Genomic DNA, 57,671 nt, shown 5'->3' on the forward strand with positions numbered 1-57,671 from the left:
GATCTGGAGCAGGTGGCAAGCGCAACTAATTTGCTGAGGCAACAGATCAACGGAAACGTCAACAGCTGGAGTGGAGATTTACCGATATGGGGAGCGATGCACAACGCTCAGCAATCCATTGCACGGCTCACTGATGATGCGGAACAGTTGGCAGAAGTAGTACGTAAAGCAATCGCTGGCATGGAACGGTTGGAGCAGGAGAATAAAAGAAGCGCCGCCGCATGGTTAGATCAAACGAGAGGATTAGCTCAGCTGCTTGCTCGGTTTCGTCAACACACGATGGCGACTCTTGGCTCCTTACCAGAAGAGATGATGCGAAATGTGAATCGGCTGATCGATAAAGTGGAAGCTTGGCATCGTCCAGATCCGTTCGAGAAAGAGCCGGTGATCCAACAGCTGCGAGAGCGGTTAGCCTCTGCCACACTCCCTCAAGCCGACCGGATACGAATCAAGGCACAGATAGAAGAGATTTATGCGCAGCGAGAGGTGATTGCGAAGGCGCAGCGCGCTTATGAGATGTACAAGCAATACGGGAATACAGCACAGATGCTGCGTGTGCATCAAGTAGCGGAAGATAGCCGGCTTCGATTACTTGCGATGGGTATCCAAGCGCAGACGATAGCGGCGAATGTGGATTTGACGTCAACGTATGCAGGCTCAGCGGTACAGGCCTGCACGTTCGACCCGCTCTATACGAAGCCGATTCCGATCATGGATAGTGAGAGGTACCGAACGTTGCTGATGCTGGGAATGAAGGAAGGGGCAACGGGCACGTGGGCAAGAAACCAGCTGGAGGAGATTGTGTTCCATCGGCAGCAGCTCACCACGAGCACGATTTCGGTCATGCAACAATTACGAGAAGGGAAGTTGCCAAAACAAGACTTGTCAACTATGAGTACGTCCGCACTTCAGCTAAGTCGGTATAACCTGTACAGCAAGCCGAAAGCGATTGTGGAAGAACAAGAAATCGAAAAAGAAGAACCGATCTATAAGCAGATCTGGAATAGCTTAAAAGAGATCGGTAATGATGCGATAGCGGCATCGAACGATCGATGGGACCGCCAATTCGATAGCGTGTATGATTTTGTGAATTATTGGTCTGGTGGACTAACAGGAGCCGTGTGGGAAGGGGCACAGGAACGAACGAATAAATGGCATGATTCGGTCTATGATTTTTCGAACTATCTGTTAATCGGGATACCTGGCATGATCAAGGGAATGGGAGACAGTATAGACGGGACGTTCTTTCCGGCAGAGGCGTGGTCAAAAGAGCATGTGAGTGATATGCTAGGAGCAGTTTCGATAGTAGGCGGAGGAGTAGCAACGAGCATCGGGAAAAAGACGATCCTGAATCCAGTAAAACCAGACCTGACGCCGCCAAACGTACCGAAAGTGGAGCCTTTTAAACCAGATGCTATCCCAGATATGCGTGCTAGGGTTGAAGCCAATATTGAGGCAAGTACAGGCATAAGAGAAGCAACTAAGATAGGAGAGTATCTAAAGAAAGAGAAGGAATTACTAGAATCTATTAAGAATAAAGATATAAGTTCATCCTCTATTAAGGGGATGGGAAATCTTAAATATAAAAAAATCTCTGAAACATCGGCAGAAGATGTGAATAAATGGTGGAAGGAAGAAATGGCCTACAGTGAACCTCCATATAAGCCGGGTACACTTGTTCAAGAAATCGAGTTAACTGAAAAAAGCACATTTGTTCGAGTATACGACGGTGAAAACTCTGGTATCTACGGTGGATGGTTTATGAAAGCCGATGATATTAGGGGACTAACTCCATCGCAAATACAAGTAAAATTCGCATTGCCCACAACTCCCAAGTTTATAGTAGATGTGGAATTGGATGCAGGAACAAGAATACGTGCAGGAACTGCAAATCCACTCTTCGGTTTACAAGGAGGAGGACAACAATTTGATTTAATGGGACAGCGTGTTGGTAATTTCACAAATCCAAGACCGTTACCATGAAGGAGTGAATGAATTGGCGATAACGTTTACTCAATTTGCAAACGAGCTAGTAGTAAACCAAACAAAAATTGTTTTTGACCATAATATACGCTACGTTAAAGAAGTAGATGAAACATTAATCGTATTGCTTGAGATACCTAACAATGTTACGTATTTAAATAATGTATTTGGAATTAATGAAATTGGGGAAATAAAGTGGCGTATTCAAAGTGTTAGTGATGTTTTCCCCTTAAAAAACCCGTTGCCGTTTGAAAACCTAATGGTGAAAGGTACTGACGTTTATGTGTCTGACTTTTACGGTAGAAGGTTCTTATTCAACACAACTAATGGAAAGCTACTTTCAAGTGATGTTATAAGATGATTTCATGATTTTTGGAAACCTTGATTGGCTTAGTGCCTTTCAAGGTTTCTTTTTTGGTGGGGGTTACCCAGTGCCGAATGAACCCATTATTCAACAAATAACACATACAACCCATGTAATACCCGCACATACAACCCATGTAATACCCGTATGAAGATTTCGTCATTTCTGTTGTACGCACATCAAATGCTTTAATTTTATAACCTAAATAACGCTAGGAGCCGTGTGGGAAGGGGCACAGGAACGAACGAATAAATGGGATGATTCGGTCTAAGATTTTTCGAACTATCTGTTAATCGGGGTCCCCGGCATGATCAAGGGAATGGGAGACAGTATAAACGGGACGTTCTTTCCAGCAGAGGCGTGGTCAAAAGAGCATGTGAGTGATATGCTAGGAACAGTTTCGATAGTAGGCGGAGGAGTAGCAGCGAGCATCGGGAAAAAGACGATCCTGAATCCAGTAAAACCAGATCTGACGCCGCCAAACGTACCGAAAGTGGAGCCCTTTAAACCAGATGCTATCCCTGATATGCGTGCTAGGGTTGAAGCCAATATTGAGGCAAGTACAGGCATAAGAGAAGCGTCTAAGATAGGAGAGTATCTAAAGAAAGAGAAGGAATTACTAGAATCTATTAAGAATAAAGATATAAGTTCATCCGATTCTATTAAGGGGACGGGTAAAGTTGATAACCCATATAATGGTGTAAAACAAGCATCAGAATATTTAATATCGCAAGGAGTACCACGTCAATTTAGAAAGACGACATTAGAATCGTTTGTGATCGGTACAATTAAGCTTGATGTTGCTGGTCCAAATACTTATGGGATAAGATTCTATGATAATATTAATGCTAGTGCTAAAGGGAGATATTTATTTGAAACATTTTCACCACAAGTAAATAGAAATAATTTAGCACTTCCACCAGATTGGAACAGAATGACAGGAATTCAACAATGGCAAGTTAAACTAGACACAATTATAATTAAGGGAAAAGCTGGTCCACAGTTTCAAATGGGGGATCACTATACTGGAGGAGTAGAACAATGGTATATAACGAACCTAGACGACTTAATAAAACCTTAAACTTTATTAAGGAAGCTGAAAAATTGAAAATAAAGTTAGAGTGTGAAATTAAAGCTCACAAATTAGGACAGGCTAAAGATGGGACAATAAGTCAACTTGAAAATTTCTATAAAGATATAGAACTAATGGTTGAATCTAACAATCATATCCCATCATATCCAAGAGTTATTACCGACACTTGGGATTTTAATAGCGAACTTGGACTTCAATTATTAGAGTTATATGAGTTATATAAGAAGCTAAAGGAGGGAAATTGACCAGAAAGTATGTATGGAAAAAGAAGGTCAAGAATGGATTGTTTATTTCGGTGAGCGTGGTAATCAGAGAAGTCCGAAGCAGATAAGGAGAGGTTGCAGGAGATGTCAAACAATGAACAGTAAGATAAGTTGCATGTGCAATTAAAAAAAGTATTAGCCCTATTAGCGGAACATTATATAGCACAACCTACGCCTATGCTCGAAATGATTATTTCGCGTTATCAACATGCTATAGAGATATCTTGGAGAAAATAATCTTAAGGATTTGACAAAAGATATGTTTAGAATTAGTGGTTAAATAAGGATACATTGGTGAAATGGATAAGGCTGAGAATATGCTTAAAGAAATTTTTCATTAAAAGTTGGGGCTACCCAGTGCCGAATGAACCCGTCAACACATATAACCCATGGAGTAATTGTATGAAGATTTCGTCATTTCGGTTGTAAGCACATTAATGCTTGAATTGTCACCCCTATAAATAACGCTACTGCTTTACACTGAACAGGTCAATTATGGTCAGATACCACCATGATTGACCTGTTTTTTGTTTCTTCGTTTTCTTGCGGTTTTGAAATCTATCGTAACTTTGCGAATAGATACCCCGATGGATATAGTGTCGAGAGCATTTGCAACACCCCTGATTTCAAGGTTAGTCCGACTTTTATATTATCAGGACGTAACGGAACATCTTCAAGGGGAAGGTCATGTGTCAAACCTAGCCTTCTGCCCTCTGATTAATCTGAATATTTTCATGAAGCACGAGAAGGGAAGTTGCCAAAACAAGACTTGTCAACTATGAGTACGTCCGCACTTCAGCTAAGTCGGGTATAACCTGTACAGCAAGCCGAAAGCGCGATTGTGGAAGAACAAGAAATCGAAAAAGAAGAACCGATCTATAAGCAGATCTGGAATAGCTTAAAAGAGATCGGTAATGATGCGATAGCGGCATCGAACGATCGATGGGACCGCCAATTCGATAGCGTGTATGATTTTGTGAATTATTGGTCTGGTGGACTAACAGGAGCCGTGTGGGAAGGGGCACAGGAACGAACGAATAAATGGGATGATTCGGTCTATGATTTTTCGAACTATCTGTTAATCGGGGTCCCCGGCATGATCAAGGGAATGGGAGACAGTATAGACGGGGCGCTCTTTCCAGAGGAGGCGTGGTCAAAAGAGCATGTGAGTGATATGCTAGGAACAGTTTCGATAGTAGGTGGAGGAGTAGCAGCGAACATCGGGAAAAAGACGATCCTGAATCCAGTAAAACCAGACCTGACGCCGCCTAAGGTACCGAAAGTGGATCCGATACCAGATCAAAAAACAAAGACTGAGGGGACGGGTAAAAATGCTGTGCCTGAAATCAACCCTAAATATGCTACAGCAATTGATAACAAAGTAACTTTGAAAGACCAAGTAGAGCTACCATCTTGGCTTAAAGAAACATTTACAGAAGGTCAATATAGAACTGTGGTTACCAATGAAAATATAATCGTTTATCGTACTTTTGGTGGGAAAGCTGGTGAGAATGGGGCTTTTGCAACTACCGTCCCTGCCGCAAACAGAATATCTAGTAAAATTGATTCTGCACTTTTACCTGAATGGAAGAACAGTAGACAGTATGAAGCAGTTATTGAAATCCCAAAAGGTACTGAACTAAATATTGGTAAGGTCGAGCAACAAATGACTCAGACAGGGACAATTCTCCAAGGAGGGGGAGACCAAATTTTACTACCTCAGAATTGGCCAAAAGAATGGATTAAGGAAATGAGAGAAGTTCCAAGTAGATAAGGAGAGTTAGAAGCTTATGACAAACAGTGAACAGCATGTTAGGTTGTACGAGCAATTAAAAAAAGTACTGGGTCAATTAAAAGAGCATTATATATCACAACCTACGCCCATGCTTGAAATGATTATTTCACGTTATCAACATGCTAATGATATTTTGGAGAGCAATAATCTTGAGGATTTGACAAAAGACATGTTTAGAATTAATGGTTCAGTAAGGGCATATTTAGAATCGTATAGTGACTATATGAATCCAATGCTTGGTGAAATGGATAAGGCGGAGAGTATGCTTAAAGAAATTTTTCGTTAAAAAAATAGGGGCTACCCAGTGCCGAGTTAATCCATTATTCAACTAATAACACATATAACCCATGTAATACCCGTATAAAGATTTCATCATTCCATTGTACGCACAACGAAGATTGAATTTTATACTCTAGATAACGCAATTCCGTTACATTAAACAGGTCGATTATGGTCAGATACCACCATGATTGACCTATTTTTTGTTATCTTCGTTTTCTTGCGGTTTTTTCAAAACAAACGCAACTTTATGAATAGATAGCCCGATGGATAGAGTGTCTAAGACATCGCACCAATTACTCAGGATAGTCCAACCATTATATAGTTAGGACTGAACTGAACAAACGGGAAGGTCATGTGTGAAAAGGCTAGCCACCGATTCCCCAGAGTACAGGGCGGCGGCTACTCTGACAGAACGTCAAGCAAGCTGATATAATGGTAGTAATTGGTTATCCAGTTGCCACCTTCTTTATTCCCAAGTTTAAAATTACAACTTAGGGGACAGGTAATATTGGTTATGATTATCTTGATGAGCAATTAGGTAGCCTAAAAGATAAAGTAGAGATAAAAAGGTATAGTTCTGCTGAAACTGTAAATGATTGGTGGGCAAGTAAAGATTACGATAATCCTCCATATACTAAAAAAAAGGTTGTCCAAGAAATTAAATTAAACGAAGACATTGTTTTTGTAAGAGTATATGATGTAGAGACTTCTGGTATGTATGGTGGTTGGGTTATGAAAGCAGAAGATATCAAAAAGGATTAACACCCTTACAAATACAAGATAAATTTGCATTACCAACTACACCAAAATATATTGCTGAGGTAAAACTTAACGCTGGTGATACTATTCGTATGGGAGAGGCTAATCCTATATTTGGAGCTAGCGGAGGAGGAACACAATTCGATTTAATGGGGCAATATATTGGTGAATTTAAAGAGATTGTAAATTTAACAGATTGGAGTATAGCGAGATGAGCGAAATAAAAATGGACAATAATATAATTTATATCGAAAATGTTCAAATCACTTTTGAAAATAATATTATGCAAGTTAAGAATGAAGGTGATAGAATATTTGTTTTACTCAGTATCCCTCCTAAAAAAACGCTGAGTTATGATGATTGCCATAACATATATTGTTATAGTGAGGGCCAAAGGATGTGGCAAGTGGGACAGCGGCTTAATGGAGATGATACCGTTTTTACAATGATTAACTTAATTGATTCTGTGTTATATGCGCATGACTTTTTAGGCAGACGATTTTCAGTAAATAAAGAAAATGGAATGATAGATAAAATGAATATCACTAAGTGAAATAATTCTTCATGGATTTGTTTAGTTGGTTTACTATAGTCGATTATAAGAGATAATCTCCCACTTCTTTGTCCGTGTCCCAACTCTCAACCGCTACTGAATAAAGTATGGCGGACGATTTTGAGTAGTCTTCCCCCATGTAATACCCATACACAGATTTCGTCATTTTGATTGTACTCACATCAAAATGCTTAAATTTATAACTTAAAATAGCACTTTTCCGTTACAAAAACAAGGCGAGTATGGTCAGATATTACTATAATTGACCTGTTTTTTATTAGCTCCGTTTTTATGGTTTAACAAAAAGAATCATAACTAATACGATGGAAGGAACTGAGCGCATCTTGTAACGGGATTTAGACGACTACTAATGATCGCTTGTCTACTTCGATCATTAGCTTGAACAATTCCAAGAGTATGCCAATAAGCTCTTATTGGTGCGGGGTGAGACGTAGCTTGACATTCCTGTACGCATAAATGACCGACGGAGCGCTCTTTCCAGAGGAGGCGCGGTCAAAAGAGCACGTGAGTGATATGCTAGAGCAGTCACGATAGTAGGCGGAGGCAATCAAATCTTTATCTCGGAGGCGTGGAAGATAAAAGGCCTCGAGGTCATATCAGCTACTCCGATTAAATAACTAGGAAGGGGCATTGTCTGTGATTGAAATTGAAATGATTTATCAAACTAAGGAATTATATCAACAACTATTCAATATTCTAAAGGATGATAGCGATGATCAAGCAATGTTTATAAAAAGTCAATTAGAATTAGGGATAGACCAAATTGATGAATATTATAAATATTAGTTTAATAACTCAGAACCAAACCGTACGGAAGAATTACTAAAAAATTTAGAAAGGAGATATATTGAAATCAACCAACCGCGTATCGGTCTATCGGATTATTACATTTGGAAAGATGATTATGATGAGCGTATGAAAGCAAATGAAACTCTAGATGAAATAAAGGAGAAGCTCTTAAAACTATTTAGGGATATATAGAGTTATGAAAAATAGACAAGATTTCAGGATTGCCACGCAGGTAATGAGAATGTCACCAGCCAGAATTTTCCCACTCCTTGACCATAGACATAACCTTTTTGCGACATTGGAAATAGGCTTTGGAGAGCTCAATACCATGATTTGCTTCAGTCCCTGTAATAATTACTTTGTTCTAAGAACCCTAAACTCTGTTAATTAATGAACCCCATATCTTAGCGTGTTATACAAGCTCTAAGCCTCAATCAGCTTAATCGGAATAGTAATAAACTCGATGTGTCCCCGCCTCTCTACGATTCCATTCCCCTATCAAATCGTTCATTTCATCATCTTACGCCGATACCGTTTCGGCGTCTCACCAGTTAGCCGATATGCTTTGAGCCGTTGCAGTACATACACTATGCTTCTCCTGAAACTTCTCGAGAGAGTGATTTGGTTTCTTCGGCATATCTGTATGGACACGGCATAAGCTGAGTGAGAAAATAATTAAAGAAAAAAGCCTAGAAGTCGTGATCAATCTAAATAAGCAATACACATTTCTTTCAAAAGGAGAAAACAATGAAACTCGTACAAGAAGAAGGAGTGGGTGAATGTCTAATCAAGCATTGCAAAAAGAGAAAGCAGATAGCGAGATAGAATCTATAAAGCAATATGTAGAATCCCCAGAAAAGCAGCGCTCATTGCATAGAAGAACGTTGTTCATCGTCATTGCTTCTCAAATTTTTGGAGGAGCGGGATTGGCAGCAGGCATTACAGTCGGTGCACTGCTAGCTCAGGATATGCTCGGAACGGAAAGCTATGCAGGCATACCGACGGCGCTGTTTACACTAGGCTCTGCGGCCTCAGCGATGATCGTCGGGCGATTGTCACAGAGCAAGGGCCGCCGCATAGGACTGGCGTCGGGTTTCTTAGCTGGTGGTATAGGGGCAATAGGTATTATTCTGGCAGCGATCATGAACAATATCACGCTGCTCTTTCTTTGTTTGTTTGTGTATGGTGCAGGTACAGCAACGAACTTACAGGCTAGATATGCGGGCACGGATTTGGCGCTCCCGACAGAGCGTGCGAAGGCAATTAGTATCGCAATGGTGTTTACAACCTTCGGTGCAGTTGCTGGGCCGAATCTAGTAGAAATAACAGGACGAGTAGCGACTGCTCTTGGTGCTCCTGCACTAACTGGTCCGTTTATGCTGGCAGCTGCTGCATTTCTATTAGCTGGCGCAGTGCTCCTCGCTTTCTTACGACCAGATCCATTAATCGTCGCTAAAGCGATTGCTGCGGCACAACGCCAAAAGGAAAGCCAATTGACGGCAAAACCGCTATCATCTTTAGATGAGGGTATAAACAAACGAGGGATAATTGTAGGTGCCTCTGTGATGGTGTTAACTCAAATCGTTATGGTTGCTATTATGACGATGACACCGATCCATATGCAGCACCACGGACACGGTCTTGGAGAGGTTGGTGTTGTCATCGGTATTCATGTTGCTGCGATGTTTCTCCCCTCATTGCTAACAGGTGTGCTCGTTGATAAATACGGACGATTGCCGATGTCCTATGCTTCAGGTGTCACCTTGCTGCTGGCTGGTCTACTAGCAGCATTTGCACCAGGTGACTCCATGATAATGCTTATTGTTGCACTTGCCCTGCTTGGACTAGGATGGAACTTTGGCTTAATTAGCGGAACAGCAGTAATTGTAGATGCTACACCTCCACACATTCGTGCGAAGACGCAAGGGACGGTCGACGTGCTTATTGCACTTGCTGGGGCAGCCGGAGGGGCTTTGTCTGGCATGGTTGTAGCTCATTCTAGCTTCTCAATGCTGTCACTTGCTGGTGGAATTTTATCCTTGCTGCTTATTCCGGTTGTACTATGGTTCAAACTAAAAAAGAATTAATATCAATACGGGGCGCACTACTAGAACAAATAATCCGCAGTTCTTATTATACGAGCTGCGGATTATTTGTTTCTAATAACCTTTAAGTACAAACTGTCAGCTACCCTTGACTTGACGCCGATACTGTTTAGGCGTCTCATCAGTCAGCCTCATAAACAGTTGATAAAAGTGCCGCATCCCTTGAAAGCCGCATTGTTGTGCGATCGACTCGATCGTATCATCTGTTGCAAGCAGCAGTTCTTTTGCTTTAGCAATTCGCTTCGCGTTTACGTAATCCGTTACGTTCATGCCAGTTACCTGCTTGAAGACACGTGAAAAGTGTCCAGCACTGACGCAGGCCTTTTCCGATAATTCCGCTAGCCCACCGCACTGTAGAGGATTGGAATTGATGTCATGCAAAGCAATTTGAATCCATTGAGGAACAAGGCTAGCTCCAGGCAAAGTGTTTGCTTTTAGTGCTGGGTGTCGGTATAACTCAAGCAGCAATTGCTGCAATTGAAGCCACAATGCTTGACGATATCCCGGAGTTTTTTCATTCAATTCCCTTCCCATTTGATCAATTGCTGCTTCGATTCTCAGTTTGACCGTCTCTGGTAAAACGACTTTATAGTGCTTCGTCTTTCGTGCAATGTCGAAGCACTTAATAGGCTCATATTCATGACTTAGAGTCGAAGTCGCAACGAGCGAAGGCGCGAAAAATATTGCAGATGAAACAATCGGCTCGGTTGCCGAAGGGAATGATCGATGTATCGTGTTGCCCGGGATTAAAAATAAATCACCGGGTTCTTTCTCGTAGAGTGATTGATCGATAAAAAACGTCCCTTTGCCCTCGTGGATGTACACCACTTCATATAAGTCGTGCAGATGATCTGGCAGTTCATTTTCTGTAACTCGAAACCCCTTATAAACTACCTCAAGCGGAAAATTCGGGTCGATCAAAAACGGTTTGCGAAAAGGTTCCATCCAGATTCCCTCCTGCGTTATAGTATAGTTATCATATATCATAATCGGACATAAATTTGCGCAAATTTGATCTTTATATTTCCTATTATAAGTGTACAATCATAATCATCAAGAGAGGAGAGGATTTGTTTGCGTATTGATGCTCATCAGCATTACTGGACGATGACACGATCAGATTACGGATGGATTACGCCAGACCTGCCAGCATTGTACAGAGACTTTATGCCTGAGGATCTCGACATCCATCTAAGGAAACATCGTATTGACGGTACCATTGTCGTGCAGGCTGCTCCTACAGTCGAGGAAACCGACTATTTATTTGCATTGGCTGATCGTTTCAATTCGATTATCGGTGTTGTTGGCTGGCTTGATTTGTTCGATCCATTACATAAAGAGCACTTTAATCGTTACCGACAACATCCCAAATTCGTTGGCTTCCGCCTCATGATCCAAGACATGCCGGATGCTAGTCGTGTACTTGAGCAGAGCTTTGTGGAAGCGCTTCAACAATATGCAACGTTAGATGTCCCAGTAGATCTGCTGGTGACGTCAAGTCAGCTGGATGTGCTTAATGAGCTGTTGGATGCGGTTCCGAGCTTAAGAGGGGTGATCGATCATATTGGCAAGCCGAAAATTGCAGCAGGTGAATTTGAGCTGTGGGCAGCCCAAATGGAACGCGCATCGAAGCATCAAAATGTGTATTGCAAGCTATCTGGCATGGTAACAGAAGCCGACCATCACTTTTGGAAGGCGGAGCAATTTAAGCCTTATATTGAGCATGCGCTTCACGTATTTGGCGTTGATCGCGTAATGTTCGGAACGGACTGGCCAGTTTGCTTGCTTGCTGCAAGCTACGATGAAGTGGTGGAGGTATTAGAAGGAAATCTACCGCAAGCCTGGAGTGAAGAGGAGCGTGCAAAGCTGTTCGGTGACAATGCAAGAACATTTTATAAGCTAAAGTGAATGACATAAGGAGAAAGGAGTGCTTATATGAAATATCGCTCTTTAGGTAAAACAGGATTAGAAGTTTCAACACTTAGCTTTGGCGCTTCTTCTCTTGGCTCTGTCTTTCGCGAAACGGATGATAGAGAAGGGATTCGCACGGTACATGCTGCGCTTGACGCAGGAATTAACTTAATTGACGTTTCTCCATATTACGGAGCTACGAAAGCAGAGACGGTATTAGGTGAAGCCATTAGCCAGACCTCGCGGGATCGCTTTTATTTAAGCACGAAAGCTGGAAGATATGGGATCGATACGTTCGACTTTTCCCAATCTACCATCATTTTAAGCTTGGAGGAGAGTCTTTGTCGATTAAAAACCGATTACGTGGATCTATTATTTCTACATGATATCGAATTTGTGAATCCAGAAATTATATTAGAAGAAGCAATCCCAGCGCTCAATCTTCTAAAGGAGCAGGGGAAAATACGGTTTACGGGTATTTGTGGATTACCGCTGGCACTATTCGAGTACATGCTTCCGAAAGCACAAGTGGATGCGATAATATCGTACTGTCATTATTCCTTGAATGACAATTCTTTGCTGAGACTTCTTCCACTACTAGAGGAGCATCAAGTAGGTCTAATCAATGCGTCACCGTTATCAATGGGATTGCTAAGCACACGCGGAGCTCCTGACTGGCACCCAGCTGGTGAAAATGTGAAGGCAACGTGCATGCGTGCTGCCAAGCTGGCGGAGGAGCGTGGAGCTGACATTGCGAAGCTGGCAGTTCAATTTTCAACCAGTCACCCACATATCCCGACAACACTCGTAAGCACTGCCAATCCTCATAACATAACGAAAAATGCTGCATGGATCGATGAGCCGATGGATGAAGAGCTATTGCAGGATATTTTTAAGATTTTAGAGCCGATTCATAACGAAACATGGGTAAGCGGGCTGCCCATATTTAATGAAACTATATAAGCATAATGGAAATGAGGTTGTCATATGAAGGGGATCGTATGCGAAGAGATTGGATCGTTTCATATAAACGAGAATTTGCCTGAGCCGGAGCTAACAGAAGGTCATGCGATCGTAACGATTCGTAGAGTAGGAATTTGCGGAACGGATTATCATGCCTATAAGGGCAATCAGCCTTACTTTGAGTATCCGAGAATATTAGGTCATGAGCTCAGTGGTGCCATTGAGCAAATTGGAGAGAATGCTGCTGGACTTATGCCTGGAGACAAGGTAGCGATAATACCTTATCTGCATTGCGGCCAATGCATCGCATGTCGTAGAGGGACGACAAACTGCTGCATGCATATGAAGGTGCTTGGTGTTCATGTGGATGGAGGGATGCGCGAGCGAGTGTCGATTCCCGTGACGCATTTACTGAAAGTTGAGAAACTAAGCTTTGATGAGGCAGCAATGATTGAGCCTCTAGCGATCGGCGCACATGCTGTACGTCGTGCAGATGTTAGGGCAGGAGATACGGTTGCAGTCATTGGCTCGGGGCCGATTGGACTTGCTGCGATGGCCTTTGCCAAATACGCTGGCGCTAACGTAATTGCGATAGACATTAATGAGCAAAGACTTGATTTTTGCAAAGCTTGGGCGAAGGCAGACCAGACGATTAACGCTTGGAACGCCACAGATGTAAAGCAGCGACTTTCAGCATTAACGAATGGTGAATATCCGATTGCAGTATTCGATGCGACAGGCAATGCGGAGTCGATGACAACATCTTTCGAATTGGTAGCACATGGCGGAAAGCTGATATTTGTAGGTCTCGTAAAAGGAGAAATTGCGTTCTCTGATCCTGAATTTCATAAACGTGAATTGACGCTTATGGGCAGTCGGAATGCAACCTATGATGACTTCCAGCATGTCGTCAATGTTTTAGCCAGTGGTAGCTTTGACATTAGTCAATATATTACGCACCGCTCAACCTTTGATCGGATGATAGAAGACTTTGAAACTTGGCTTAGCCCTGATTCCAAAGTGATTAAGGCGATCGTAGAAATGTAAAAAGCGTGTATAGAAAACGATAAAGGGAGAGTATCGAATGAAGCTTTCTTACCATAAGCCAGCTAAGCAATGGACAGAAGCGTTGCCTGTAGGCAATGGCAGACTCGGTGCAATGATATTCGGTGGCGTTGAAACAGAGTTAATTCAGCTAAACGAGGATACGCTTTGGTCAGGAGGTCCGAGCAATTCGAACAATCCGCGTGCACAGGGCGTGCTGCCAGAGGTTCGCAGACTTGTTGCAGAAGGTCAATATGTAGAGGCTGACAAGCTTAGCAAGGAAATGCAAGGTACCTTTACGCAATCGTATTTGCCATTTGGTGATCTAACAATCGCGTTTGAGCATGGGGAACAGCCGCATTCCTACCATAGAGAGCTTGATCTTGAGCAAGCCGTATCCCTTGTTGAATATAAGGTGGGAGATGTTCGATACACACGTGAGATATTTGCTTCTTTTCCTGATCAGGTGATCGCAGTACGTTTACAGTCGAGCCAAGAGGCCAAGCTGAGCTTTACCGCGCGAATGGATAGTCAGTTGCAGTCTTGCTCGTTTCAAGAAAATGAGCAATGGATACTTCGTGGCAAGGCCCCAGTGTATGTCGCTCCTAATTATCATCCCGTCGAGCGGCCAATTGTGTACGAGGAAGAGGCAAACGGTCATGCCATGACCTTTGAAGGACGTCTAGCAGTCAATGCGAAGGATGGCAGTGTGTCGATCGATCAAGACGGTATTCATGTATGCAATGCAACGGATGTAACCATATATGTTAGTGCTGCTACTAGCTTCAACGGATTTGATCGCTCGCCAGGCAAGGAGGGAAAGATTCCAAGCGAGACGGCAAGTGCACACCTGGCTAGGGCATTAGGCTCTAGCTACGAGGAGCTTCGCAGCGTCCATATTGACGACTACAGAAGCTTGTTTGCTCGAGTTGATCTTCAATTAGGTGAAAGGATCAGCCCAGCTGATATGCCAACAGACAGAAGGATAGCCGAATATGGTGCTTCTGATCCAAGCTTGGTGGAGCTGCTGTTCCAGTATGGCCGATATCTGATGATTTCAAGTTCACGTCCAGGTACACAGCCGGCTAACCTGCAAGGCATCTGGAATAAAGAAATTCGTCCGCCGTGGAGCAGCAATTACACTTTAAACATTAATGCAGAAATGAATTATTGGCCTGCTGAACTGTGCAACCTGTCAGAATGCCATCAGCCTTTTCTTGACTTTATCGGAAATTTGTCAGTGACAGGTCGAAAGACAGCAGAGATTAACTATGGTGCTCGCGGCTGGACTGCCCATCATAATTCTGACCTGTGGGCACAAAGCGTACCTGTAGGTGATTTTGGAGCTGGCGATCCTGTCTGGGCGTTCTGGCCAATGGCTGGCGCTTGGGTTTGCCAGCATTTGTGGGAGCACTATGCTTTCGGAAGAGATAAGGAGTATTTACGCAATCAAGCCTATCCAATTATGAAGGAAGCAGCGCTGTTTTGCTTAGACTGGTTAATTCCAGATCAGCATGGCAAGCTCATTACTTCTCCATCGACGTCACCAGAGCACAAGTTCCGTACCGAAGATGGAAGACTTGCGGCAATCAGTGCAGCTTCGACGATGGACTTGTCATTGATATGGGATCTGTTCACGAATTGTCTTGAAGCCGCTGAAGCGCTAGACATAGATAAGGAATTTAGAAAAGAGCTTGAGCAAGCAAGAAGTCAAATGCTTCCACTGCAAATTGGCAAGCACGGGCAGCTGCAGGAATGGTATAAGGACTTTGAGGATGAAGATGAGCATCATCGCCATGTTTCTCATTTATTCGGCGTCTATCCAGGACGACAGCTTACAAAGAAGGACACTCCCGAGCTATTTACTGCGGCACAGCGATCGCTGGAGCGTCGTGGAGACGGCGGAACTGGCTGGAGTCTTGGCTGGAAAATCAATCTGTGGGCTCGCTTCCTTGATGGCGATCGTGCGATGAGCTTGATTTCGAACCTGCTGCAGCTAGTTGACTCCGATGCAATTGGAGAGAGAGGTGGTGTATATGCCAATCTTTTCGATGCGCATCCTCCTTTCCAGATCGACGGCAACTTTGCAGCTACAGCTGGGATCGCAGAGCTGCTGCTGCAGTCTCATCAAGGAGTGCTTCACCTGCTGCCAGCATTGCCTAAAGCTTGGCCTACTGGCAGTATTAGCGGACTTCGTGCACGTGGCGGATTTGAAGTGAAGCTGCAATGGGAGCAAGGCGAGCTGAAAAAAGCAGACATCATTTCTTTCAGCGGCGAGCCTTGCATCATTTATTCGCCATTTCAGCTGGAAGTAACGGATGAACGTGGCAGCTCTGTTCAATTGGTAGAGACTGCACAGGAAGGCTGTATATCATTCCAGACGGAAGCGGGAGCCCAATATACGCTTATGCCGTTGTCTGAAAAATAGGCATCTTGTGCCATTCGCCTTTAAGGCCTGATTCTATCTTATGACAGACAGAAGAACCAGGCCTTAAGCGTGAGTGGAATTAGCGGCTTCCGTTAGCGCATCTAACTTTCTTAGACAACTCTATTTTGTAGTTGCTAGAGAAAATGGTCTATTCTGAAGAAGTACCATATAGCTTGCGATAGGTTTCGGGCGTCATACCAACCTTCTGGCGAAATGTCGCTACAAAATGACTAGCGTCCCGAAATCCGACTGCTTCGCCAATCTTCCCTATCGTCCATTCCGGCTTCGATGGAAGGTATTCCTTTGCTTTGCGAATGCGCAGTTGAATTAAGTATTGATAAGCGGTTTGTCCGAATAGCTTGCGAAATTTTTCGTTTAATTGTCGCTCGCTGATGTTAAGCTGCCTAGCCATTTGCGTCAATCCAATCTCGGGATTGGCGAACTCCCTCTCAATCCAATCCAGCAATAGTTGGATTCGCTGCAATTGCTTAGACATGGAAGGCTTCCTTTCTGTTCGAGCATCCGTTCGGAGCGACGTCAGAAATTGATACAACCCCGACGAAGATTGCCATCCTGATGGATCACCTCCATATTCATTCACTCTCATTATGTCTACAAATATATGTGATACGCGATCATTTTCAGCTTCCCATTGAAAGCGTTCAGTCGTATTCCAGCCAAAAGCGTGGATAAGCTTGTCTGCCAGGCTCCCATGAAAGGTAATATAGCCAGTTTGCCAGAGATCGCTCTTGGCTTCATAGCGGTGAGGCATGTCTGGTGCTAAAAGAATGCCCGAGCGTTCTGTCAGCTTCCAGGTCTGGCTGTTCACGCTTAATTCCCCTTCTCCTTTCAAGGTTTGAAGCCAGTGGAAGTAAGGATAGCCATTAGGCCGTTCTATCGGCTCCTGATCGACATTAATTCCGATCGTTTCAAGCTGTAAGGGCAACAGCTCTGCGAGCGAAGCTGGAACGATTCGAATGTTCATATAAACCTCCATATTCTTATATGAATTTACGTTTATTTTATATGGGAACTAGTAGGAGATGCGCTTACAATGAAATGGTACACTGCAGTTTTATCATATATATTGAGGAGTGACAAGATGATTAACTCTAAAAAGAGCAAAATATGGTATGGCGGAGATTACAATCCTGATCAATGGGAAAAAGAGGTTTGGGACGAAGACTTGCGCATGTTCAAGCTTTCAGGTATAGATGTAGCGACATTAAACGTATTCGGCTGGTCTAAAAATCAGCCTGATGAAGACACCTATGATTTTGGCTGGCTTGATGAGATGATGGATAAGCTTCATGCAGACGGAGTCGGTGTTTGCCTGGCAACAAGCACAGCGGCTCATCCGGCTTGGATGGCACGCAAATATCCCGATGTGCTGCAAGTAGATTTTTACGGACGTAAGCGAAAGTTTGGCGGGCGACATAATTCGTGTCCGAATAGTCCAACATTCCGAAAATACTCGGTGCGTATGGCAGAGAAGCTTGCTGAACGTTACAAGGATCATCCAGCACTGCTGATTTGGCATATCAACAATGAATACGGTGGAGCAGGAAATTGCTATTGCGACAACTGCGAAGCCGCTTTCCGCGAATGGTTAAAGGAACGTTATGGGACATTAGAAGCTGTAAACCGTGCCTGGAACACGGGTTTCTGGGGTCATATCTTCCATAGCTGGGAGGACATCGTCTTACCAAGCGGCTTAAGCGAGGAGTGGTATGGTGCTAACGGACGCACGGAGACGAATTTTCAAGGGATTTCCCTTGATTATATGCGTTTCCATTCTGATAGTCTGCTAGAATGCTATAAGCTGGAATATGAGGCGGTAAAAAAACACACGCCTGACATTCCGGTTACAACGAATTTGATGGGAGCATTCAAAAAGCTGGATTATCACAAATGGGCCAAGGCTCTAGATGTTGTCTCCTGGGATAGCTATCCTAGATTCGATACACCGCACAGCTATACGGGCATGATGCATGATCTGATGCGCGGCTTGAAGGAAGGGCAACCATTTATGCTCATGGAGCAGACGCCAAGTCAGCAAAACTGGCAACCATACAATTCATTAAAACGCCCGGGCGTAATGAGATTGTGGAGCTATCAAGCTGTTGCTCGCGGAGCAGATACGGTTATGTTTTTCCAGCTGCGCCGATCAATTGGCGCTTGCGAAAAATACCATGGCGCTGTCATTGAGCATGTAGGACATGAGCATACGCGTGTATTCCGCGAATGTGCGCAGCTCGGTGCTGAGCTGCAAAAGCTGGGTGATACGATCATCGATGCTAAATTTCAGGCAAAGGTAGCAATCGTGTTTGATTGGGAAAACTGGTGGGCAATTGAAATGTCCAGCGGCCCAACGATTGACCTTCGTTATGTGGATGAGGCGCATAAATACTATAAAGCGTTGTATGAGTTAGGGATTGCGGCAGACGTAGTAAGCGTAGAGGCTGATCTTAGCAGCTATGATCTTGTCATTGCGCCAGTTATGTATATGGTCAAGCAAGGTGTAGCAAATAAGCTTGAGCAGTACGTGCAGGCAGGCGGTTCACTTATTTCTACTTTCTTTAGCGGTATCGTCAACGAGAGTGACCTTGTGACCGTTGGAGGCTATCCGGGCGAGCTAAGAAAGCTGTTTGGCATATGGGCCGAGGAAATTGATGCGCTGCTTCCAACTCAGCGCAATCGTATGATTGTATCTGCTGGAACAAATGGTATGAAGGAAGAATATGAATGCGGCTTGCTGTGTGATCTAATCCACAGCGAAGGTGCTGAGGTGAAGGCTGTCTATGGAGACGACTTCTATCAAGGCATGCCAGCCTTAACAGTCAACAAGTTTGGAGAAGGGGAAGCGTGGTATTTGGCGACGAGCCCTGAGCAAGCATTCATTAAGGATTGGTTGTCGCAGTTATGTTCTTCACGCGGAATACAACCAATTATTCAAAATGTTCCTGAAGGAGTAGAAACGACCATTCGTTATAAGGATAAGCAGCAGTATTTATTCGTGCTAAATCATAACGATCAGGCGGTTCAAATTGATCTTGCTCAAGTTACAGGAACCGATTTGTTGACAGATCGTTCACTCACTGGTGGAGAAGTTGAGCTTGCAGCTCATGATGTGATGATTATTAAGCTGAGCTAATCGCAGCTTAGAGATAAAGTTAAATAAATAGTAAGCGTTAGGCTCCCTGTTTCTAGCAAGGCGGGAGCTTAACGCTTTTTGAACGTAGCAGGGTTGATCAGGTTGAAACATATTTCAAATCAGAGGCGTCTTACTAGTAGAAGGGGGGCTCTAATGAACAAAACAAACAATAAAGGGAAAGTGTATGTAGTTGGCGTTGTGATATTCACAGTACTGTTTATAGTAGGTATACTTGAGTTGCCCTATGGAACAATTCAAAAGGTAATTTTTAAATTCAAAGTTAAAAATTATTTGGAACAGACATATAACGAAAAGATGGTTGTTAACAAAGTAACGTATTTATGGGACAATATTGAACCAATCCATGCACGTGTACATCCCAAAAACGCTGAACATCTCGAATTTGCAGTATATCCTTTAATCAATTCAGCTAATGCTTACTATGATAATTACCCCGAAACATTGTGGCTGCATCAAGTTAGAGAAGATTTGGAGCTTCTGCTGGAGCACACTGACCGTGATATTAAGCCTGAGTTTTCTATCGATTTCGCCTGCTGCATGGAAAGGGACAGAGTGAGAGTAAGCAATGGGGAAATCATTGCTTACTCTGAAGCGAATTTAAAGTTTGATCTTAGTTTTCAGCTAAACCACAGCAAGCCGACCGATGATCTTGAGCAAGCTGTTCATATTATAACCAGGCTAAAGCAGCATGAAGCGCTTAATATCGAACATGTATCGTTTATGTTGCAGCCCGAGCCTGGGGATCTTACTAGTAATATCGAATATAAAGTGCCTGGAAGAGACTTACATAATATTAACTCAATTGAGGAGCTCGAAGCATATAAGCAAAAGTAACACTTAGCCGCTTCAGGCTATCCTTACACTCCTGATAAGACAAGCTTTCTCATTCGCAAGGAGAAGCGATGCTGCTGTGAAAAATAAGGACGAGGGAACGATCCCTCGTCCTTTCTGCTATATATCAGATTGCAGACTTGCTTTGCTGTTGGTTGCAAGCCATTGCTGTTTCCATTTTCCTTGAATCACAAGCATCATAATGACGCTTAATAGCGTGATGCCGCTTAATGTAAGGAATCCCGTAGTATACGACCCTGTAGCTTGATACATACTTCCTAAAATATTTGGAAGCAAGTAGCCGCCAACACCTCCAGCCGCGCCTACAATGCCTGTTATAAGTCCGATTTCATCCTTAAAGCGTTGCGGAACAAGCTGGAATACTGAGCCATTCCCCATGCCAAGACACATCATTCCAACAAACAGCAGAGCAAGTGCAGCGTAAAGGGTTGGTAGTGTTGAGACAAAGGCGAACATAATTCCTGCTCCCGCAAACAAAACGATCAGCATTTTTGTACCGCCCAAGCGATCAGACAGATAACCTCCGATAGGTCGGAATAGACTCCCGGCAATGACACAGAAGGTTGTAAAGTCAGCGGCACGAACTGCTGACAGCTCGTATTGCGTGTTGAAGAAAATCGTTAAGTAATTCGATAAGCCGACAAATCCGCCAAAGGTGACGCTGTACATAATGCAAAACAACCAAGCGTCTCGTTGCTTCAATATATTCAAGTAATGCACGAGCTTTTTCGGTGCGGGGCGATTCGGTGCTTCCTTCGCAAATAGTGTAAATACAATGAGTGCTACAGCTATTGGAATCATCGCAAGACCAAACACAGCTTCCCAGTTACCAAAATGTACAGCTAAGCGGTTGGCAAATAATGTGGCGAATACAGTTCCGCTATTGCCTGCGCCTGCAATCCCCATTGCCAGACCTTGATATTGTGGCGGATACCAGCGGCTGGCAAGCGGAAGCGCAGCAGCAAATGAGGCGCCTGCGACTCCTAGCAGCAACGCGACGATATATAAATCGCCTAGCGAGCTAACGAATTTCCAGCCCCAGAACAGTGGCAGAAGCGTTAGAATCATACCAAGCTGGCCTGTTCTTTTCGGTCCGATATAATCGGTGAGAAAACCGAATACGATACGCAAGATGGAGCCGCCCAATATAGGTAGGGCAACTAGATTTGCTTTTTGTGCTGCAGTCATTTCATAATCGTTGGCAATCAATACGCTTAACGGACCGATTAATACCCACACCATAAAGCTGAAATCAAAATACAGAAATGCTCCGAAAAGAGACGGCTTGTGACCGCTTTTCCAAAAACTTTTAGTCTCCATGCTTTTGCTTTCCATAGTGAATCCCTCCAAATATGTTTTTCTCTTTCTTTTGACTTCCTTACCAATAAACGTTCAAGCTTCGCAGCCGACTATGCCACAATGCAGCACATCGTAATCAAAGTCCTGCTTCTTGAACTTCCTAACATAAGAAAAGGCCGCAATACGCCCATAGGGCGAACAGCGGCCTCATTGCCAAGCAGACACTTCTTTGTGTCTGTTTTCAGTCTATATTTCATAATTTCAAAATCATTATAGAATGATTGTCAAGAGTGTGTCAATAAACATTACACGAATTTTTGATATTTTTATATAACTTCGCGATAACTTACAAAATCTCGAAATACTCTCTCGAATATACGTTAACTTTGTTGACATTTATAGGTGTGGAAATTATAATCAAACTAACAATTCAATAAGGATGGCACAATGGCGTGCCTGATTCCATGACAAAGATGTCTGTTCTCTTTTTAGAGGATGGACTTTTTCTGTCTTAATAGCGTTTTTAGCTTCGTGGTGCTCAAATTTATTATACGAAGAGGAGGGGAAGATGCTATGACCCAAATCGAAACCATGCAAGCATTGACCGCACATGAGGCAGCCAATTGTTTATGCAGCTTGATAGATCCGCAACAATCCTCTCGACGTGTTGGACTACATGAAGCGTCGGGAAGAGTGCTGGCCGAGGATTTTACAACTCCGTTCCCGATGCCTCCATTTCGCAGAGCGGCAATGGATGGCTATGTCGTTCGTTCGCTCGACATAGCAGAAGCATGTCCCACTCATCCAGTGACACTAAGTGTTGTAGGTGAAATAAAAGCGGGATCTGGCTTGGCGCTGCACGAGCATTTCAACGAGCGCAAAAGTGCGCGGATTTATACGGGCGCACCGGTACCAGAGTATTGGGATACCCTTATTGTGCAGGAAGCGATTCCGCAGGAACAGAGGAAGCTTCATCCTGGTAGTATTCAGCTTCATAAAGCGTTTCGACAAGGAGAGCATATTGCAGAGGCTGGAGAGGATATCGCTGCTGGAGCTGTGGTACTTGCAAGAGGCAAGGTGCTCTCTGCCAAGGAAATTGCGATTCTTGCTTCCTTCGGTCAAGCGAATGTATCCGTCTATAAAAAACCGAGAGTTGCAGTAATTCCTGTTGGCGATGAGCTGTTATCGCCAGGTAATCCTCTAACTCCTTATCATATCTATGATGCAAACAGCCATATGACGGTTGCTCGCCTCCAGGAGCTTGGTGCTTCTGTTCAGCACTTTTCGCCTGTCGCTGACCGTGTCGACGCGATTGCAGATGCACTTATACTTGCAATGAGTCAGTCAGATCTGATTATTACAATTGGCGGTGTTTCCGTAGGTGATTATGACTTTGTTGCAAAAGCGGCTGAAGCGATAGGAAGCGTTCCGTTATTTCGCAAGGTGCTGATGCGTCCAGGCAAGCCTACCTCCGCATTTTCTGTAGATCATAGGCTCATTATTTCTTTATCAGGCAATCCTTCGGCTTGCTTTGCAGGCCTGGAGCTTCTTGTTAAGCCAACGATCTTGAAAGCGGCTGGATGTGTAGACTATGAAAATCGGTTTCTTCAAGGGACTCTCGCGGCAGAAATTAATAAGTCGAGCCCCGTTACAAGATTTGTCCGCTCGATTGCTTGTTGGCAAGGGGATAGACTGTTTGTAGAACCGCTGAGCCGAGATAGATCTGGCAACATCGCTGCGTTTGCTCACGCGAATGCATTGGCTGTTATCCCTCCGGGAGCACGCGGGGCCGTCAAGGGAGAAATGGTTAGCTTACTCCCATTAGCAGGCTTCTAACGCGAACGTTTATCATGAATGGAGGTTGCAGATCTAACATGAATAGAGAAAAGCTGGTCGTTATTGGTAATGGAATGGCAGGGATGAAATGCATTGAAGAGTTGCTGAACATAGACGATTCCAGGTATGAGATTACAGTGTTCGGTAGTGAACCATACCCGAACTACAATCGGATTATGCTATCGAAGGTGCTGCAGGGCAACTCATCCATGGATGATATTGTGATACATCCTTGGACGTGGTATGAGGAAAAAGGAATTCAGCTTTATACAGGAACAGCCGTAACCAAAATTGACACGAATGCAAAGCAAGTTGAAGCAAGCAATGGTATAAAAGTACCGTATGATCGGCTCATACTAGCAACGGGCTCTGAGGCGTTTATCCCTAAGCTACCCGGTGTGGAAAAAGCCGGAGTCACGGGATTTCGCAATATACAGGACTGTCTTGCTATGATGGATGCAGCCAAAATCTACCACCGGGCAGCAGTGATTGGTGGAGGAATTCTTGGGCTCGAGGCAGCAAAAGGATTGCTTAATTTGGGTATGGATGTTCATATCGTCCACAATGCACCGCACATTATGAATCGACAGCTAGACTCATTTTCCTCTGAACTGCTGCGAAAAGAGCTGGAAAGTCAAGGGATGCGCTTTCTATTAAATAAAAGAACAGAAGCCATTAGCGGCAGACGTCGTGCGAAGGGGCTGCTTTTCGATGACGGGACGAAGCTTGCTGTTGACTATATTGTATTTGCAGTCGGCATCAATCCGCGGATAGAATTGGCCGAAGGAAGTGGTCTTAAGGCAAATCGCGCATTTATTGTAGACGATTATATGCAGACAAATATTCCAGATGTATATGCCGTTGGCGAATGTGCCGAGCATCGAGGCATTGTATACGGTCTCGTTGCCCCTCTTTATGAACAGGGCAAAGTTTTGGCTCGAACGTTATGTGGTGTAAAAAGCGAGCCTTATTGCGGGACAGTACCGTCTGCTCAGCTGAAAATTTCTGGCATAGATGTTTTTTCGGCAGGTAACAGCTACGACGTTTCTCAGGAAACCGCTTTGCAGATGTATGATGGGATCAAAGGCAGCTACAAAAAGGTAACGATGAGTGGCGGAAAGGTTTCGGGTGCTATTCTATATGGCGATATTAACGAAGCCTCACATCTATTAACGCTAATTCAAAAGCAATCATCTATATCTGAATTATATCGGGAGCCAGCTACCCATGCGAATGATGATGCAGCAGCGGCACTTGCGCCGAAGGATACAGTTTGCTCCTGCAACGGCGTTTGCAAAGCGGATATTATCAATGCCGTGTGCAGGGGCGGACTTGAGACAATAGATCAGGTTCGCGACCAGACGAAGGCATCTGGCTCCTGTGGCGGTTGTCGTCCATTGGTAGAAGCGGTGATACGGATCGCGCTTGAATTGCCAGAACTGGAGCCAGAAGCGATAGACCCAATCTGTGGCTGCTGCTCAGTTGATCATCCGGCGCTCATAAGCGAGATTGCCCATGGGAAAGGATTAGATTCTACGCAAGTGATGCGCAATCTGAATTGGAAAACGCAGGCAGGCTGTACAATTTGCCAGCCTGCCATTCAATACTACTTAACTGTTCATGGAAAAGATAGCATTCATCCTAAACGATTAATAGATTCTAGCTCAAATTCAATTCCATTAGGCACTTCCATACAGCTGGCAAGTGAAGCGGGAGCAAAGCCAGGCACGCTATCATTTGCAGCAGGCTGGCTTAAGGAACAGCTAGAGCAAAGCTTTACAGCGATTTCGATGCCAGGGGCAGTCATGATCGGAATCTCTGGCGGGACTCGTTATCCAGCAGGTGTATATGTAAGCGGCTTTGGTGTTGCTGCTGTCCCTGCTGGCTGGGAGCTTTATGTTGGCGGACATGGGGAGCTGCCGCTTCGTCAAGCGGAGCTGCTCGCGCTAGAATCGTCAATAGAAGATATGTTGGAGCTGGCTATTTGCAGTATTCAGTTGTACAGAGAATCCGCATATTTCGGCGAGCCTGTATGGGAGTGGCTTGAGAGAATAGGAATTGTCAATATTCGTGAAAAGCTGCATCATCCACAAGAGCGGCAATCGCTGCAACAACGCTGGAAGGAAGCGGTCAACCAAGAGGGAATAGAAGCTTCAACATTTATTTAGCATAGAGGCAGGTGACCTGGAATGACAATGGAAGTAACGAATCTAGTACGCTCGCAATGTCCTTTTTGCAGTGTGCAATGTAAAATGCAAATCGAATTCTCTCAGATGCAAGGAGCCGCTGAAGCAGAGGTGAAAGTGGAGGGCTTGATGAATAAGGCATCGGAAGGACGCTTGTGTGTGAAAGGGATGAATGCTTATCAGCATGCGACCAGCAACGAGCGTCTTACCCATCCTTTAATAAAAAAGAAAGGCATATTCGTTCAGGCTTCATGGGAGGAGGCGCTTACTGTCGTTGCTGCGCGGCTAACTGCTGTGCAGGATGAGTTTGGAGCAGACGCAGTTGGGGTATATGGCGGAGGCTCGCTTACGAATGAAACAGCATACTTGCTGGGCAAATTTGCACGAGTAGCGCTGCGCACCCGTTATATCGATTATAATGGTCGCTTTTGCATGTCGGCTGCAGCCTCGGCAGCAGTGAAAACGTTCGGAGTGGATCGAGGGCTGACGAATCGCTTGGACGAAATACCTGATACAGACTGTATTATTTTGGCTGGTACGAATATAGCTGAATGCCAGCCTACACTTATGCCGTATTTTACAAAAGCAAAGGAAAACGGTGCTTCCATAATTGTCATTGATCCGCGGCGTACCGGGACTGCGGAGCTTGCTGATTTGCATCTAAAAGTAAAACCAGGCACCGATGCACTGCTTGCAAGCGGCATGCTGAAGGCAATCGTAGAGGAAGGCGGGCTGAACGAAGACTTCATTCGTGAGCGTACAAGTGGCTTTGATGCTGTTCTTCAGCAGCTGGAAGCTGTTCAGCTCAGTGAAATTGCTCAAGCAACGGATCTTTCAGAAAAAGACATTCGTCTAGCCGCTTCTCTTTATAGCAAAGCGAAAACAGCCATGATCTTTACTGCTAGAGGTGTCGAACAGCATGCGGATGGTCATATCGCCGTTCGAAATTTTTTGAATCTGGCGCTAGCTACCGGGAAAATAGGTAGAAAAGGATGTGGCTACGGGGCTGTTACCGGGCAAGGAAATGGGCAGGGTGGCAGAGAGCATGGACAGAAGGCGGATCAGCTGCCAGGCTATCGCTTGATCGAGAATGAACAGGACCGTGAGCATATTGCAAAGGTATGGGGAGTTCCCTCAGAACAATTGCCGCGTAAAGGTGTTTCAGCCTATGAAATGATGGAGCTTATTTGCCAACGGGAGATTAAGTCGTTATTTATTATGGGCTCCAATCCAATTGTATCGAATCCGAATGCAGGTTATGTGGAGGAAGGAATACGCGGCTTGGACTTTTTAGTCGTCGCAGATATGTTTTTATCCGAAACGGCGAAGCTGGCGGATGTGGTGCTGCCTGTTACCTCTTATTTGGAGAATGAAGGGACGTTGACTAATCTGGAGGGACGAGTGCTGCTGCGAGAAAAAGCACTTCCAGCTCCGGGGGAAGCTCGCGATGACTGGCAGGTGCTAGGCGCGCTTGCCCAGTTGCTCGGCAAGGGAGAAAAATTTTCCTTTCAATCTGCTGAGTCCATATTTGAAGAGCTGAGACGTGCCAGTCAAGGGGGAGCTGCTGACTACTATGGAATTACCTATGAGCGTCTTAGAAAAGAAGAGGGAATTTACTGGCCTTGTCCTTCGCCTGAGCATCCAGGTACAGACCGATTGTTTGAGGAACGCTTTGCTCATCCCGATGGGCGCGCTGTGTTTGCGGAGCTGGTTACACATACGAGCTCTGAACAGGCCGATGAGCAATTTCCTTTAATTCTTACTAATGGCCGGATATTGCCGCATTATTTGACGGGGGTACAAACAAGAAGAAGTCGATCGCTTATTGCACGCGAGGTGGCAGCTGTTCTTGAAATTCATCCTCAGACCGCGAAGAAATATCGAATTGCGGACGGAGCTTTGGTTGAGGTGCAATCGAAGCGCGGCAGCTTTGTGGTACGGAGCAGATTTTCCAAGGCAATCCGCGAAGATACAGTGTTTGCGCCTATGCATTGGGGTGGCGTGCAAAATGTGAATCTTTCAACGAATCCGCTCCTTGACCCAAACTGCAAAATGCCTGATTTTAAATGCTGCGCAGTTTCCATCAGAGCTTATACGGATTAAGCCGTTATAGGAAGGGAGCATGCTATGATCAATCGTTCAGCGGCAAGGAAGATGCAAGTGATCCACAACATAGTGACGGATACGGAGATACGTCCGGGACTAGGAGGCATTATAGTAGCCGGAGGGCGCAGCAGTAGAATGAAAGGGGAAATGAAGTCGTTGCTGCCTTTTGCAGGAACACCCATTATAAAGCGAATTGCTATAGAAATGAGCCAGCTTTGCCAGTCAATAACGGTTGCCGCTGCAAACGAGCATCAGGCGGAGCAATATAGAAGACTTGAATTGACGGTTACTATGGATGACGCACCAGATCAGGGGCCGCTTGTTGCGTTTTACTCAGCGCTGCAGCAGGTAGAGGAAGAGCTCATTTGGTTATCTGCTTGCGATATGCCGCTTGCAACGGCACAGTCAGCGGCATGGATGCTACAGCAGCTAACAGACAGTGGAGCTAACGCAGTTATTCCGGAGATTGGGGGCAAGCTTCATCCACTGCAGGCACTCTACCGCAAGGAAGGTGTGCAGCAGCTTGCTTCACTAATTGCTGATGGAGAACGACGCATGGGAGTGATGGTGCGGCAGCTTGAGCCGCTAATTGTTACAGAGCAATCGTTCAAGGCTGCGGGCATTGACCTTAACTTTGTGTGCAATATTAATACGCCCGAAGAGTATGAGGATATGCAATATCGTTTCCGGATAAGTGAGGAGGCAAATGAATATGGCTAGCCCCTATCAAATTGTTGGATATAAAAATAGAGGAAAGACAAATCTAATTTGTCGTTTAATTGATGTCTGGTCTGCAAAGGGGCAAAGCGTTGCAACGATTAAGCATGACGCCCATCAATTCGAGTTTGACCGCAAAGGAAGCGATACATGGCTGCACCGTCATTCTGGCGCAAGCTGGTCTGCCATTACGGCCGAAAACGGTACGGCTGTCGTATATAATCAGAAGGAGCAGCTGTCTCATTTGATTTCAATGGCTCCAAGCGATGCAATGATCATTGTTGAGGGATTTAAGCTTGAGCCCTATCCTAAGCTTGTACTAGTCCGATCAATTGAGGATATAGAGCTGATAGAGGAATTGAACAGTGTAACAGCAGCTGTATTGTGGCCTGAGATATGGGAACGGGCTGAGCTTCGGACAAAGCTGGAGGTTGCTATGCGGCTGCCTGTTTTCGAGCTTGATGATACAGAACGAATTGCTGATCATATCCATTCGATTATTCATTCATAAAAAAAAGCAAGCTGCATCAAGCCGTTGGATGGCTCTTTGCAGCTTCCCTTTTGTTGCTTCTAGGAGGTTGTAATTGTAATCGTACTTGTTTTGCTGTTCCAATGCACCTTAGCACCTAATGACTCGCTTATGAAGCGAAGCGGAACCATCGTGTAATTGTTTTTTACTTGGGCAGGCATATCAAGCTTGACATTTTGACCATTTTTAACTGCAGTAGTGCTGCCAATCGTTAATTGAATCGTTGTATTGTTTTTTTCAGCCTTAACGGTACGCTGTGCTTGGTTCCATTCGACAGTTGCACCGAGACGCTCGAAAATCGCTCTCATAGGAACTAAAGTCGTTCCACTCACGATATAAGGCGACTGCTCAAACTGCTGCAGCTCTCCATCAATAATAACCTTAATCGAATCAAAATTAATAATAAGTGCTTTTGCATCGATACCACTGCCAAATAAGCTTGATCGCAGAGCTGAGATATCTTTTAAGCTGCTTGTTCGTTGGCTAATGATTTTACGGACCGTTTCATCGCGAAGATCGATAATATCGCTAATCGTACGCTCACGCAGTTTTCGAATAGTATTTATGGCGTGATCACGCTCCGCTTGCAGATCCTCTTCTCCCGTTTTTAGAATCTTTTCGATGTTCGTTTTAGCCTGCTGCTGAGTAAGCTGGCCTTGCTTATATTTCCACATTGTACTTGTAGAGTAGTTAGGGTTGCTCTCGTTGCGAAGCTTCCACATCAGGCTTGTTGAATAATTAGGGTTAACGGTGTTCGCATATTTCCACATTGTACTTGTCGAATAGCTTGGGTTAATCTCATTTTTATATTTCCACATCAGGCTTGTGCTGTAGTTGGGGTTAATTTGATTGTTGAACTTCCAGTGCAGGCTTGTAGAATAGCCTTTATCCGTTTCCTTGCTGTACTTCCACAATGCGCCTGTTGAATAATTCGGGTTGATCTGATTGCGATATTGATTGAGCTTGGTTGTATAGGAGCGATCCGAGCCATATTGTGCGGCAAGCTTGTCGTAGTCCTTCTCCAGCAGATCCTCCAAATAAGCCATGTCCTCTCTTAGGTATTGCTCTAATTGCTTTTGCTCATCGGACGATTGCTGTAAAAATTGTTCGTAGTATGTCGTTACACTTTTTAGATCAGCTTTATATTGTTTAGTAAACTTATCCTCAAGTTCTTCATATTTATCTGCCACTTCATTCATAAATAATGAGCTGGCTGCTCCCAGTTTGCCCTCTGGAAGTGCGATAGAAACAAGGAATAGGAAGGCAACCAACACCCATATGCTAATTGTTTTTTTTCTCACCGTATGTTCTCCTCCAATTTTATTTAGACTTAGATATATTATTATCCAATCCCAAACATTCGTTTTTTCGCTCAAAAACCCTTCAAACTTTCTAATAATTGGAACTATATGACTACAACAATAGGAAATAAGTAAGTTTTTGTAAAACAGGCGATATGAATAGTGATAGTATTTTGTTTTGATTCCATACAAGTGCAGCTGTGCATTAGTTCAAAAGGCTCGAAAACAATAAAGGATATTTCACTACTTTCCTCGAACTAAATTAAGGATTATAAATTTAAATCTGAGCAGTGATCAGGAGGCATTTTCGCATGAACATTCGATTTGATCGCTTTCCTAACGGGGGAAAGAAGGCAGTAACGTTAAGCTTTGATGACGGAAGAGAATATGATCGTCGATTGGTGCAATTGTTCAATCGTTATGGCTTAAAGGGCACTTTTCATCTAAACAGTGGCTTCTTCGGCAGGGAAAGCTATATTGAAGCGGGAGAGGTAGCGGAGCTGTTTCATGGACATGAGGTATCCATTCATACAACACATCACCCTTTTTTAGAGCAATCACCTCAGGAGCAAATTATTTATCAAATTGTACAGGATCGCCAAGCACTGGAGACTCTGGTCAGGTATCCGATTCGGGGAATGAGCTATCCGTTTGGTACATATAACGGAGCTGTAATGGAGCAGCTTCGCTCACTGGGCATCGAGTATGCTCGTACTGTTAGCAGTCATGGATCATTCCACATGCCTGAAAATTGGCTATCATGGCATCCAACTTGTCACCATAAAGATATGCTGACGTATGCAGATCAGTTTATAAGTATTGAGCATCGTCACTCCAGAATGAGCCTGCTATATGTATGGGGACATAGCTATGAATTTGAAGGGGATCAAAACTGGGAGCTAGTTGATCGTTTTGCTGAAAAAATTAGTGGACGCGACGATATTTGGTATGCGACTAACGCTGAAATTGTAGCCTATATGCAAGCGCTGAAAGCGCTGCGTTTCACAGTGGATGGAAGTATTGTTCATAATCCAACAGCCTCAGATGTCTGGATTAGTGTTAATGATGAGCCTGCTCAAGTGAAAGCAGGCAGCATGCTGGAATTGCATCGCTAACACAAGAGACAAGGCAGAGACCTAGTAGGACACATATTAAGGAACTAGATAAAGCCTGCTCACATTCCATTACTAGGTGGAGGGAGCAGGCTTTTTTATGGACAAGCTTTTTAGCTCGCGTGACAAGCGAGAGCGACGAAGCTTTTTATTGTTCAGCCAATCCTCAATCTCTTCTTTTGTTTGGTAGGAAAGCCGTATGTAATAGTAGTTAATATGCTCGGCAATGGCAAAGACATATAAAAACAGAAAGAAATAAAAGGAGGGCTTGAAAGACATGAGCTCAACAATCAAAACAATGCCGCCAATTCCTATAAGTACCGTATTGCTATACTTTAGCGCTCGGAACAATCGAAGCTTACGAGCAGGCAGCAGTGAGATTGTTCCTCTCTTTACTTGCTGATGCTTTAGAAACCAATAATAGCTTCCCTGCAGCAGAATAAACTCTAGCAATACAAAGGCATAACCAGTGGAAAAGGAGAGAGCTGCCCATTCAAAACGCTGCAAGTAGTACAGCCACACAAACGCAAACATCACAGTTGCCGCCAATTCTCCCGTATATAAATGAAAAAGTCTTTTTTGCACTTTCTTTTGCATCCTGTACCCTCCAGTCATTAAAGTCTTGCAAGGATGTTGTCGTGTTACGACTTATGTTTTTCGAAGCTTTCAATAAAAAAGGCCGCCTCTCCTTTATAAGGAAATTCGGCACATTTGTCCATAGCATTTCTGAGAGATTTTATTTATTGCATAGCTTGATCATCGGTAAGGTCGTCGATGACAAATTTCGAAAGCGGCAGCTTAAGCTGCTTAACTTCGAGCGCGACAAGCCGTGCAATTTGCCTTGCACCATACTCTTGAAAATGCGTGTCATCTGCGCTTCCATTCGGGAACGCAGTATAGGCGCCAGGTGCGGTATGCAGGAAAATCGCTTTAGTCCCTTCTACGCCCATTTCATTATAATATGCTGTGCTGCGAGCGTTGAGATCAACGAGCTTCACATTCAGCTCAACTGCAATCTCCTTCATTCCCTGCACATATTCCGGGAAGCTAAGCTTGAATGCTCCTGTTTCCTCATCGAAGATACGTCGACCTACAGGTGTAACAAGTATCGGCTCGGCTCCGTGCTGGCGAGCTCCATTCACATATTGCTTTAAGTAGTCCTTGTACTCAGGAATTGTAGTGTAACGCGCTGGTACACTAATTGTTGCGTCGTTATGGCCAAATTGAATCAACATGTAATCTCCTTGACGGATTTCATGCAATATTTGGTCAAGCCTGCCTTCTGTTATGAATGTTTTACTGCTTCTTCCGCCGATAGCATGATTCGCAAAACGCACATCCTTCGTGAAAAATAGATCGATCATTTGCCCCCAGCCAGCTTCTGGCTTCCAAGACTCATCGAAGGTCTGCATCGTAGAATCGCCAGCAAGATAGACTGTCGGCTTATTCGTGCTCTGAGCTTGAGTTGATGGGGCAAGGAAGGTTCGTTTCATAGCTCCTCCTTATCATAAATGAAATGTTGTATGCTTGTTAACTTGCTTTGCTTCTAGTGTAAAACGTAACGTATTCCAATAAAAGTGATATTTAAGCACTTTTTGTTCAAAAAACAGTGAAACATGCTATAACAGCTTAATTACACTAGGACGTGTTTGAAGCAGTGCACCTTTCGCCATCCTCGCTCCCCTCAATGCTCTCAGAGATGTTCTGGACATTTTTTTTGAGCATCTATAATACCTCCTCTTTACTCTAATTAATAATATGATATGCTTGTTTTATTACAATAAAAATACATTAAAACACAACGTCAATGATAGGTTGCATTTACGTTGACAAGAGGTGAATGTTTGATGCTGGAACTGTCCATCAATGATCCTGACCGGTTAGTGAAGGTAGCTCATGCCCTAAGTACGCATACAAGGGTAGGCATTATCAAGCTGCTTTTGACGAAGCCGGATTATAACGTTGTAGAGATTGCGGAGAAGCTTAATATTCCAGTATCCACTGCGGCCAACAATGTGAAGGTGCTTGAGGATGCAGAGCTTATCGTGACTGAATTGCAGCCCGCAACGAGGGGAGCAATGAAGGTATGCAGGCGTAATTTTGATGACGTGCACATGATTCTTAATCCAACCGTGTATGATCATTCGCGAGGTAAAATAGAGGAAGTGGAAATGCCGATTGGGCATTTTATCAATTTTGATATTTCACCAACCTGTGGAATGGCAAGCTCGACAGGTGTGCTTTTTCCTGAGGATGACCCAGTAAGCTTCTATATGCCAGAATGCCGAACAGCAGAGCTAATCTGGTTCCGCAAGGGCTGGATTGAATACCGTTTTCCAAGGAAGCATCCGCATGGCGCTCGAATTCGTTCGCTTGAATTTACACTGGAGCTTTGCTCAGAGGCACCGAACTATAACAATGATTGGCCCTCTGAAATTACAGTTTGGGTCAACGATGTAGAGGTTGGCTCTTGGATTTCGCCTGGAGACTTTGGTGATCATCGCGGAAAGCTTAACCCGCCATGGTGGTACGATACAGGTACGCAGCATGGACTATTGAAAACGTGGGGCATTGACTTGAATCGAAGCACTGTCGATCAGGAAAAATGCTCGAATACAACGATTGAAGATCTCCATCTTGAGGAGCAGCCTTACATTACGTTCAGAATCGGCATTAAGCCAGATGCCAAGCATCAGGGCGGGATGAATCTGTTTGGAAAAGGCTTCGGGGATTACCCGCAAGGAATTATTATGAGGTTGGAGTATGATATATAGACGCTAAACGGAAAAGGTTCGGATGCCCGATTGCTTGCAAAGGGTGTCTGAACCTTTTTTTTATTTTTTTGAATGAAACAAAAATATTGAAAGAAAGCGTTGACATTATGGGAAATCACCTATAATATTCTAATTAAATACAAAATATATGTAACAAAACAATTGTTTCGTGGTCTCGATAATGATAATCGAGGGAGTTGGATGCATGGCATAGCATAGTAACTTGCTAGAGGAAACACTACGAATCATTCATTTTTTTCATCACAATAGCTGTGGTGATGCAGGGAGAGTGACAAATGGGCAAGCAGGTGTTCAAAAATCCGCTTTTAGCAAACGGTGCAGATCCATGGGTTATCAAGCACACGGATGGAAGCTACTATATGTCAGTCACACGCAATAACCATATTGCCTTATGGCATAGTTCAACGATGACTGGCTTGGCAGATGCAGAACCAGTTATCGTTTGGGAGCCTGAGCAGCCAGGGCCGTACTCTTATAATTTGTGGGCACCTGAGCTGCATTACCTCAATGAGCGTTGGTACATCTATTATACCGCTAACGATGGTGGGGGAGATGAAACTCGTAGAGTATGCGTACTGCAACTTGAGGGCGACGATCCTTTAAGCGCCAATTGGGTATTTAAAGGAGCAATTAATACGGAGCATCCTGGACTCGACGGGACAGTTCTTATTCATCAGAATGAATGGTATTTCTTTTATTCGGGCTACGGTCATTTTCCGGATTACGGTTCAGCGATTTATGCGGCTCGTATGACTAATCCATGGACGCTGGAAGGACCGAATGTACTGATTACTGCTCCAACCGAGCCTTGGGAGAAGCAAGGCGGCATGGCAATTAATGAGGGGCCAGCTTTTTTACGAAGAAATGGGCGAATATTTCTAATTTTCTCAGCCAGTGCAACGTGGTCAGATGATTATTGCTTGGGCATGAGCAGCATTTCTGAAAGCAGTGATCTGCTGGATGCAGCAGCTTGGCACAAGCATAATGGACCAGTCTTTTACAAAAATGCTGCCGAGTCCGTTTATGCTCCTGGACATAACAGCTTTACAACCTCTCCAGATGGGACGGAGGACTGGCTCGTCTATCACGCCTATTCTTATTCAGAGACAGAGATGAAGCGTTCGGAAGGCGGGATGCGAAGCTTGCGCATTCAGCGCTTCACTTGGTCGGAGGATGGCAGCCCGCAATTCGGTTCTCCGCTGTCTACAGATAGCGAAATTAAAGTGCCATCAGGTGAAGCTTCAATCAGCCACGCATAGCGCTGCAGCTAAGATAACAGGTCATGCCATATCCAATGTTTCAGATAAGTTGTAACAAACCAAATTTAATGAATGAAATAAAGGGGGATTTATAAATGAAATATCCAAACCGCAAGCTCAATATGCTCATTATCTCACTGCTCATCATCGCTTTAGTTACGGCATGCAGCGGCAATTCTACGACTCCACCTGCAGGCAACAATGGCAATCAAGAAACAGAATCGGCTGAAACGAATACACCCAATGTTCATTCTTTTGAAGATGTAAGCGCAGACATTCGTGGCAATCAGTCTCCAACTCAGGAGCAAATTGATTTGGTTAATTTGACGTTGAACGATACATATCTCGGAGACCCGTTTGATGAAGTAATACCTAGTGACTATTCCGCGTACCCGTTCAAGGAAGAGGTTGTGCTTGACGTATGGATGCCTGCACATTCCGACATTCCGGATATGAACGCTCATGCGATTCAGAAGCAGGTTGAGAAGCTGACTGGCATCAAGGTTAACTTTATTACACCACCGATTGGTCAAGAGGCAGATGCATTTACACTTATGATTTCATCTGGCGATCTTCCAGATATCATTATGGAGCCTGAGCGCTACCCTGGTGGATTTAATGCTGGAGTCAACGATGGTGCGTTTCTTGATCTGACTGACTTGATGGAGAAGCATGCGCCAAACTACACAGCTTGGAGAAACTCTGATGAAGTTAGAAGAAAAACAAGTGTTACCGATGATGGCAGATTGCTCGGATTTTACGGTCTTGCGCCTTATTCCGAATGGATGTGGTTCGGTATGTTGATTAAGCAGGAGGCGCTGGAGAAAACGGGAATGGAAGTACCGAATACGATCGATGAATGGTATGCCTTCCTAACGAAAGCAAAAGAAGTAGGTTACTCAGAACCGCTTAACTATGGATCAAACTATGGACAGATCTTTACAGGTATTTTGAATGGTGCTTTTGGTGTATGGGATTGGACGTTTTTAGCTGAAGACGGCAAAGTAGGCTGGGGACCAGCGCAGCCACTTGCGAAGCAGTACCTGGAAACGATGCAGAAATGGAACAAGGAAGGTCTGCTTAACCGTGACTGGGCAACTGCAGACTTCAACCAACGTATGGCAACAGCGATCTCTGACAAAACAGCAGCGATGATGGATTCTCCAGATACGATGTGGAGCTTCTGGAAGCAGCAAAACAATATCGACTTCGTAGGAGCGTTGAACCCGGTATTAAATGAAGGCGATAAATCCGCTACGACGTATCGTAACTTTAAGCGTACAGGAATTTCCGCTGCTATTACAACACAAAGCAAAAACGTAGAGGCTGCAATGGCATGGCTTGATTTTAACTATACGAAAAAAGGCTGGGAGCTGTTGAACTACGGCGAGTACGGCACGGTGCATTTGATCGACGAGGAAGGCAAGCCTTACTACCATAAGGAAAGCTATATTTACAACGATCCAGACGGACAGCCAGTTGCAGTAGCCCTTAACAAATATCGCAGACATAGCTGGGCTAATATTCGTGACGAGCACAACTCCAATCCGCTTATCGTTGCGGAAGGCAGCTATTCTGGAGATATTCGTCAGCTGTGGACGGATAACATGGATGCAAGCGTAGCGATGCCGCCTATCTCCTTTACAACGGAGGAAGCATCGCGCGAGGCTGAGCTGGGCAATCAACTATCTACACTGCGTAATGAGTACTTTGCAAAAATTATTAAAGGAGAATTGCCAGTTGATGCGTATGACAGATTCTTAAGCGAAGCACAAAAAATGGGCTTGGAAGAGTTCTTAAGCATCCATCAAGCAGCATTGGATCGCTATAACAATAGATAGGCAATCATGAAGCAGGTCGTGCAGGTTTGGTCATTCAAGAAACGAAAAGCAGGTGCATAGTTATGAAGACAAACCCGGAAGTTAGAGGCGCTCCACGCGCCTCTACCTCTCGTTCACTCGGAACGGTACTGAAGAAGGACTTCAACAAGCATTGGTTCGCTTATTTATTAGCGATTCCAGTTGTTGTATGGTATATCGTATTTTGCTACGGTCCAATGTGGGGCGTATTAATTGCCTTTAAGGATTTCAAGCCGCTGCTCGGCTTTGCACAAAGCGATTGGGTAGGCTTTAAGCATTTTATCGACTTTTTTCAAGGTCCTTATTTTTGGCGTGTTGTTAAAAATACATTAATGCTCAATGTATGGGGAATTGCGTTCGGCTTTACCGCCCCTATTATACTAGCTCTTCTATTAAATGAAGTACGCAGCAGCAAGTTCAAAAGAGTCGTACAAACGATCACGTATATGCCGCACTTTATATCGCTTGTCGTTGTGTGCGGGATCATTCATATTTTCACAGCAGATCAAGGTATTATTACACAGATCGTACAGCTAATTACGGGCAAGGAGTATACCTCATTACTTGGCTACTCCTCATTTTTCAGACCGATCTACACCTTCTCGGGCATCTGGCAGGATATCGGCTGGAACAGCATTATTTATTTGGCTGCGATGAGTACGGTCAATCCATCGCTTTATGAAGCGGCTGATATTGATGGGGTAGGAAGACTAGGGAAAATGTGGCATATTACGCTTCCGCAAATTCGTCCGATCATTGTCATTTTGTTTATTTTTGCAGTTGGCGGCTTAATGGCATCCGGCTATGAGAAAATCATTCTTTTATACAACCCATTAACCTATGATACAGCGGATGTTATTGCCTCATACGTATATCGAAGAGGTCTTCGAGAGGCCAGCTTAAGCTTCTCAACAGCAGTAGGCTTATTCAGCGCCATTATCAATTTCGTGCTGCTATGGGCAACGAACCGCATCGCTCGCCGCACGTCAGAGGTAAGCCTATGGTAAGAAGGAGGGCAACAGCATAATGAGACAGCGATCGTTTGGTGACATAACCTTTAATACCTTGAATTATACATTTCTTAGTGCATTGACCTTTGTTTGTATGTATCCTCTGATTCATATTTTGTTCGCTTCAGTCAGCGACCCAGTAGCGTTAATGGCGCATAAGGGAGCGCTTATTAAGCCGCTCGGCTTCACGTTGGATGGCTATAAGCTCGTATTCAAGGACAGCAGCCTGCTTATCGGATATCGCAATACAATTATCTATGTCGGTCTCGGTACGTTGGTCAATATGATTATGACCATTATGGGCGCATTCGTGCTATCGCGCAGAGAGATGTACTTTAAGAACTTTATTATGATTTTGATCACGATCACGATGTTTTTCGGCGGCGGTCTGATTCCATGGTTTTTGCTTATGAAGGACATCGGTCTATACAATAACCTGTGGGCTATGATTCTTCCTACTGCGCTAAGCACCTGGAACATTATTATATTAAGAACGAGCTTTCAGGCGCTTCCACTCGAGCTGGAGGAAGCCGCTACAATCGATGGAGCTAGTCAGGCTAAAATATTGGTGCAAATTATACTGCCGTTGTCCAAGGCGACACTAGCCGTTATCTTTTTGTATTACTTGGTCGGCAACTGGAATTCGTGGTTTAATGCGATGGTGCTTCTTAAGGATCGGGAGCTGTTTCCGCTACAGCTGCTGATGAAGGAGATTTTGGTCGCCAACGATTCAACTGCTACAACGATAGGAAGTGCCGGCGGGGTTGTCATTAACAGCGCCGAAAGCTCAACGGCCTTCCGTGAGCTGGTGAAGTATTGTGCAATTGTTGTATCGACAGTTCCGATTCTAATGGTATATCCATTTTTGCAAAAGTATTTTGTAAAAGGGGTATATGTTGGTTCCATTAAGGGGTAAGACTGGGTCTAGGCTTTGCCTTTGATTCAGTAATAATAGCAATCAATGACAGTAATTAACTGGGGCGAGTCTGAGAACTCTGTCAGACACGTCCTAAACATAATGTGAAAGTGGTGTTCATACATGACCTTGAATCAATCTCATGCAATCGCTCGCTTGGAATATCCAAGACCTCAATTTGTTCGCAGCCAGTGGCTAAGCCTTAACGGAGAATGGGATTTTTGCTTTGATGATCATAACGAAGGAGAGCAGGCACGCTGGTATCAAGCAGAGTCTAATGCTCCGTTTACTCAGAACATCAATGTTCCGTTTGCCTTTCAAAGCAAGCTAAGCGGCATCAACGATCCGTCGTTCCACGATGTGGTCTGGTATCGCAAGTCTTTCGCAGTGCCGAACGAATGGAACGGCAAGCGTATCGTGCTTCATTTTGGAGCGGTCGATTATATCGCTAAAGTATGGGTGAATGGACAATTAGCAGCTATTCATGAAGGAGGACATACGCCGTTCCAGGCAGACATTACCTCGTTTTTGTCGGGTACCGACAATGTTATCGTTGTTCGCGCAGAGGATTTCAGCCGAGATGTGACGCTGCCTAGAGGCAAGCAGTATTGGCGAGAGCATTCGGCAAGCATTTTCTATACGCGCACGACTGGGATCTGGCAGAGCGTTTGGCTTGAACCGCTGTCCGCAGAGCATTTGCATAAGGTCATGCTTACGCCGGATATTGACCGTAATGAAATTCGCATTCGCACCTTTATTGAGGGCTATAGCAGCTCAGAGAATTTCAAGCTGCAAGTCAACGTATCGTATGAGGGCAGCCCAGTAGCAGAGGATGTATACAGCGTCACTTCAGCCCAGCAGCTGCGTTCGATTGGGCTTAATGATTTCACGGAGCATGGATTCGGTCGCTTATGGAGTCCTGAGCATCCGCATTTGTACGATATTTCGTTCCGATTGCTGCGTGGCGATGTTTGCGTAGATGAAGTAGACAGTTATTTTGGCATGCGCAAAGTATCGGTTGAGGCTGGCAAGTGGTGCTTGAACAACCGTCCATATTATCAACGCTTGGTGCTCGATCAGGGCTATTTTCCAGACGGCGTGCTGACTGCGCCAACAGATGAGGATCTGAAGAAGGACGTTGAGTGGATGAAGGAGCTGGGCTTCAACGGCGTGCGCAAGCACCAAAAAACGGAGGACCCGCGTTTCCTCTATTGGTGCGATAAGCTGGGACTTCTCGTATGGAGCGAGGCGGCGAATGCCTATGAGTATTCCGAGGAATATGTAAGACGCTTTACAAAGGAATGGCAGGAAATTATTGACCGTGATTACAATCATCCTTCTATCGTAGCCTGGGTGCCGCTTAATGAGAGCTGGGGCATTCCGAATGCTCTAGCCGACAAGCGTCAACAGCAGCATGGCTTGGCGATGTACCATCTAACGAAATCGCTTGATGAAACAAGACTTGTTGTGTACAACGACGGCTGGGAGCATATGACAACAGATATGCTGACGATTCACGACTACGAAAGCAGGCAGGAAGTGCTGGAGCAGCGATATTCATCTGTTGAATCTACTCTGAAGTTTATGCCGGCAGGCAAACCGTTGTTTGTAGGCGGAGCCAGCTACCAAGGCCAGCCGATTATCATTTCCGAATTTGGCGGTATTGCGTATAAGAAGAGTGAGTGGGAAGGCTGGGGCTACTCTGGAGCAGACAATGAGGAAGACTTCCTTAAGCGGCTAAAAGCGGTCCTTGATCCGATGTTTTCCTCACCAGTCATTCAAGGCTATTGTTATACGCAGCTTACCGATGTAGAACAGGAAATTAACGGGCTGCTTACGTATGATCGTCAGCTAAAAGCACCATTAGAGGCGATTCGCGATATTATGACCGGAAAGTAGACGGAAGGAGGCTTTCATATGTCAGAGTCAATCGAAACAGCTTTTTACAGCCTTGTCGCAGAGAACGGGGCCGATCCGTGGGTGTATAAGCATTCGGATGGCTGTTATTACTTCACTAAAACGACAGGCAGCAATGTCACGATATGGCGATCCCGCACGCTTTCCGGTATTGGCAATGCGCCAAGTCGTGTTGTTTATCCCGAAGGCTGCAACATATGGGCACCTGAGCTTCATTACATTCAAGGCGCATGGTATCTTTACTACGCCAAGGATGACGGGGATAATGTGAATCATCGCATGTATGTGATGGAAAATCGCTCCTCCAATCCACTCGAAGGAGTATGGGAGGAAAAGGGTCAGATTACGGATCATACGAGAAAATGGGCCATTGATGGAACAGTGCTGCAGCATAACGAGCAGCTGTATTTTATATGGTCGGGCTGGGAAGGCGATACGAATGTGAGCCAGTTGATCTACATTGCGCATATGAGCAACCCTTGGACGATAGACTCGCAGCGGGTAGAAATCGCTAGACCAACCTTTGCATGGGAAACGAATCATAACCCGCATGTGAATGAAGGTCCTCAGGTGCTCATTCGTGGCGGCAGCATTCACATCGTGTATTCCGCAAGCGGCAGCTGGACCGATGATTATTGTCTAGGGCTGCTTACAGCTCATGAAACGAGTGACCTATTAGACCCTGTTTCGTGGAGCAAGCTAAGTCAACCTATCTTTCAATCGGGCAATGGCTTGTATGGACCGGGTCATGCTTCGTTCACAACCTCTCCTGACGATACAGAGGATTGGATCGTTTACCATGTTGCCAAGCATCAAGGAGCAGGCTGGAATCGTGAGATTCGCATGCAGCGTTTTTCATGGAATGATGATCATACACCGAAGCTTGGCATTCCAGTTGATCCCGCGACGCCGATTGAGCTGCCATCTGGCGAGTCTGACGTGTCATAGAAGCTATTCATAACCGACTGCTGTTGAGCTAATCCATTGCCTGTTTTATTGAAGGGTAAAGGAGGCTCGATCAGCAGTCGTTTTTTTAGTGAGCCCAGCTTGTCATCCTTGAGGCAAGTATGCCGCACGCTGTTATAATGCTTCGGATAAGCAAATTTGGTAAAAGTCGGTTACTTTCCTTATAATGAAACAAAAGGGAAAGGATGTGCGCAATGAAACTATTAAGCTATTATCAGGATAGTAAGCAGACGCTCGGAGTATTGCTTGAACAGGGTGTGCTTGATGTGAACAAGGCAGCACGTAACGTTTTACCTGAACCAGACGCTCAGCTAGCCGTGACGATTGAGCAGGCGGTCTATGGCGGTGTTGAAGCGCTAAAGCAGCTGCAGGCTTATATTTCTGCTAATTACGAGCAGCTAGCAGCTGACCCCGAGCTATGGCTAGATGAGAAGCAGCTTGCTTATGGCCCTTGTGTGCCTGCTCCAAGCAAAATCATTTGTGTAGGTACGAACTATCGCAAGCATGCAGAGGAGTCAAATATGCCGATTCCGACGATACCGATTTTATTTAATAAATTTCCTAACACGATAGCAGCACATCAAGAGAGCATTCCGCTGCCGTTCAATTCCTCTCAGGTTGATTATGAAGCAGAGCTTGGAATTGTTATTGGACAAGAGGCCAAGCGCGTGTTGAAGGAAGAGGCGTTGGATTATGTGCTAGGTTATTGCAACGTCAATGATTTATCAGCTCGAGAGCTGCAATTCCGTACTCACCAATGGCTGCTTGGCAAAAACTGCGATAAGTTTAGTCCTGTCGGCCCTTATTTGGTCAGCGCAGATGAAGTAGGCGATCCGAATAATTTGACGATACGCTGTCTCGTAAATGGTGAGCTTCGTCAGCATTCCAGCACCTCGGATATGGTTTTTGATTGCAGGGAGATTATCAGCTATATTTCTCAGCATATGACGCTTGTTCCTGGTGATCTAATCCTTACTGGTACTCCTGAGGGCGTTGTATTTAACGGCTTTGACGGTAAGGAATGCCATCGAAAGCCGCATCTGGAATGGTTGAAGGACGGCGATGTCGTGACGATTGAAATTGAGAAGCTGGGCTCGCTCACGAATCGGATGATAAAGGAGCAATAACTGCTCGAATATAGAGATGTCATGTCACTTGGTTTTACTAGAAAGATAGACAATATTGACTTAGGAAACAGAGAACGTTGTTAGCAGGAATGCTTAGGTAAAAGCATTTATCGCTGGCACCGGATCTCTGTTTTTTATTAGTAGTAACCTTATTCATCGAACAAGCGTTCCATTCCATGACGTGACATTGTATAATGACACCATATAAGTAGGTGATGAAATGAGTTGGAAGTTAAGCAAACAGCGCCTGCCTGAGTGGCTAAGCGAGCTGCAGGAGCAGCAATATGTGAAGCGCCAGGTGACGATTGCCGAGCTGTTATATGAAAATGAGGATACCGGCTTTGCCGCGTATGTCTGTATAGAGGATAAACGAACCAGCTTTCGGCTGACGGGCGTATTTCCATTTGCATTGAAGCCGGATCAGAGCTATTGGATAGAAGGCAAGGTCGTTTCCTATAAAGATACGAAGCAGATTGCAGTGGAGCACATTCAGTTCAACCGACCTGTCACAGCTGAAGGCATCATTATGCTGCTGCAAAGCTTGGACGGGCTGGACAAACGAGCTTACACGCTGCTTGAGCATTATGGCGATAGTGTGCTTGAACAGTTAGCAGAGGACCCTCAGCGTATTGCCAGGGAAATATCCGGCATTAGTGTCAAGCAAGCGGAAGAATGGAGCAAGCAGCTTAAGCTAATGGGTGGGAATTTTGATTTGCTTGCTAAGCTGCAGGGCTGGGGACTAAGTCTTAATCAATCCAAAAAGCTGATTGCTGAGCTAGGGCAGCAAGTTGATGCGATCATTGAAAGCAATCCCTATGTGCTCGCCAAAAAAGTAAGAGGCTTTGGCTTTAGGCGCTGTGATCGCATTGCGCAAGAACTTGGCTTCGACATGTCCTCGCGCAGCCGCATGATTGCCGCGGTTCGTTATGTGCTGCGAGAAGCATCCTATGAGGGACATTCCTTCGTCATGCGGGATGAGTTGATAGGGAGAGTCAAGCAGACGTTGGATCTGCCGCCAAATGAGCAAGATGCCGAAGGCATTCGTTTTGACCCGACAACCATCAATGCCCTACTCGAGCAGTTTATTGAGAAGGACAAGCTGAAGCTGGACGAGGGCAGAGTTTATTTGCCAGAGATCTATGTGGCGGAACTGAAGGTAGCAGCGTCTATATTGCGTATACTGCTGCATCCGACGATGGATTTTCCCGATGCAGCGGGTCGTCTTGAGGCATATATGAAGGAAAAAGGTCTGCAGCTGGAGCAGAAGCAGATTGAGGCAGCGCTCACGTTTACTGAGCAGAGTGGCGGGATGTATATTTTGAACGGAAGTGCGGGCTGCGGCAAGACGTTTACGCTTAATATTATTTTGGATATGCTGGAGCAGCAGTATAAAAGCATGAATTTGCCGTTTCAGGTCAATATATATGCGCCTACAGGGAAGGCTGCCAAGGTAGCGGCGAAGGCTACGGGGCGGCCATGTACAACGATCCATCGCGGTCTGAAATACAATCCGCAACAGGGCTTCGAGTATAATGAAAAAGTACCGCTTCCGATTGATTGTCTTGTGCTTGATGAAAGCTCCATGCTTGATATCGTGCTTGCCAAGCATTTGTTCAGCGCGATTCCGCCGCACTGCAAGGTGATTTTCATGGGCGATACGAAGCAGCTGCCAAGCGTCGGTGCTGGCAATGTATTGCATGATCTGATCCAGAGCGGCGTTATTCCAGTTGTTACGCTTGATGTAGTAAAGCGCCAAGGCAAGGATTCAGGCATTGTCGCGAATGCGACTCGGATTATTCAAGGCAAGTCGATTGAGCATCAAGCAGCAACAGGCGATGCCTTCGTTATTGCCCAGCCTGACGCGTCCCGCATGCAGACGACATTGCTTCGCTCAATCGCTCGCTTGATCGAGACGAAGGGCTACACGCTTGAGGATATTCAAGTGCTTTGTCCGCAGCGAAAAGGAGAAGCGGGCACGTATGTGATGAATTGGCTCATCCAGCAGGCGTTTAATAATCGGGCGGAAGAGCTAAAGGTTGAGAATTGTAAATTTACGAGAATCATCAATGAGGATGGAACGACTGAGACGCAGACGCTGTATTTTATGCGTGGCGATAAGGTGATTCACACTGCGAATCAATACGCGATGAAATGGTACAGTAAAACCGAGGCTGGCGAATACATTGATAACCCGGATATGCTTGGCATTACCAATGGCGAGTGCGGTATTATAGAGGAAATTATGATGGTGCAGCGCGGCGAAACGGAGGAAGCCGTTGTTGTCGTTCGCTATGAGGATGGCTATGTGATGTATGCAGATGGGCTGGATGAACTCGACCATTGCTACGCCATGACCGTTCACAAATCTCAAGGCTCGCAGTGGCCTGCTGTCATTATGGTCGTCATGCAGGAGCATGCTCATATGCTGGACAATAGTATTTTTTATACGGGCTATACACGAGCCAAGCAATTTGTATGTGTAATCGGACAGGAGCGGGCAATCCAGTATGCGATTGGTTCATTCAAGCATGCTGCGCGCAACAGCAGTTTAAATGAAAAGTTTATCGTATCCTCGTAAGCTCCACAGTCTCTTATTTATCATGACGCCTCTTACACCGCAAACCTATCATATGATTGAAAAAGAAGAGCTGGCGCTTATGAAACCAAATGCGATACTAATCAATACAGCTCGCGGTGGTATTGTTGACGGAGCAGCCTTGAAGTAGATTCCAGCGACTAGACTACGAAGTCTAGCTTGTTGGATGCATTTCATAGAGCTGCTTCTTATTTTAGTTATTCGTGTACAAAATAAGGTAGCTCATTCCATCAAACATGCTGTAAAATGTAGTTGCAGTTTAATACATAGCTGTTCAAGTATCCTGAATCATAGTCTGATTATATAAGGAGATGGGTGCCGTGTTGTTAAGCAAGGGTGATAAGTTATTATTTATCGGGGACTCGATTACAGATTGTGAACGCAAAAAACCAGAGGGGGAAGGCTTGTTTGGCGCGCTGGGCAAAGGGTATGTATCCCTTGTTGATGCGTTGCTGCAGGCTGTCTATCCTGATTTAGCCATACGTGTCGTCAATAAAGGGACTAGCGGAAATACTGTACGTGATCTGGATGGTAGATGGCAGCAGGATGTGCTCGATCAAAAGCCGGATTGGCTGTCCATTATGATTGGTATTAACGATGTATGGCGTCAATTCGATGTCCCATTTATAAAAGAGTGGCATGTGTATGCAGACGAATATGAAGCGACTCTTCGTAAATTAGTAAGCGAGACAAAGCCGACGGTGAAGGGCCTCGTCCTGATGACTCCATTTTATTTGGAGAGCAATGAACAGGACGGCATGCGAGCGGCAATGGATCAATATGGAGCCATTGTACGGAAAATAGCTGAAGAATTTGATGTCATCTTTATCGATACGCAGGCAGCCTTTAATGTGGTGCTGGAGGAGCTATATTCCGCTACCTTAGCATGGGATCGCGTCCATCCAACCGCTGCTGGACATATGGTGCTTGCACGTGCCTTCCTGGACAACATCGGCTTTGAATGGAAGCGCTCGTAGGTATCCATCAGAAACAATAAAGGGTTGTTCAGAGGGGCAGTTTTTACTGATCAAGTGAACAACCCTTTTTTAATGTAGTAGCTAGTGATTTCATAGAGTTACAACTTTATATCTAATCACCCATTGTAATTGTGTAAATCAAAAAAATCATATACAGAATTTCCTCATAATGGTATGATTTTTCCTAGTTATTATCATAAGGAGGGTACTTATTTGATGAAATTTACACTAAAAAAAGTGCTAGCCGTTTTTATGGTCTTATCTATGCTTGTCGCTGCGGGATGTCAAGCAGTGTCGGGCCTTGATGTGAATCAGGTCATTAAAAATATGACCAAGGTAACGTCTGCTGAGGGCAAATATCAAATGGAATTTAAGCTTCATGTTGATGAGGCGAAGATCATCGAACAAGCATCAGAGGATGATATTGATGCAGTGGCAGCTGCACTGCGCCAATTTACCAATATTAAGCTTGTGATCGATCAATATAAGCTGCAAGATGAAACACATGCTTCGATGAAAGGCGCTTTTATTTTTGGTGACGAATCGAAGGTAGGATTTGAGTTGAGAATGACTGATAAATTGATGGTGCTTTCACTTGATGGTGCAAAACGTTCATTCTCATTTGATTTGACTGGAGAGCAAGAGAAGATCCTTAGAGAGAAATATTATGAATCTGAATATGGGATTAGCTATAGTGAGCTTTATGGTGACGAGCCAACTGCTATGAATGTGGAGGATGAAGAGCTTGTAGCTGCTATTCAGCAGATTACTGATTTGATTACAGATTACAGCATTAGTCGTCTGCCTAATATAGAGCGCTTGAAAGTCGAGACTTCCACAGAGGTTATTAATGGAGAATCCGTACCATTGTTCAATCTGCAAGGTGAGCTAAAAGGGATGGAGCTTTGGAACTGGATAAAAAATCTGATTGATGCAATCTTGAAGGATCGCGAGGAGCTTGAGAAGCTGCTGAATGAAATTTTCACAATTGCACTCGAGCACGAAGAGCGCTTTGCGAGCTTAGGTTTTGGCGCTACTGATCCTTACTTGTACGATGAAGAATACGATGAGTATGATGAATTCATCGATCAAGCTGTAGATGAAGAATCGGATTTATATGGAGTTGAGGATGAGGCTGAGTTGACGCCCGAGGAGCTTAAAGATCAACTTGTAGAAGAGTTAATTCAAGCGCTGCAAGAGCTGAAGCTTTCTATGAATGAGATAGAGACAGAGGATGAAGAGACACTTAAACAGGTTCTTAATGATTCGCTCAAGGTTTCATTCCATTATGGAATTGATACTAGTCTTAATGTTCGGAAGCAGAACTTCTCTATTGATTATCGTTTGGATGAACAGCTTCAAGAGGAGCTAGGAATGCAAGGCTTCGAAGGCTTTACGCTATCTTCAAGCGCTGAGCAATGGAATATTAACGGTGAAGTAATAGCGAATGAGCCTAAAATTTCACTTGGAACAGTTAGTATTGAATCGCTGGAGTACATGCAAGGTTATGAGATTCTTCGTCTATTTGAAGAAGGCTCGTGGATCTATAACATGCTGCGCGACGAAGCACATATTACGGAGCAAACGTATTGGAGCTATGTCGATGCCGATTGGGATTATGCAGTGTACGTGAACAAGCAGAAGCAAGCAATGATTCCTGCTCGAGAAATTATTGAGGAGTTTGGAGGAAAGGTATCCGTTGATAAGGCTAGCAATCGAATTGTGCTTTATGATGATGCAACCAACACTACTATTGAAATTCAGGTTGGCAGCCAAACGGCTATTATTAATGGCGAACAAGTGCAGTGGTCATCCCCTGTACAAACACGCAACGGCATTACATTTGTTCCGGCACGAGACATGGCACAGGCATTAGCCGCTGATATTTTCTGGTCCAATGGTTATCTTGAAATTACAAGAGAGCCATAATCTAATATGATGAATAGCAAGCAGAGTTAATTGCGCTGCACCTCCAGTTGTTAGATATGCCTAGCAATTGGAGGTGTTTTTTATATGAAGCTTGTCGAAGGGCAAGCGTACTCGACAGTAAGTCGAAGTCTGGGCTACCAAATATAGATATTGGAACATGAACGCTCAATAAAAATGCAGACTACTCATACATACATTAATAAAACTAGCAATATAGTATAGTATGCATGGATTACAACAGATATCAGGTATGACAAAGCTAGAATATGAGAATACTGGCTAGTAAAACGAAATGAATGGTTGAAAGGGGCGCAGGCAGACTATGGAATGGATTGTATTAAGCAGCATAGGATGTTGCATTGTTCTGTTTATTTATAGAGAATGTGTTGCCCTCTATATCGCTAGAATTAAAACATCCGGCATTATACTAGAGTCGCGCTCTGTACATTTTTTTCACCAGCACACAGATCGGCGTATGCAACAGCTCGATCGGCTGCTGATTGCAGCAGCAGTAGTAGCGTTTTTTCTGTATAGCTGGATGATCGTTGATAGATGGCGTGCGGGGCTTGGGATTGAGGAGCTTACTGTGCTTGAAATCGGCATCATGCTGCTAGTGTATATTGTATACCCAACACGCAACATTACACATTTCATAACAGAAAAGGGATTGGTCGAGCAGGAAAACATCATGGACTGGAGTCAATTCTACGCGATCTATGTAACAGATGAAGCTGTAGTTCGCAGAATGCTTCTGGTCACCTTTAAAGGCAGATCGAGCCAGATAGAGGGCTATATGTACGATAGAGATTTAGGAAGCTTAAAGCAGCTTGCAGCACCTCATTCGATTATGCTAAGCGAGCTTTAGACGTATTGATAGAAAGAAGATCAACTTACCGGGGCAGGCGCATAAGCGAATCGCTTTTGCACTAGCCTCTTTTTGTGTATGATGGTTGTAATTAAATTGCTGGAGGAAAAACCACATGGAATTTGCCCCATTGCCCCTTGAATTTTACGCTAAGCCCTCTTTGCAATTAGCAGAGCAGTTGGTCGGCAAGCTGCTTGTGAAGGAGACAGAGGAAGGGATAGCAGGCGGTTTTATTGTTGAAACAGAAGCTTATGTGGGGCCGGAGGATCGTGCCGCACATAGCTATAACAATAGACGAACACCACGTACAGAAGTCATGTTTGGCCCAGCCGGCTATATCTATACTTATCAAATGCACACGCATTGCTTGGTCAACGTCGTTGCGGCTCATGTAGGTGAGCCGCAGGCAGTGCTGATTCGCGCGGTTGAGCCCTGTATCGGAATTGAGCTGATGCGGCAGCGGAGAGGTACGGTAAAAGGCGATCGTGAGCTTACGAGCGGGCCGGGGAAGCTGTGCAAAGCGCTTGGTATTACGATGAAAGATTACGGTCATTGTGTAATTGAGCGTCCATTGTGGATTGGTGAAGGGAAAAAATATGAAAGGATTACAGCTGGCCCGCGAATTGGTATTCCGAATAGTGGAGAAGCGAGAGATTATCCGTGGCGTTTTTACGTAGAAAGCAGCCCCTATGTCTCACGAAGATAACGGCTGCAGCCGTTGGCTAACTGCTGCAAACATGCTACGATAATAGCATATATATTAAGACTAGTGAGGTGTGGAGCTTGAGCTATAATTTGGATGAATTAATTGATCGTCGTAATACACGTTCCTATAAGTGGGATCAGGTTGGTCCGTTATTCGGAGATGAGAGCATTTTGCCGCTATGGGTAGCAGATATGGACTTTCCTAGCCCGCCTGCTGTGCAAAAAGTCGTGAAGGAACGCGCTGAATTAGGGATATATGGCTACTCCATTCGAACGAATGAATATTTGGATTCAATAACGGGCTGGTTTGAGCGTCGTCATAACTGGTCGATACAAAAAAATTGGATTATTGATGTGCCGAGCGTTGTTACGACATTAAGCCTGTCTGTTGATTTGTTCACTGAACTAGGAGATGCGGTCGTGCTGCAATCGCCAGTGTACTACCCGTTTTATGATGTCATTACAGGCAATAATCGAAAAGTAGCACGCAATTCGCTAAAGATTGTGGATGGACGCTACGAAATGAATTTTGAGCAGCTAGAGGAGCTGTTCGCTTCTGGGGCCAAGCTGATGCTTCTGTGCAACCCGCATAATCCAGGTGGACGGGTATGGGAGCGCAGCGTACTTGAGCGTTTGGCCGAGCTTGCGTTGAAATATAACGTGATCGTTGTATCGGATGAAATCCATTGTGATCTTACTTTCCCGGGACATCCACATACGCCATTTGCTTCATTGTCTGAAGAAGCAGCTAGCATTACGATTACAGCGCTTGCTGCTACTAAAACCTTTAACCTGCCAGGTTTGCATACCTCATTTGCAGTGATCTCCAATCCCCAGCTGCGTGCCAAATTTGATCAGCGAGTCAAGGTGCTTAGCATTCATATGGCCAGCCACTTTGCGCAGGATGCGGTGCAGGCAGCATATAATGAGGGGGAGCAATGGCTTGAGGATGTTCTTGCTTATGTGAAGCAAAACATGGATGTTGCTGTGGCATATTTGGCGGAGCATGCTCCAATGATTAAGCCGCTTATTTCCGAAGGGACATATCTACTATGGCTTGATTGCCGTGCGATTAGTGAAGATCCAGCGACATTAAAAGAACTGATGCATAAGAAAGCGAAGGTTGCTTTTAATGAAGGCTCTACTTTTGGAGAAGAGGGAGCGGGATGGCTGCGTGTCAATCTTGCTTGTCCACGCTTTGTCTTGGAGAAAGCGCTGAAGCAATTTGTAGAGGCGATAAAGTAGCAGCAATAATAGCAGTTCAATTTCAGAGATCGTTCGGAAAATCAGTGAAAGCTGACAATCTGAACGATCTCTTTCATTTTGTTGTTTCTCTAGAAGGCATTACAACAGAATGGGATCTATTGCTGACCATTTTTATTGCTATGTATTTGATTGTGTAATGACTAGCGGAATTGAGTGGCTCTATTATAATAAGAACTTGAAAAACAAAAACAGCGCGCATCGCAGCTGATAGCTGTAGCGCACTGTTGTTTTTAGTTATCTAATTAAAGTTAATGAGCGGATTCCTCGTGATCGTTGGAGATTTTGAATTTGTCAAAAGCCTTGAATAACAAGCTAAGCGCGATACCGACAACGGTTGCCAGCGACATCCCCGTCATTGCGAAATCCCCGATCTTTAACGTAACACCACTTAATCCGACAACAAGGATGACTGTAGTCAAAAACATGTTGGATGGCTTGGCGTAATCAACCTTGGATTCGATCAGCATGCGGAAGCCTGATGCAGCAATAACCCCGAATAGCAGCAGCGATACGCCGCCCATAACCGCTTCTGGAATATGTGCAATCAACCAGGAGAACTTGCCAAGGAATGAAAGTGCAATCGCAATAACAGCAGCGATTCCAATAACAAAGGTAGAAAATACGCGTGTAATTGCAAGTACACCGATGTTTTCTCCATATGTAGTATTCGGAGTAGAGCCTACAAAGCCCGAAATTAGTGTAGAAATACCGTTGCCAAGCAATGAGCGATGCAGCCCTGGCTCTTTTGATAAATCTTTGCCTACAATATTGCTTGTGACAACAAGGTGTCCAATATGCTCAGCAATGACTACTAATGCTGCAGGCGCTATCGTTGCAATAGCGATCCAGTTGAATGAAGGCGCCGTAAAGGTAGGCAAGCTGAAAAATGGCGCATCACTTAGCCCTGAGAAAGTGTCAATTTTCATAATGATGGATAATACATAACCAAAAATAATTCCGATCAGGATCGGGATAATGCGTAAAAAGCCACGGAACAAGACAGAGCCAAGAACCGTCACTAGCAATGTAGCTGTAGATAGAAAGACGATTTTAGGATCCATCGTCCAAGGAACAAGTGGATCGTGATTGTCTGGTCGAATCCAGCCTGCCATTTTGGCAGCAACCGGAACTAGCTCAAGTCCGATAATCGCGATAATTGCGCCCATTGCTGCAGGAGGAAAGACAACATCAATCCAGGCCGTACCAGCCTTTGCAATAATAAGGGCAACAACCGTGAAGATAATACCGACAACGACGAAGCCGCCGAGTGCTTCTGCATAGCTGCCACCAGCTTCCTTGGTAATGACAGCGGTAGCGGGAGCAAGAAAGGCGAAGCTGGAGCCTAGATAGGCTGGGATTTGTCCTTTACATATGAAAATGTAAAGAATTGTGCCAAGACCATTCATAAGCAAGCAGATGGCTGGGTCGACCCCCAAAATATTCGGCACAAGCACCGTGGAGCCGAACATCGCGAAAAGATGCTGTAAGCCAAGTAAGAATGACATTGGAAGCGCAGGTCTTTCATTTACACCAATTGTTTTGCGCATGGAAAAATTGCTCCTTTAATCTATATTCTTTTTTAATCCTTCATGATTCTACATGAGCAGCACGCATTCGACAAGCATTTTTCTTACTTATTGTTCACAAATTCTTTAAAAAGATTTATACAATCTATTCGTATAACGGTAGACAGCGAAACGATCATGAGTAATTTGCACCCATAACCAGCCTTCGTATACAATGATTATGACAAGTCTTATCGTGAAACGCTGCAAAAGTAGGACAAGTGAGGAGATTACGGATGGAAAATTATCAGATCATTTCGAATCAGGTCGAGCAGTTTAAGCGTCTGAAAGAAGATGTAACAAGAGTTATGATGATGTATCAGTTCGCGCTAAATGAGCTTGAAACGAAAATCGAAATCTTAAAGGAAGAGTTCCAACTGCTGCATGACTACAATCCGATCGAGCATACGAAGTCTCGTGTAAAAGCATTCGACAGCATTATTGGCAAAATTCAACGAAAAGGTCTTCCATTTTCGATTGAGAGCATCCGGCATGGCATTAAAGATATTGCAGGCATTCGAATCACATGCTCCTTTATATCAGATATCTATCATATACAGGAAATGCTGGAGAAGCATTTTGACGTTGAAATCTATGAGTCTAAGGATTATATTAAAAATCCGAAGCCGAATGGCTACAGGAGCCTTCATCTCATTGCTGGTGTTCCTGTCGTCATGACAACAGGTCGTGAAATGGTATGTGTAGAAATTCAAATTCGAACCATTGCGATGGATTTTTGGGCAAGCCTAGAGCATAAAATATTTTATAAGTACAATGAAGCCGTTCCTGCACACCTTATTCGCGAGCTGAAACAGGCTGCTGATGCAGCAAATGTACTTGATCAGCAAATGGAAAGACTGCACAAGGAAATTACGATCATTAAGGAAAAGCAGAGTCATGATGAGCAGGATGAATTTACGAAGCTTATTTTATCACGCGTCGGACAATCAAATTTGAAGCTGCCGCCTATTATTGAGCAGGAACTCCAAAGCGATCAAGACAATGAATCAAAGTAACAAAAATTTTATGCACATACAATAGACAGATGCTAGAATGTTTAGTAGGATAGAAGTCATACTAAAATTAGCATATCATGTGCTAAGCATAGGGGTTGAGGTTGATGTTGCCACTGGGGTCCAAGGTTGTGTTTATTGAGGATCAGTTTGAGCAGAAGCTTCCGATCGGCGAGTACGGGTACATCATAGCATATGACCGCAATGCTGATAATGTATTTGACTATGTTGTGCGTGTCCCTGCGCTGAATCGCAATTTCGCTGTTCCTGAGGAAGATATTGAGCTGGAAGTCGAGCTTATAAAGCAAGAAGCGGAGAAAGTAGAGAAAGCAGCACTTATTGATTATGCACTTGCAACTCATAACGAGAAATTATTTCATTATATTATGAACGGCGAAGAGGAAGAAGCTTCAGAAGAGCAAGAAACAACGCCAATGAATGGCGAGGAATTTATACGCCAGATTAATTTGAAGGCATGGATTTAGGGCGTGTCTAAGAGGACAGCAACGTTACCGAACTTTCGTTCCATGCAAGGCGCGTTTGTGAAGGCGTACCGGGCTACGTCAAGGAAACGGAACGAAGCAGGGGGCGAAAAGGCGGACACTGAACGGGTTTTCAGACATGCACTAGTCAGCTAATCATACGTGCGCAAAAAGGAGCAGTCTCGGCGAATTAAAGCCAGACCGCTCCTTTTCTGTCGTTTCAGGCTGTGGTCATTGCTATATTAGGTTCGAGCAGGATATAATATAAGGCATGAATGTACATACGACTAAGTTTTTTTGACGATTGCCTGCTGAAAAATACGCATCGTAAAGGAAAGAATGGATGAAGGAGAGTAATGGAATGAGCATAACGTTGAAGGATGTAGAACATGTAGCCAATCTCGCTCGTTTAGAGCTGTCGGATGCCGAAAAGTCACAGTTTACAGATCAGCTAAATGCGATTTTGAAATATGCTGAAAAGCTTAATGAGCTGGACACTGATAATGTGGAGCCAACCAGCCACGTATTTGAGCTGGTAAATGTGATGCGTGATGATGTGCAGAAGGAATCCTTGCCAATTGAAAAGGTACTCCTGAACGCACCAGATGAAGAAGATGATCAAATCAAAGTACCAGCGGTGCTTGAATAATTAGAGAAAGTGAAGGGAGGAACTTCTGTTGTCACCTTTTGAATTGAGTTTACAGGAAGTAGGGGCGAAGCTTAGAAGCAAGGAGCTTTCGGTTACGGAGTTAGTCGATGCGTCCTACAAGCGTATCGCTGAAACGGATGATGCGATTAAGGCGTTTATTACATTGAATGAGCAAGAAGCTCGCAAGCAAGCAGGCGAGCTAGATCAAGTGCTTGCCAGCGGAGAGGCGCAGGGCGCTTTGTTCGGATTACCGGCAGGCATTAAGGATAATATCGTTACGGAAGGGCTATTGACGACTTGCGCAAGCCAATTCCTGAAAAATTATAACCCGATCTACGATGCGACTGTTACACGCAAGCTGCGCGATGCAGGAACAGTAACAATCGGTAAACTGAATATGGACGAGTTTGCAATGGGCGGATCGAATGAAAACTCCAGTTATTTTGCAACTCGCAACCCTTGGAACACTGATCATGTTCCTGGAGGATCAAGCGGTGGTTCTGCTGCGGCAGTTGCTGCAGGACAAGTCTATTTCTCACTAGGCTCAGATACTGGCGGTTCGATTCGTCAGCCGGCTGCTTATTGCGGAATTGTAGGTCTTAAACCGACTTATGGACTCGTTTCTCGTTTTGGTCTTGTTGCATTTGCTTCATCACTAGATCAGATTGGTCCATTAACGAAAAATGTAGAGGATGCTGCTCATGTGCTTCAAGCAATTGCGGGCTATGATGCAAGTGACTCAACTTCTGCAAATGTTTCGATTCCTAATTACAGCGAAGCCTTAACGGGAGATGTAAAGGGTCTGCGCATTGCTGTTCCTAAGGAGTTTCTTGGTGAGGGGATCGACCCTCGCGTGAAGGACGCCGTGATGACGGCTCTGAAAACTTACGAATCGCTTGGCGCTACGTGGGAAGAGGTTTCCTTGCCGCATACGGAATACGCAATTGCAACGTACTATTTGCTTGCATCCTCTGAGGCATCCTCCAACCTTGCACGCTTTGACGGCGTTCGTTACGGCGTACGTGCCGAGAATCCGGAAAATTTAATTGATCTATACCGCAAATCCCGCTCGCAAGGCTTCGGCCCTGAAGTGAAGCGCCGCATTATGCTTGGTACATACGCATTAAGCTCTGGCTACTATGATGCCTATTACTTGAAGGCACAAAAGGTTCGTACCTTGATTAAGCAGGATTTTGATCAGGTTTTCGAAAAATATGATCTGATCATTGGTCCAACAGCGCCAACAACGGCATTCCGTATTGGCGAGCAGGTTGGCGATCCGTTAACGATGTATCTTAACGATATTTGTACGATCCCTGTATCGCTTGCAGGTGTTCCTGCCATCAGCATTCCTTGCGGACAAGCAGACGGGCTGCCGATTGGCATGCAAATTATCGGCAAAGCATTTGATGAATCAACAGTATTGCGTGCAGCTCACGCTTTTGAAGGTAATACTGAATTCCACAAGCAGCGCCCAACGCTATAAGCTCTGCGTGATGACGAAAGGATAGATGAAAATGACTACGAACAAATATGAGACGGTCGTAGGCCTAGAGGTTCACGTTGAGCTGCATACGAACAGTAAAATTTTCTGTGGCTGCTCAACTGAATTTGGCGCGCCTGCGAACTCGCATACATGTCCGGTATGCCTGGGTCATCCTGGTGTACTCCCAGTACTGAATCGTCAAGCTGTTGAATATGCGATGAAGGCTGCAATGGCATTGAACTGCCAAGTCGCAGATATTAGCAAATTCGATCGCAAAAACTATTTTTATCCGGATTCTCCAAAGGCCTATCAGATTTCTCAATACGATCAACCTATCGGAGAACACGGCTATATCGATATTGAAGTAAATGGTGAAACTAAGCGGATCGGAATTACGCGTGTCCATCTGGAGGAGGATGCGGGTAAGCTAACGCATATTGATGGCGGCTATGCTTCCTTAGTAGACTTTAACCGTGTTGGTACGCCGTTGATTGAAATTGTATCCGAGCCGGATATTCGTACTCCAGAGGAGGCGAAGGCGTATCTTGAAAAGCTTCGCTCCATCATGCTGTATTGTGATGTTTCTGATGTGAAGATGGAAGAGGGCAGCATGCGCTGTGATGCCAACATCAGCTTGCGTCCATATGGGCAAAAAGAGTTTGGTATACGTGCAGAGTTGAAAAATATGAACTCCATGCGCAATGTGCAGCGTGGTCTTGAATATGAGCAAATTCGTCAGGCTGAGATTTTGGATGCGGGCGGAGAGGTTGTTCAGGAAACGCGCCGTTATGATGATGCGTCAGGCAAAACGTTCTCGATGCGC

46 protein-coding genes and 3 pseudogenes (1 of these 49 running past the window's edge) are annotated in these 57,671 nt (G+C 44.6%); 42 read left to right on the forward strand and 7 right to left on the reverse strand.

What is annotated here, in order from left to right; all coding sequences use genetic code 11:
- The 10 genes and pseudogenes from ACFP56_RS20800 to ACFP56_RS20845 form a co-directional block, all read left to right on the forward strand.
- Positions 1-1,983, forward strand: a pseudogene (locus ACFP56_RS20800) (hypothetical protein); the annotation flags it as partial.
- Between the two features lie 13 nt (positions 1,984-1,996).
- Complete coding sequence (locus ACFP56_RS20805; protein WP_379238260.1) at positions 1,997-2,344, forward strand: hypothetical protein; 348 nt, start codon at positions 1,997-1,999, stop codon at positions 2,342-2,344.
- Between the two features lie 310 nt (positions 2,345-2,654).
- Complete coding sequence (locus ACFP56_RS20810) at positions 2,655-3,428, forward strand: hypothetical protein (RefSeq protein ID WP_379238262.1); 774 nt, start codon at positions 2,655-2,657, stop codon at positions 3,426-3,428.
- Positions 3,389-3,685, forward strand: coding sequence for a hypothetical protein (locus ACFP56_RS20815; RefSeq protein WP_379238264.1), 297 nt, complete (start codon positions 3,389-3,391; stop codon positions 3,683-3,685). The genes ACFP56_RS20810 and ACFP56_RS20815 overlap by 40 nt, the downstream gene beginning before the upstream one ends.
- Before the next feature lie 859 nt (positions 3,686-4,544).
- Entirely contained in the window at positions 4,545-5,477 is a 933-nt protein-coding gene (locus ACFP56_RS20820; protein WP_379238266.1) for a hypothetical protein, read from the forward strand.
- 16 nt (positions 5,478-5,493) lie between these two features.
- Complete coding sequence (locus ACFP56_RS20825; RefSeq protein ID WP_379238268.1) at positions 5,494-5,784, forward strand: hypothetical protein; 291 nt, start codon at positions 5,494-5,496, stop codon at positions 5,782-5,784.
- A gap of 721 nt (positions 5,785-6,505) precedes the next feature.
- Positions 6,506-6,754: a hypothetical protein gene (locus tag ACFP56_RS20830; protein ID WP_379238270.1), complete on the forward strand. Its 249-nt coding sequence runs from the start codon at positions 6,506-6,508 to the stop codon at positions 6,752-6,754.
- On the forward strand, positions 6,751-7,092 hold the full coding sequence (locus ACFP56_RS20835) for a hypothetical protein (protein ID WP_379238272.1): 342 nt from the start codon (positions 6,751-6,753) through the stop codon (positions 7,090-7,092). The genes ACFP56_RS20830 and ACFP56_RS20835 overlap by 4 nt, the downstream gene beginning before the upstream one ends.
- A 657-nt stretch (positions 7,093-7,749) precedes the next feature.
- On the forward strand, positions 7,750-7,899 hold the full coding sequence (locus tag ACFP56_RS20840; protein ID WP_379238274.1) for a hypothetical protein: 150 nt from the start codon (positions 7,750-7,752) through the stop codon (positions 7,897-7,899).
- Between the two features lie 782 nt (positions 7,900-8,681).
- Entirely contained in the window at positions 8,682-9,989 is a 1,308-nt protein-coding gene (locus ACFP56_RS20845; protein WP_379238276.1) for an MFS transporter, read from the forward strand.
- A 96-nt stretch (positions 9,990-10,085) separates the two neighbouring features.
- On the opposite strand, the gene ACFP56_RS20850 is transcribed toward ACFP56_RS20845, so the two are convergent.
- Positions 10,086-10,952 carry a helix-turn-helix domain-containing protein gene (locus tag ACFP56_RS20850; protein ID WP_379238278.1) on the reverse strand — a complete coding sequence of 289 codons (867 nt, stop codon included), beginning with the start codon at positions 10,950-10,952 and terminating at the stop codon, positions 10,086-10,088.
- 129 nt (positions 10,953-11,081) lie between these two features.
- On the opposite strand from ACFP56_RS20850, the gene ACFP56_RS20855 reads away from it, so the two are divergent.
- Genes ACFP56_RS20855 through ACFP56_RS20870 form a run of 4 tightly spaced genes read left to right on the forward strand, consistent with a single transcriptional unit; the run spans position 11,082 to position 16,353 of the window.
- Positions 11,082-11,915 carry an amidohydrolase family protein gene (locus ACFP56_RS20855; RefSeq protein WP_379238280.1) on the forward strand — a complete coding sequence of 278 codons (834 nt, stop codon included), beginning with the start codon at positions 11,082-11,084 and terminating at the stop codon, positions 11,913-11,915.
- 27 nt (positions 11,916-11,942) lie between these two features.
- Positions 11,943-12,881, forward strand: a complete 939-nt coding sequence (locus ACFP56_RS20860) for an aldo/keto reductase (RefSeq protein ID WP_379238282.1) — start codon at positions 11,943-11,945, stop codon at positions 12,879-12,881.
- 24 nt (positions 12,882-12,905) lie between these two features.
- Complete coding sequence (locus tag ACFP56_RS20865) at positions 12,906-13,928, forward strand: zinc-binding alcohol dehydrogenase family protein (RefSeq protein ID WP_379238283.1); 1,023 nt, start codon at positions 12,906-12,908, stop codon at positions 13,926-13,928.
- A 37-nt stretch (positions 13,929-13,965) separates the two neighbouring features.
- Positions 13,966-16,353, forward strand: coding sequence for a glycoside hydrolase family 95 protein (locus tag ACFP56_RS20870; RefSeq protein WP_379238285.1), 2,388 nt, complete (start codon positions 13,966-13,968; stop codon positions 16,351-16,353).
- Positions 16,354-16,501: 148 nt separating this feature from the next.
- On the opposite strand, the gene ACFP56_RS20875 is transcribed toward ACFP56_RS20870, so the two are convergent.
- Positions 16,502-17,338: an AraC family transcriptional regulator gene (locus ACFP56_RS20875; protein WP_379238287.1), complete on the reverse strand. Its 837-nt coding sequence runs from the start codon at positions 17,336-17,338 to the stop codon at positions 16,502-16,504.
- A 117-nt stretch (positions 17,339-17,455) separates the two neighbouring features.
- Here ACFP56_RS20875 and ACFP56_RS20880 point away from each other — a divergent pair, with 117 nt between their 5' ends.
- Both ACFP56_RS20880 and ACFP56_RS20885 read left to right on the forward strand, forming a co-directional pair.
- Positions 17,456-19,507, forward strand: a complete 2,052-nt coding sequence (locus tag ACFP56_RS20880; RefSeq protein ID WP_379238289.1) for a beta-galactosidase — start codon at positions 17,456-17,458, stop codon at positions 19,505-19,507.
- 153 nt (positions 19,508-19,660) lie between these two features.
- Complete coding sequence (locus ACFP56_RS20885) at positions 19,661-20,362, forward strand: hypothetical protein (protein ID WP_379238291.1); 702 nt, start codon at positions 19,661-19,663, stop codon at positions 20,360-20,362.
- A 117-nt stretch (positions 20,363-20,479) separates the two neighbouring features.
- On the opposite strand, the gene ACFP56_RS20890 is transcribed toward ACFP56_RS20885, so the two are convergent.
- Positions 20,480-21,700 (reverse strand): nitrate/nitrite transporter, encoded by a 1,221-nt coding sequence (locus ACFP56_RS20890; protein ID WP_379238357.1) that lies wholly within the window; start codon positions 21,698-21,700, stop codon positions 20,480-20,482.
- Between the two features lie 552 nt (positions 21,701-22,252).
- Here ACFP56_RS20890 and ACFP56_RS20895 point away from each other — a divergent pair.
- The 5 genes from ACFP56_RS20895 to mobB are packed head-to-tail and all read left to right on the forward strand — an operon-like array spanning position 22,253 to position 29,035.
- On the forward strand, positions 22,253-23,515 hold the full coding sequence (locus tag ACFP56_RS20895) for a molybdopterin molybdotransferase MoeA (protein WP_379238293.1): 1,263 nt from the start codon (positions 22,253-22,255) through the stop codon (positions 23,513-23,515).
- Between the two features lie 38 nt (positions 23,516-23,553).
- Complete coding sequence (gene nirB / locus ACFP56_RS20900) at positions 23,554-25,683, forward strand: nitrite reductase large subunit NirB (RefSeq protein ID WP_379238295.1); 2,130 nt, start codon at positions 23,554-23,556, stop codon at positions 25,681-25,683.
- 21 nt (positions 25,684-25,704) lie between these two features.
- Positions 25,705-27,804: an assimilatory nitrate reductase catalytic subunit NasC gene (gene nasC, locus ACFP56_RS20905; protein ID WP_379238297.1), complete on the forward strand. Its 2,100-nt coding sequence runs from the start codon at positions 25,705-25,707 to the stop codon at positions 27,802-27,804.
- A gap of 24 nt (positions 27,805-27,828) precedes the next feature.
- Positions 27,829-28,527, forward strand: coding sequence for a molybdenum cofactor guanylyltransferase (mobA, locus tag ACFP56_RS20910; RefSeq protein ID WP_379238299.1), 699 nt, complete (start codon positions 27,829-27,831; stop codon positions 28,525-28,527).
- Positions 28,520-29,035, forward strand: a complete 516-nt coding sequence (mobB, locus tag ACFP56_RS20915) for a molybdopterin-guanine dinucleotide biosynthesis protein B (protein ID WP_379238301.1) — start codon at positions 28,520-28,522, stop codon at positions 29,033-29,035. Before mobA ends, mobB begins: the two co-directional genes overlap by 8 nt.
- Before the next feature lie 59 nt (positions 29,036-29,094).
- Here mobB and ACFP56_RS20920 read toward each other — a convergent pair whose 3' ends face one another.
- On the reverse strand, positions 29,095-30,354 hold the full coding sequence (locus ACFP56_RS20920) for a copper amine oxidase N-terminal domain-containing protein (RefSeq protein WP_379238303.1): 1,260 nt from the start codon (positions 30,352-30,354) through the stop codon (positions 29,095-29,097).
- 311 nt (positions 30,355-30,665) lie between these two features.
- Here ACFP56_RS20920 and ACFP56_RS20925 point away from each other — a divergent pair, with 311 nt between their 5' ends.
- A complete protein-coding gene (locus ACFP56_RS20925) occupies positions 30,666-31,469 on the forward strand; it encodes a polysaccharide deacetylase family protein (RefSeq protein WP_379238305.1) in 804 nt (267 codons plus the stop codon).
- Positions 31,470-31,541: 72 nt separating this feature from the next.
- Here the strand turns inward: ACFP56_RS20925 and ACFP56_RS20930 are convergent, their stop codons facing one another.
- The gene (locus ACFP56_RS20930) at positions 31,542-32,063 is read right to left on the reverse strand and encodes a hypothetical protein (protein ID WP_379238307.1); all 522 of its coding nucleotides are present in this window, start codon (positions 32,061-32,063) and stop codon (positions 31,542-31,544) included.
- Between the two features lie 143 nt (positions 32,064-32,206).
- Positions 32,207-32,959, reverse strand: coding sequence for a rhamnogalacturonan acetylesterase (locus ACFP56_RS20935; protein WP_379238309.1), 753 nt, complete (start codon positions 32,957-32,959; stop codon positions 32,207-32,209).
- Positions 32,960-33,313: 354 nt separating this feature from the next.
- On the opposite strand from ACFP56_RS20935, the gene ACFP56_RS20940 reads away from it, so the two are divergent.
- The 15 genes and pseudogenes from ACFP56_RS20940 to ACFP56_RS21010 all read left to right on the forward strand — a co-directional run bounded on the left by ACFP56_RS20940 (position 33,314) and on the right by ACFP56_RS21010 (position 51,632).
- Entirely contained in the window at positions 33,314-34,240 is a 927-nt protein-coding gene (locus ACFP56_RS20940) for an ArsR/SmtB family transcription factor (protein WP_379238359.1), read from the forward strand.
- Positions 34,241-34,536: 296 nt separating this feature from the next.
- A complete protein-coding gene (locus ACFP56_RS20945) occupies positions 34,537-35,520 on the forward strand; it encodes a glycoside hydrolase family 43 protein (protein WP_379238311.1) in 984 nt (327 codons plus the stop codon).
- 95 nt (positions 35,521-35,615) lie between these two features.
- Positions 35,616-37,361: an extracellular solute-binding protein gene (locus tag ACFP56_RS20950; protein WP_379238313.1), complete on the forward strand. Its 1,746-nt coding sequence runs from the start codon at positions 35,616-35,618 to the stop codon at positions 37,359-37,361.
- Positions 37,362-37,423: 62 nt separating this feature from the next.
- Positions 37,424-38,386, forward strand: a complete 963-nt coding sequence (locus tag ACFP56_RS20955; RefSeq protein WP_379238315.1) for an ABC transporter permease — start codon at positions 37,424-37,426, stop codon at positions 38,384-38,386.
- A 19-nt stretch (positions 38,387-38,405) separates the two neighbouring features.
- The gene (locus ACFP56_RS20960; RefSeq protein ID WP_379238317.1) at positions 38,406-39,305 is read left to right on the forward strand and encodes a carbohydrate ABC transporter permease; all 900 of its coding nucleotides are present in this window, start codon (positions 38,406-38,408) and stop codon (positions 39,303-39,305) included.
- A gap of 123 nt (positions 39,306-39,428) precedes the next feature.
- Positions 39,429-41,204: a glycoside hydrolase family 2 protein gene (locus ACFP56_RS20965; RefSeq protein WP_379238319.1), complete on the forward strand. Its 1,776-nt coding sequence runs from the start codon at positions 39,429-39,431 to the stop codon at positions 41,202-41,204.
- Between the two features lie 18 nt (positions 41,205-41,222).
- Positions 41,223-42,158 (forward strand): annotated as a pseudogene (locus ACFP56_RS20970) (glycoside hydrolase family 43 protein); the annotation flags it as partial.
- A gap of 224 nt (positions 42,159-42,382) precedes the next feature.
- Positions 42,383-43,315 (forward strand): fumarylacetoacetate hydrolase family protein, encoded by a 933-nt coding sequence (locus tag ACFP56_RS20975; RefSeq protein ID WP_379238321.1) that lies wholly within the window; start codon positions 42,383-42,385, stop codon positions 43,313-43,315.
- Between the two features lie 220 nt (positions 43,316-43,535).
- Positions 43,536-45,893, forward strand: coding sequence for an SF1B family DNA helicase RecD2 (recD2, locus tag ACFP56_RS20980; protein ID WP_379238323.1), 2,358 nt, complete (start codon positions 43,536-43,538; stop codon positions 45,891-45,893).
- A gap of 19 nt (positions 45,894-45,912) precedes the next feature.
- A pseudogene (locus ACFP56_RS20985) lies at positions 45,913-46,035 on the forward strand (NAD(P)-dependent oxidoreductase); the annotation flags it as partial.
- A 196-nt stretch (positions 46,036-46,231) separates the two neighbouring features.
- On the forward strand, positions 46,232-46,888 hold the full coding sequence (locus ACFP56_RS20990; protein WP_379238325.1) for an SGNH/GDSL hydrolase family protein: 657 nt from the start codon (positions 46,232-46,234) through the stop codon (positions 46,886-46,888).
- Between the two features lie 216 nt (positions 46,889-47,104).
- Positions 47,105-48,817, forward strand: coding sequence for a copper amine oxidase N-terminal domain-containing protein (locus tag ACFP56_RS20995; protein WP_379238327.1), 1,713 nt, complete (start codon positions 47,105-47,107; stop codon positions 48,815-48,817).
- Positions 48,818-49,139: 322 nt separating this feature from the next.
- The gene (locus tag ACFP56_RS21000; protein ID WP_379238329.1) at positions 49,140-49,682 is read left to right on the forward strand and encodes a hypothetical protein; all 543 of its coding nucleotides are present in this window, start codon (positions 49,140-49,142) and stop codon (positions 49,680-49,682) included.
- 115 nt (positions 49,683-49,797) lie between these two features.
- Positions 49,798-50,388, forward strand: a complete 591-nt coding sequence (locus tag ACFP56_RS21005) for a DNA-3-methyladenine glycosylase (RefSeq protein WP_379238331.1) — start codon at positions 49,798-49,800, stop codon at positions 50,386-50,388.
- A gap of 77 nt (positions 50,389-50,465) precedes the next feature.
- Entirely contained in the window at positions 50,466-51,632 is a 1,167-nt protein-coding gene (locus ACFP56_RS21010; protein WP_379238333.1) for a MalY/PatB family protein, read from the forward strand.
- Between the two features lie 269 nt (positions 51,633-51,901).
- On the opposite strand, the gene uraA is transcribed toward ACFP56_RS21010, so the two are convergent.
- Positions 51,902-53,200, reverse strand: a complete 1,299-nt coding sequence (gene uraA / locus ACFP56_RS21015) for a uracil permease (protein WP_379238335.1) — start codon at positions 53,198-53,200, stop codon at positions 51,902-51,904.
- Positions 53,201-53,454: 254 nt separating this feature from the next.
- Between uraA and ACFP56_RS21020 the strand changes: the two genes are divergently transcribed.
- The 5 genes from ACFP56_RS21020 to gatB all read left to right on the forward strand — a co-directional run.
- A complete protein-coding gene (locus ACFP56_RS21020; RefSeq protein WP_379238337.1) occupies positions 53,455-54,234 on the forward strand; it encodes a GTP pyrophosphokinase in 780 nt (259 codons plus the stop codon).
- A 104-nt stretch (positions 54,235-54,338) separates the two neighbouring features.
- Positions 54,339-54,716 (forward strand): ATPase, encoded by a 378-nt coding sequence (locus ACFP56_RS21025; protein WP_379238339.1) that lies wholly within the window; start codon positions 54,339-54,341, stop codon positions 54,714-54,716.
- Positions 54,717-55,074: 358 nt separating this feature from the next.
- Complete coding sequence (gene gatC, locus ACFP56_RS21030) at positions 55,075-55,362, forward strand: Asp-tRNA(Asn)/Glu-tRNA(Gln) amidotransferase subunit GatC (RefSeq protein WP_379238341.1); 288 nt, start codon at positions 55,075-55,077, stop codon at positions 55,360-55,362.
- Positions 55,363-55,390: 28 nt separating this feature from the next.
- Positions 55,391-56,848 carry an Asp-tRNA(Asn)/Glu-tRNA(Gln) amidotransferase subunit GatA gene (gene gatA, locus ACFP56_RS21035; RefSeq protein WP_379238343.1) on the forward strand — a complete coding sequence of 486 codons (1,458 nt, stop codon included), beginning with the start codon at positions 55,391-55,393 and terminating at the stop codon, positions 56,846-56,848.
- Between the two features lie 25 nt (positions 56,849-56,873).
- On the forward strand, positions 56,874-57,671 hold the 5' portion of the coding sequence (gatB, locus tag ACFP56_RS21040) for an Asp-tRNA(Asn)/Glu-tRNA(Gln) amidotransferase subunit GatB (protein WP_379238345.1). It continues 651 nt past the right edge of the window; 798 of the gene's 1,449 nt are visible here — the first part of the coding sequence; it begins with the start codon at positions 56,874-56,876; the stop codon falls past the right edge of the window.

It is taken from the genome of Paenibacillus septentrionalis (assembly GCF_042659865.1).
In the GTDB taxonomy this organism is placed as follows: Bacteria; Bacillota; Bacilli; order Paenibacillales; family Paenibacillaceae; genus Pristimantibacillus; species Pristimantibacillus septentrionalis.

What these genes read in the sequence shown, in the direction of transcription:
- ACFP56_RS20810 (WP_379238262.1), top strand. Translation starts at nt 2,655, where the DNA reads ATGATCAAGGGAATGGGAGACAGTATAAACGGGACGTTCTTTCCAGCA.
- ACFP56_RS20815 (WP_379238264.1), top strand. Translation starts at nt 3,389, where the DNA reads ATGGTATATAACGAACCTAGACGACTTAATAAAACCTTAAACTTTATT.
- ACFP56_RS20825 (WP_379238268.1), top strand. Translation starts at nt 5,494, where the DNA reads ATGACAAACAGTGAACAGCATGTTAGGTTGTACGAGCAATTAAAAAAA.
- ACFP56_RS20835 (WP_379238272.1), top strand. Translation starts at nt 6,751, where the DNA reads ATGAGCGAAATAAAAATGGACAATAATATAATTTATATCGAAAATGTT.
- ACFP56_RS20845 (WP_379238276.1), top strand. Translation starts at nt 8,682, where the DNA reads ATGTCTAATCAAGCATTGCAAAAAGAGAAAGCAGATAGCGAGATAGAA.
- ACFP56_RS20850 (WP_379238278.1), bottom strand. Translation starts at nt 10,952, where the DNA reads ATGGAACCTTTTCGCAAACCGTTTTTGATCGACCCGAATTTTCCGCTT.
- ACFP56_RS20860 (WP_379238282.1), top strand. Translation starts at nt 11,943, where the DNA reads ATGAAATATCGCTCTTTAGGTAAAACAGGATTAGAAGTTTCAACACTT.
- ACFP56_RS20865 (WP_379238283.1), top strand. Translation starts at nt 12,906, where the DNA reads ATGAAGGGGATCGTATGCGAAGAGATTGGATCGTTTCATATAAACGAG.
- ACFP56_RS20870 (WP_379238285.1), top strand. Translation starts at nt 13,966, where the DNA reads ATGAAGCTTTCTTACCATAAGCCAGCTAAGCAATGGACAGAAGCGTTG.
- ACFP56_RS20875 (WP_379238287.1), bottom strand. Translation starts at nt 17,338, where the DNA reads ATGAACATTCGAATCGTTCCAGCTTCGCTCGCAGAGCTGTTGCCCTTA.
- ACFP56_RS20880 (WP_379238289.1), top strand. Translation starts at nt 17,456, where the DNA reads ATGATTAACTCTAAAAAGAGCAAAATATGGTATGGCGGAGATTACAAT.
- ACFP56_RS20885 (WP_379238291.1), top strand. Translation starts at nt 19,661, where the DNA reads ATGAACAAAACAAACAATAAAGGGAAAGTGTATGTAGTTGGCGTTGTG.
- ACFP56_RS20890 (WP_379238357.1), bottom strand. Translation starts at nt 21,700, where the DNA reads ATGGAGACTAAAAGTTTTTGGAAAAGCGGTCACAAGCCGTCTCTTTTC.
- ACFP56_RS20895 (WP_379238293.1), top strand. Translation starts at nt 22,253, where the DNA reads ATGACCCAAATCGAAACCATGCAAGCATTGACCGCACATGAGGCAGCC.
- nirB (WP_379238295.1), top strand. Translation starts at nt 23,554, where the DNA reads ATGAATAGAGAAAAGCTGGTCGTTATTGGTAATGGAATGGCAGGGATG.
- nasC (WP_379238297.1), top strand. Translation starts at nt 25,705, where the DNA reads ATGACAATGGAAGTAACGAATCTAGTACGCTCGCAATGTCCTTTTTGC.
- mobA (WP_379238299.1), top strand. Translation starts at nt 27,829, where the DNA reads ATGATCAATCGTTCAGCGGCAAGGAAGATGCAAGTGATCCACAACATA.
- mobB (WP_379238301.1), top strand. Translation starts at nt 28,520, where the DNA reads ATGGCTAGCCCCTATCAAATTGTTGGATATAAAAATAGAGGAAAGACA.
- ACFP56_RS20925 (WP_379238305.1), top strand. Translation starts at nt 30,666, where the DNA reads ATGAACATTCGATTTGATCGCTTTCCTAACGGGGGAAAGAAGGCAGTA.
- ACFP56_RS20930 (WP_379238307.1), bottom strand. Translation starts at nt 32,063, where the DNA reads ATGCAAAAGAAAGTGCAAAAAAGACTTTTTCATTTATATACGGGAGAA.
- ACFP56_RS20935 (WP_379238309.1), bottom strand. Translation starts at nt 32,959, where the DNA reads ATGAAACGAACCTTCCTTGCCCCATCAACTCAAGCTCAGAGCACGAAT.
- ACFP56_RS20940 (WP_379238359.1), top strand. Translation starts at nt 33,314, where the DNA reads ATGCTGGAACTGTCCATCAATGATCCTGACCGGTTAGTGAAGGTAGCT.
- ACFP56_RS20945 (WP_379238311.1), top strand. Translation starts at nt 34,537, where the DNA reads ATGGGCAAGCAGGTGTTCAAAAATCCGCTTTTAGCAAACGGTGCAGAT.
- ACFP56_RS20950 (WP_379238313.1), top strand. Translation starts at nt 35,616, where the DNA reads ATGAAATATCCAAACCGCAAGCTCAATATGCTCATTATCTCACTGCTC.
- ACFP56_RS20955 (WP_379238315.1), top strand. Translation starts at nt 37,424, where the DNA reads ATGAAGACAAACCCGGAAGTTAGAGGCGCTCCACGCGCCTCTACCTCT.
- ACFP56_RS20960 (WP_379238317.1), top strand. Translation starts at nt 38,406, where the DNA reads ATGAGACAGCGATCGTTTGGTGACATAACCTTTAATACCTTGAATTAT.
- ACFP56_RS20965 (WP_379238319.1), top strand. Translation starts at nt 39,429, where the DNA reads ATGACCTTGAATCAATCTCATGCAATCGCTCGCTTGGAATATCCAAGA.
- ACFP56_RS20975 (WP_379238321.1), top strand. Translation starts at nt 42,383, where the DNA reads ATGAAACTATTAAGCTATTATCAGGATAGTAAGCAGACGCTCGGAGTA.
- recD2 (WP_379238323.1), top strand. Translation starts at nt 43,536, where the DNA reads ATGAGTTGGAAGTTAAGCAAACAGCGCCTGCCTGAGTGGCTAAGCGAG.
- ACFP56_RS20995 (WP_379238327.1), top strand. Translation starts at nt 47,105, where the DNA reads ATGAAATTTACACTAAAAAAAGTGCTAGCCGTTTTTATGGTCTTATCT.
- ACFP56_RS21000 (WP_379238329.1), top strand. Translation starts at nt 49,140, where the DNA reads ATGGAATGGATTGTATTAAGCAGCATAGGATGTTGCATTGTTCTGTTT.
- ACFP56_RS21005 (WP_379238331.1), top strand. Translation starts at nt 49,798, where the DNA reads ATGGAATTTGCCCCATTGCCCCTTGAATTTTACGCTAAGCCCTCTTTG.
- uraA (WP_379238335.1), bottom strand. Translation starts at nt 53,200, where the DNA reads ATGCGCAAAACAATTGGTGTAAATGAAAGACCTGCGCTTCCAATGTCA.
- ACFP56_RS21020 (WP_379238337.1), top strand. Translation starts at nt 53,455, where the DNA reads ATGGAAAATTATCAGATCATTTCGAATCAGGTCGAGCAGTTTAAGCGT.
- ACFP56_RS21025 (WP_379238339.1), top strand. Translation starts at nt 54,339, where the DNA reads ATGTTGCCACTGGGGTCCAAGGTTGTGTTTATTGAGGATCAGTTTGAG.
- gatC (WP_379238341.1), top strand. Translation starts at nt 55,075, where the DNA reads ATGAGCATAACGTTGAAGGATGTAGAACATGTAGCCAATCTCGCTCGT.